This is a genomic window from Alistipes sp., assembly GCF_048465635.1.
GTDB lineage: Bacteria > Bacteroidota > Bacteroidia > Bacteroidales > Rikenellaceae > Alistipes.
The window spans coordinates 1-57,671 of record NZ_DBFWLF010000011.1; the positions used below are offsets into that span (position 1 = coordinate 1).

Annotated in this window: 41 protein-coding genes (1 of these 41 running past the window's edge); 13 read left to right on the plus strand and 28 right to left on the minus strand. The window is 62.5% G+C overall.

What is annotated here, in order from left to right; genetic code table 11:
• Positions 1–18: 18 nt before the first annotated feature.
• Complete coding sequence (locus ACMO9O_RS04495) at positions 19–147, plus strand: hypothetical protein (RefSeq protein ID WP_418982455.1); 129 nt, start codon at positions 19–21, stop codon at positions 145–147.
• Between the two features lie 15 nt (positions 148–162).
• Positions 163–1,716, plus strand: a complete 1,554-nt coding sequence (locus tag ACMO9O_RS04500) for a hypothetical protein (protein ID WP_418982456.1) — start codon at positions 163–165, stop codon at positions 1,714–1,716.
• An 82-nt stretch (positions 1,717–1,798) separates the two neighbouring features.
• On the opposite strand, the gene nfo is transcribed toward ACMO9O_RS04500, so the two are convergent.
• Positions 1,799–2,647, minus strand: coding sequence for a deoxyribonuclease IV (gene nfo / locus ACMO9O_RS04505; RefSeq protein ID WP_418982458.1), 849 nt, complete (start codon positions 2,645–2,647; stop codon positions 1,799–1,801).
• A gap of 93 nt (positions 2,648–2,740) precedes the next feature.
• Here nfo and ACMO9O_RS04510 point away from each other — a divergent pair, with 93 nt between their 5' ends.
• From ACMO9O_RS04510 to ACMO9O_RS04520, 3 genes are read left to right on the plus strand one after another with little or no spacing between them, the layout of a single operon-like run.
• On the plus strand, positions 2,741–3,910 hold the full coding sequence (locus ACMO9O_RS04510) for a DUF3078 domain-containing protein (protein ID WP_418982460.1): 1,170 nt from the start codon (positions 2,741–2,743) through the stop codon (positions 3,908–3,910).
• Positions 3,910–5,547 (plus strand): S41 family peptidase, encoded by a 1,638-nt coding sequence (locus ACMO9O_RS04515; protein WP_418982461.1) that lies wholly within the window; start codon positions 3,910–3,912, stop codon positions 5,545–5,547. The genes ACMO9O_RS04510 and ACMO9O_RS04515 overlap by 1 nt, the downstream gene beginning before the upstream one ends.
• Entirely contained in the window at positions 5,540–5,773 is a 234-nt protein-coding gene (locus ACMO9O_RS04520) for a hypothetical protein (RefSeq protein WP_418982462.1), read from the plus strand. The genes ACMO9O_RS04515 and ACMO9O_RS04520 overlap by 8 nt, the downstream gene beginning before the upstream one ends.
• A gap of 318 nt (positions 5,774–6,091) precedes the next feature.
• Here the strand turns inward: ACMO9O_RS04520 and deoC are convergent, their stop codons facing one another.
• From deoC to rpsO, 4 genes are all read right to left on the minus strand, one after another.
• Complete coding sequence (gene deoC, locus ACMO9O_RS04525) at positions 6,092–6,970, minus strand: deoxyribose-phosphate aldolase (RefSeq protein WP_418982463.1); 879 nt, start codon at positions 6,968–6,970, stop codon at positions 6,092–6,094.
• 1,071 nt (positions 6,971–8,041) lie between these two features.
• Entirely contained in the window at positions 8,042–9,763 is a 1,722-nt protein-coding gene (locus ACMO9O_RS04530; RefSeq protein ID WP_418982560.1) for a hypothetical protein, read from the minus strand.
• 220 nt (positions 9,764–9,983) lie between these two features.
• Complete coding sequence (gene pnp / locus ACMO9O_RS04535; RefSeq protein WP_418982464.1) at positions 9,984–12,194, minus strand: polyribonucleotide nucleotidyltransferase; 2,211 nt, start codon at positions 12,192–12,194, stop codon at positions 9,984–9,986.
• A 91-nt stretch (positions 12,195–12,285) separates the two neighbouring features.
• Positions 12,286–12,558: a 30S ribosomal protein S15 gene (gene rpsO, locus ACMO9O_RS04540; protein ID WP_418982465.1), complete on the minus strand. Its 273-nt coding sequence runs from the start codon at positions 12,556–12,558 to the stop codon at positions 12,286–12,288.
• Between the two features lie 193 nt (positions 12,559–12,751).
• Here rpsO and ACMO9O_RS04545 point away from each other — a divergent pair, with 193 nt between their 5' ends.
• The 3 genes from ACMO9O_RS04545 (at position 12,752) to ACMO9O_RS04555 (ending at position 15,724) form a co-directional block, all read left to right on the plus strand.
• Complete coding sequence (locus ACMO9O_RS04545; RefSeq protein ID WP_418982466.1) at positions 12,752–13,750, plus strand: FAD:protein FMN transferase; 999 nt, start codon at positions 12,752–12,754, stop codon at positions 13,748–13,750.
• A 7-nt stretch (positions 13,751–13,757) separates the two neighbouring features.
• Positions 13,758–14,621, plus strand: coding sequence for a diacylglycerol/lipid kinase family protein (locus ACMO9O_RS04550; protein WP_418982468.1), 864 nt, complete (start codon positions 13,758–13,760; stop codon positions 14,619–14,621).
• 194 nt (positions 14,622–14,815) lie between these two features.
• A complete protein-coding gene (locus ACMO9O_RS04555) occupies positions 14,816–15,724 on the plus strand; it encodes an AraC family transcriptional regulator (RefSeq protein WP_418982470.1) in 909 nt (302 codons plus the stop codon).
• A 103-nt stretch (positions 15,725–15,827) separates the two neighbouring features.
• On the opposite strand, the gene ACMO9O_RS04560 is transcribed toward ACMO9O_RS04555, so the two are convergent.
• The 18 genes from ACMO9O_RS04560 to ACMO9O_RS04645 form a co-directional block, all read right to left on the minus strand.
• Complete coding sequence (locus ACMO9O_RS04560; protein ID WP_418982471.1) at positions 15,828–18,152, minus strand: BACON domain-containing protein; 2,325 nt, start codon at positions 18,150–18,152, stop codon at positions 15,828–15,830.
• A 15-nt stretch (positions 18,153–18,167) separates the two neighbouring features.
• Positions 18,168–19,601 (minus strand): hypothetical protein, encoded by a 1,434-nt coding sequence (locus tag ACMO9O_RS04565; protein WP_418982472.1) that lies wholly within the window; start codon positions 19,599–19,601, stop codon positions 18,168–18,170.
• Between the two features lie 6 nt (positions 19,602–19,607).
• Complete coding sequence (locus tag ACMO9O_RS04570) at positions 19,608–20,156, minus strand: DUF3575 domain-containing protein (protein WP_418982473.1); 549 nt, start codon at positions 20,154–20,156, stop codon at positions 19,608–19,610.
• Positions 20,157–20,174: 18 nt separating this feature from the next.
• Positions 20,175–20,585 (minus strand): BACON domain-containing protein, encoded by a 411-nt coding sequence (locus ACMO9O_RS04575; protein ID WP_418982474.1) that lies wholly within the window; start codon positions 20,583–20,585, stop codon positions 20,175–20,177.
• Between the two features lie 519 nt (positions 20,586–21,104).
• Positions 21,105–22,199: an SGNH/GDSL hydrolase family protein gene (locus ACMO9O_RS04580; RefSeq protein WP_418982476.1), complete on the minus strand. Its 1,095-nt coding sequence runs from the start codon at positions 22,197–22,199 to the stop codon at positions 21,105–21,107.
• 10 nt (positions 22,200–22,209) lie between these two features.
• Positions 22,210–23,505: an alpha amylase family protein gene (locus ACMO9O_RS04585; RefSeq protein ID WP_418982477.1), complete on the minus strand. Its 1,296-nt coding sequence runs from the start codon at positions 23,503–23,505 to the stop codon at positions 22,210–22,212.
• Positions 23,506–23,508: 3 nt separating this feature from the next.
• Positions 23,509–25,386: an FAD-dependent oxidoreductase gene (locus ACMO9O_RS04590; RefSeq protein WP_418982478.1), complete on the minus strand. Its 1,878-nt coding sequence runs from the start codon at positions 25,384–25,386 to the stop codon at positions 23,509–23,511.
• Positions 25,386–26,816 (minus strand): calcineurin-like phosphoesterase C-terminal domain-containing protein, encoded by a 1,431-nt coding sequence (locus ACMO9O_RS04595; protein WP_418982479.1) that lies wholly within the window; start codon positions 26,814–26,816, stop codon positions 25,386–25,388. Before ACMO9O_RS04595 ends, ACMO9O_RS04590 begins: the two co-directional genes overlap by 1 nt.
• Positions 26,817–26,824: 8 nt before the next feature.
• A complete protein-coding gene (locus ACMO9O_RS04600; RefSeq protein ID WP_418982480.1) occupies positions 26,825–28,000 on the minus strand; it encodes an AGE family epimerase/isomerase in 1,176 nt (391 codons plus the stop codon).
• 1 nt (position 28,001) lies between these two features.
• Complete coding sequence (locus ACMO9O_RS04605; protein ID WP_418982481.1) at positions 28,002–28,937, minus strand: DUF4434 domain-containing protein; 936 nt, start codon at positions 28,935–28,937, stop codon at positions 28,002–28,004.
• A gap of 10 nt (positions 28,938–28,947) precedes the next feature.
• The gene (locus ACMO9O_RS04610) at positions 28,948–30,354 is read right to left on the minus strand and encodes a DUF5009 domain-containing protein (protein ID WP_418982483.1); all 1,407 of its coding nucleotides are present in this window, start codon (positions 30,352–30,354) and stop codon (positions 28,948–28,950) included.
• A gap of 5 nt (positions 30,355–30,359) precedes the next feature.
• A complete protein-coding gene (locus ACMO9O_RS04615) occupies positions 30,360–31,022 on the minus strand; it encodes a GDSL-type esterase/lipase family protein (RefSeq protein ID WP_418982485.1) in 663 nt (220 codons plus the stop codon).
• A 4-nt stretch (positions 31,023–31,026) separates the two neighbouring features.
• On the minus strand, positions 31,027–32,436 hold the full coding sequence (locus tag ACMO9O_RS04620) for an alpha amylase family protein (RefSeq protein ID WP_418982487.1): 1,410 nt from the start codon (positions 32,434–32,436) through the stop codon (positions 31,027–31,029).
• Between the two features lie 71 nt (positions 32,437–32,507).
• A complete protein-coding gene (locus ACMO9O_RS04625) occupies positions 32,508–34,172 on the minus strand; it encodes a DUF5018 domain-containing protein (protein ID WP_418982489.1) in 1,665 nt (554 codons plus the stop codon).
• Positions 34,173–34,197: 25 nt separating this feature from the next.
• Positions 34,198–35,868 (minus strand): RagB/SusD family nutrient uptake outer membrane protein, encoded by a 1,671-nt coding sequence (locus ACMO9O_RS04630; RefSeq protein WP_418982491.1) that lies wholly within the window; start codon positions 35,866–35,868, stop codon positions 34,198–34,200.
• A gap of 19 nt (positions 35,869–35,887) precedes the next feature.
• Positions 35,888–39,058 (minus strand): SusC/RagA family TonB-linked outer membrane protein, encoded by a 3,171-nt coding sequence (locus tag ACMO9O_RS04635; RefSeq protein WP_418982492.1) that lies wholly within the window; start codon positions 39,056–39,058, stop codon positions 35,888–35,890.
• 23 nt (positions 39,059–39,081) lie between these two features.
• A complete protein-coding gene (locus ACMO9O_RS04640) occupies positions 39,082–40,404 on the minus strand; it encodes an alpha amylase family protein (RefSeq protein ID WP_418982494.1) in 1,323 nt (440 codons plus the stop codon).
• 11 nt (positions 40,405–40,415) lie between these two features.
• A complete protein-coding gene (locus tag ACMO9O_RS04645) occupies positions 40,416–41,465 on the minus strand; it encodes a phosphodiester glycosidase family protein (RefSeq protein ID WP_418982495.1) in 1,050 nt (349 codons plus the stop codon).
• A 242-nt stretch (positions 41,466–41,707) separates the two neighbouring features.
• Between ACMO9O_RS04645 and ACMO9O_RS04650 the strand changes: the two genes are divergently transcribed.
• The gene (locus ACMO9O_RS04650) at positions 41,708–42,913 is read left to right on the plus strand and encodes an ROK family protein (RefSeq protein ID WP_418982496.1); all 1,206 of its coding nucleotides are present in this window, start codon (positions 41,708–41,710) and stop codon (positions 42,911–42,913) included.
• A gap of 279 nt (positions 42,914–43,192) precedes the next feature.
• Here the strand turns inward: ACMO9O_RS04650 and ACMO9O_RS04655 are convergent, their stop codons facing one another.
• From ACMO9O_RS04655 to hemW, 5 genes are all read right to left on the minus strand, one after another.
• Positions 43,193–44,431: a glycoside hydrolase family 57 protein gene (locus tag ACMO9O_RS04655; RefSeq protein WP_418982497.1), complete on the minus strand. Its 1,239-nt coding sequence runs from the start codon at positions 44,429–44,431 to the stop codon at positions 43,193–43,195.
• A 7-nt stretch (positions 44,432–44,438) separates the two neighbouring features.
• A complete protein-coding gene (locus ACMO9O_RS04660; protein ID WP_418982498.1) occupies positions 44,439–45,758 on the minus strand; it encodes a glycosyltransferase family 4 protein in 1,320 nt (439 codons plus the stop codon).
• A gap of 169 nt (positions 45,759–45,927) precedes the next feature.
• On the minus strand, positions 45,928–48,030 hold the full coding sequence (locus ACMO9O_RS04665; RefSeq protein ID WP_418982499.1) for a glycogen debranching enzyme N-terminal domain-containing protein: 2,103 nt from the start codon (positions 48,028–48,030) through the stop codon (positions 45,928–45,930).
• A gap of 106 nt (positions 48,031–48,136) precedes the next feature.
• A complete protein-coding gene (gene glgP, locus ACMO9O_RS04670) occupies positions 48,137–52,387 on the minus strand; it encodes an alpha-glucan family phosphorylase (RefSeq protein WP_418982500.1) in 4,251 nt (1,416 codons plus the stop codon).
• A gap of 155 nt (positions 52,388–52,542) precedes the next feature.
• Positions 52,543–53,652, minus strand: coding sequence for a radical SAM family heme chaperone HemW (hemW, locus tag ACMO9O_RS04675; RefSeq protein ID WP_418982501.1), 1,110 nt, complete (start codon positions 53,650–53,652; stop codon positions 52,543–52,545).
• A gap of 539 nt (positions 53,653–54,191) precedes the next feature.
• On the opposite strand from hemW, the gene pckA reads away from it, so the two are divergent.
• The 4 genes from pckA to ACMO9O_RS04695 all read left to right on the plus strand — a co-directional run.
• A complete protein-coding gene (pckA, locus tag ACMO9O_RS04680) occupies positions 54,192–55,796 on the plus strand; it encodes a phosphoenolpyruvate carboxykinase (ATP) (protein ID WP_418982502.1) in 1,605 nt (534 codons plus the stop codon).
• A gap of 174 nt (positions 55,797–55,970) precedes the next feature.
• On the plus strand, positions 55,971–56,261 hold the full coding sequence (locus ACMO9O_RS04685) for a DUF2089 family protein (protein WP_418982504.1): 291 nt from the start codon (positions 55,971–55,973) through the stop codon (positions 56,259–56,261).
• Positions 56,258–56,836: a hypothetical protein gene (locus ACMO9O_RS04690; protein ID WP_418982506.1), complete on the plus strand. Its 579-nt coding sequence runs from the start codon at positions 56,258–56,260 to the stop codon at positions 56,834–56,836. Before ACMO9O_RS04685 ends, ACMO9O_RS04690 begins: the two co-directional genes overlap by 4 nt.
• A 15-nt stretch (positions 56,837–56,851) precedes the next feature.
• Positions 56,852–57,671 carry the 5' portion of an alpha/beta hydrolase gene (locus tag ACMO9O_RS04695; protein WP_418982507.1) on the plus strand. Its footprint extends 569 nt past the window's final position, so only the first 820 of its 1,389 coding nucleotides appear in the window; its start codon is at positions 56,852–56,854; its stop codon lies beyond the right edge, outside the window.

Sequence of the window (57,671 nt, forward strand, 5' to 3'; positions counted from 1 at the left end):
ATATCAATCACAAGAATAATGAAGAGATTTAGTTACGAAACTCCCACGTTGGAGTGTATCGACCTGCTCGTCGAGCGGGGATTCGCCGATTCGACGCTCGGAAGCGATTTCGAAGAGGCGGGAGAAGATCAGGGAACCTGGGAATAATCAGCGAAAATGAAAATGAAACGATTTTTGATCTGGAGCCTGGCGGGCGTGTGCCTCGCGGGTTCCGCCTGCACGCAGAACGACGCGGAGGAGCTGCCCGCTCCGCAGGAACCGACGAGGACCGAACGGTTTTACCTGAGCGACGAGACGACGGAACGGGCTGCCGATCCCTCCTCGCGTGCCTATTTCTCCGACGGCTACAAGATCGCCTGGGAGACGGGCGATCAAGTGGCGATCAACCGGGGCGACACCTATCCGGTCCAACAGGATGCCGACGGCAAATGGTACGTCGACCTGCCTGCGGCCGAATCCTATACGGTCTACTACCCGGCCGCCCAATACGGCGGCAATTATTTATCGGCCGACTTTCTCTGTGCTTCGCTGCGTTACGAACAGACGTTCCGATCCGGTTCGTTCGATCCCGCGTCCCTGATCGCCTGTGCGGAGGCGAAACCCGGTGGAAAGCTGGTATTCAAATACATGACCTCCGTAATCAAGCTGACGCTCCGGGGGACCGATGCCGAGCGGGTGACGGGTATAAATCTCACGACCGAAGGGTTGGGGGCGGAGTATATCAGCGGAATGGGAAAAGTTCAGACGGATGAGGACGGGCAAACCAGTCTGGTGACCATGACCGGATATTATCTGAACTATCACAAGTATTATGTCAACCTTTCGGCCGATAGCGTGCCGTTGACCGCCGGAGGAGTGGATTTTTACATGGTTGTCTTCCCGACCACGTTCAGCCAGGGTTTTCAACTGACCGTCACGCTTGCCGACGGTCGGACGATGACGCGCAAGGGCGGCGTGGGCCAGACCGCGGCGCGGGGCCGGATTCTGGCCATGCCAGCGCTCCGTTTCGAGGAGACCGACGCCGCTTCGCCCCTTTACTATTCGACGGACAACCTCAACTGGCACGCCTGGAAATACGACACCGACGGGGTTACTCCCCTGGCGCTGGCCTATCCCGAAACGAAGGAGCATATGCTCTATTTCAAGGATAACGCCGCCGCAACGAACCCCGGATTGACGGCGGCCCACTTGAAGTCGCTGTACGCGACCTTTCTGATCCATGGCGACCGGTATGCGACCTCGAGCGTGGTGGCCGTGCAGCCGGTGGGTTTCGACCTGAGCCGGACGACGTATGAGAGCCAAACGCTGCCCGAGAACGTTTTCACACGTTGGGGCGAAGCGGTCGATACGCGGGTGGGGCTGGATTTGCGGTACGTTTCGCTGCCGCAAAACATTGCCGTCGTCCCTGCCTACTCGTTTTTCGGAAACGCGGTGTTGCGCGAAGTAGTCCTGCCCGCCACGGTCAAAGAGATCGGAGAATATGCGTTTTACATGACGCAGGGTTTCATCAACTCGACCGACAATCCCGACATTTCCTCCAACGGAATTTACTGTCACGCGACGACACCGCCGACGCTTGGCCAGTCGGCATTCTCGGGAATCAAGCCCACGCCGTTCCACGTCCCGGCGACGAGCCTGGCCGCTTACCGGACAGCCTGGGACGCTGATGCGACGAATGCGGGAACGAATCAGACCACGCTCGTCGGCGACCTCTGATCCTTCCCGGAGGGCGGAAAACAGCGGGGCGCAACCTCCATCGAGAGGTTGCGCCCCGCTATTTTGCATGGATTCGAAAAAATCACTCTCCGGCGGCGAAGGCTTTCAGCCGGGCGATCTCCTCCGGCCAGCGCTCCTCGTCGGGGGTCTCCATGACGAGCGGAATGCCGTCGAAACGCGGGTCGCGCGCGATGTAGCGGAAGCACGCCTCGCCGATCATCCCCTCCCCGAGCGGCGCGTGGCGGTCGATGTGGCTGCCCAGCGGTTTCATGGCGTCGTTGAGGTGCATGCCGCGCAGGTAGGCGAAGCCCACTACTCGCTCGAACTCCGCGAACGTGGCCTCGCACGCCTCCGCGGTATGCAGGTCGTACCCGGCGGCGAAGGCGTGGCACGTGTCGATGCAGACGCCCACGCGCGAGCGGTCCTCCACGCGGTCGATCAGGTAGGCCAGCTGCTCGAAGCGCGAACCGAGGTTCGAACCCTGCCCGGCGGTGTTCTCGATGACGGCCGTGACGCCCTCCGTGCGGTCGAGCGCCCAGTTGATCGACTCGGCGATGCGGTCGAGGCACTGCTGCTCGGTCAGACGGTCGAGGTGGCTGCCCGGATGGAAGTTCAGCCGGTCGAGGCCCAGCTGTTCGCAGCGCTGCATCTCGTCGAGAAAAGCCGCGCGCGACTTTTCGAGCGCCTCGCGGTCGGGATGGCCGAGGTTGATGAGATAGGAGTCGTGCGGCAGGATGGCTTGCGGCGGGTAGCCGTATGCGTCGCAGTTGCGGCGGAACGCCTCGATATCCGCCTCGGCGAGCGGCTTGGCCGCCCACTGGCGCTGGTTCTTGGTGAACAGGGCGAAACCTGTGGCCCCTATTTTGTGTGCGTTGAGCGGTGCGTTGCCGACGCCGCCCGCGGCGCTTACGTGTGCTCCGAAATATTTCATGGCTGCCAGAATGTGTTTACTGTCTCCAAAGTTAATGATTTTGTAAATAATTTCATAAATTTGTCGACAAAATCCCGCTTTAACCGCTTCTCTATGAAACCATTTTACCGGACTTTGCTGCTGTCGTGCGCGCTGGCCGCCTTTCTGCCCGCCGCCGCTCAGATAACCATCGACGAGGTGAAGGCCCCGGCGGAAAGCGTCAATTTCCGCGACCGGCTCAAATCCATGCCCGTGGAGACCGAGTATTTCAACCTCGCCCGCTACCGGGCCGAACGCGCCGCCATCCGCAAGGAGCGCAACTACCTCGAGTTCGGGGGCGGCCTTCAGGGTGCGCTCACCTCCTACAACGACCCGTGGGTGGCCGTCTCGGGCGGTGACAACTCCATCGCGCTGACGGCGGTGTTCAGCCTCAAGCACATCTTCACGAAGAACGATTTTTCGATCGAAACCAAGTTCAATGCCAAGCTGGGTTACAACCGGATGAAGGTCGAAACGGACGACGACGAACGGGGCATCTGGTTCAAGAACCAGGACGAGTTCGAAATCTCGACCGCCCCCAAATTCAAAATGTCGAAGAACTGGGCTTACGGTGTGATCGTCAAATTCCGCAGCCAGTTCGTCAACGGCTACAAGTCGCGCACCGAGCAGGAGAGAGAGGACCTGAAGAGCCGCTTCATGACCCCGGGTTATCTCGACGTGTCGCTCGGTTTCACCTACACCTGCCCCAAACCCAAGTTCCCGATCGTGGTCAACCTCTCGCCGATCGCCCTGAACGCCACCTTCGCGGAGAACGACTGGATTCGCCGCCGGCAGGTCGACGAGAGCGGAAAGGAGATCAAGCCCGCCTACTCCTACGGTATCGAGGATCCGGACAAGACCTCCAAATACGAGGGCGGTTCGTCGATCCAGATCGACTTCGACCGCAAGTTCGGCAAGTCGGAGTTTCTGCGCTACCGCACGATGATCTACGCGTTCTACGGCTGGATCACCGACATCGGCCAGAAGAACAAGATCAGCGACTACCATAAATATATGGATGCCTATGCCGCGTGGAACCAAACCAAGGAGAAGGACATCAAGGACAAGCCCCGGCTGCCGATCCACCCGATCGTCCGCTGGACCAACTCGCTCGACATCAAGGCGACCAAATACCTTTCCACCACGCTCAGCTTCGAACTCTACTACAACCGCTCGCAGAGTTTCGACGTGCAGACCAAGACGCTGCTGAGCGTCGGAATCACCTATACGTTTAAAAACAAGTAATGTACCGCAATTCGAAACGCACCGTCCTCTTCCCGCTGCTGCTGGCCGCGGGGGTGGTGCTGGGCCTGCTGCTGGGCCAGTATCTGGGACGCAACTCTACGGCCTCGCAGCTCCGAGGGTTGTTGCAGCACATGAGCGTGCCTTCGGGCAAGCTCACGCAGACCCTTTCGCTCATCGAGAACCAGTATGTCGATTCCATTTCGATGGATTCGCTCACCGAGCACGTAATCCCGCTGCTGGTCAAGGAGCTGGACCCCCACTCGGTCTACATCCCCGCGGCGGAGATGGCCGAGCTGAACGAACCGCTCGAGGGTGAGTTCGACGGCATCGGCGTGGTGTTCAACATGGCCACCGACACGGTGATCGTGCTGAACGTCATTGCGCAGGGGCCCAGCGATAAGGCGGGGGTGAAGGCGGGCGACCGCATCATCGAGATCGACGACTCGCTGGTGGCCGGGCGCAAGATTCCGCAAATGAGTATCGTCAAACGACTGCGCGGGCCGCGCGGTACGACCGTGCGGCTGGGTCTCGAACGGCAGGGGATTCCCGAGCTGGTGGACGTGGAGGTCGTGCGCGGCGTGATTCCGATCAAGAGCATCGAGTCGGCCTTCCGGATCGCCAACGGAATCGGCTACATCAAGCTGGGGCAGTTCGCACGCACGTCGTACGACGAGTTGGAGCGGGCGCTCGCGTCGCTGCGCGCCGAAGGGGTTACCAAGCTGATCTTCGACCTAAGGGGAAATTCGGGCGGCTACCTCGACCAGGCGATCCTGATCGCCAACGAGTTCCTCCGCGAGGGGCAGCTGATCGTCTACACGGAGGACCGCCGCCACGAGCAGATGCGCGAATACGCCGACGGGACGGGTTCGGCGCAGGACATGGAGGTCGCCGTGCTGATCGACCAGGGGAGCGCTTCGTCGAGCGAGATTCTGGCCGGAGCGCTGCAGGACAACGACCGTGGTACGATTATTGGTCGCCGTTCGTTCGGAAAGGGGCTGGTGCAGCGCCAGATTCCGTTCAGCGACGGTTCGGCCCTGCGGCTCACCACAGCGCGTTACTACACGCCCACGGGCCGTTCGATCCAGAAACCCTACACCATCGGCGACGATGCCTCTTATGAGGAGGAGGTGTGGAAACGTTACGAGAACAACGAGTTTTTCTCGGCCGACAGCGTCCACTTCGCCGACTCGCTCCGGCGCGTGACGCCGGGCGGAAAGGTGGTTTACGGAGGAGGCGGCATCATGCCCGACGTCTTCGTGCCGGCCGATACGACCGACGTGACGCCGTATTTCATCGAGGTGGCGGGCCGCAACATCCTCTACCGCTACACGATCGAGTACGCCGACCGCCATCGGGAGGCGCTCAATGCGGTGAAGACCCTGCCGGAACTGCAAGCCCTGCTCGACGGCGACCGTACGCTGGTCGAAGATTTCATCCGTTACGCCGCCCGTCAGGGCGTGGCCCCGCGCTACGGCGACATCGCCCGCTCGCGGCGGCTGATCGAAGCGCAGCTCAGGGCCTACATCGGCCGCAATACGGCGCTCGAGGACAACGGATTCTATGCCAACATCTATCCGGTGGACAACGTTCTCGTGCGTGCCATCGGGATTTTAAACGATACGCAGAAAAATGATTAAGAGGCTCATCGGTATTATCGTGGTCGTGGCGGTGGTCATCATCGTCGTCGTGGCAGCTGTCCGCCGGGACAATTTCCGTTCGATGGTCGAGCGGGACGAGGTGATGGACGAGATTCCCGGGCCTGTCCCCAAGGATTGGCCGGATGCGCAGCAATCCGACCCCGCCGATTCGACCACAGTGACCGTCACCGACTCGGTCCGCGTGGAGGTGGTCGATTCGATCTGAGCGGGGGCGGTTCTAAGAGGAGGTGTTGTTTCTTTACCGCATTCTGTTGGACATCTATCCCCTCTCTTATGAGCTTGGTGAGGCTCATTGCTATCCTTCGCCGTGCATTCCGGTGATCAACGCAGTGGGCAGCAGCCTGCGGAGCACGCCAAAGGCGGGCCTCCGCCGCCGGAGGCTGCGGCCCGCGCGGCTCAGGGAGCCGCAAAGCGGATTGCAAGGTATCGGCAGATTGCGGATTGTGACCCGAGCAAGACTAACTGCAAATATCAAGGGCGGCCCCGTCGGGAGCCGCCCTTTTCATGGTTGCGTTGCGGATGATCAGAAATATTTGACCTCTTTGCCCTCGATCGCCGTAAGAATGTTGTTTGCGGCGGACGACGCGCCGATGCGGAACAGGTCGGTCGTCAGCCAATCGCGGCCCAGAATCTCTTCGACGATCGTGTAATAGAGCGCCGCATCTTCGGCCGTGCGGACGCCGCCGGCGGCCTTGAAGCCCACCTTGCGGCCCGTTTTGGCGTGGTAGTCGCGGATCGCCTGACACATCACCACAGCGGCTTCGGGCGTTGCGGCCACGTCGATCTTGCCGGTCGAGGTCTTCACGAAATCGGCCCCGGCAAGCATCGAGAGCAGCGAGGCGTCGCGGATCAACTTCGGCGTTTTGAGCGCGCCGGACTCGATGATGACCTTCAGCACCACGTCGGCATCCATCTCCGTGCGGATCACCTCCACCTCGTTGGCCGCCTCGTCGTACTCGCCCGTCAGCATGCGGCCCACATTGAGCACGATGTCCACCTCGTCCGCACCGTTCTCGACGGCCATCGCCACCTCGAGCGCCTTTACTTCGAGGAAGGTCTGCGCAGCGGGGAAGCCGCCGCCGACCGAGGTGATGCGCATCGGCGTGCCGTCAACGGCCAGTCCGACGGTCTCGACGAACGCCGGGTAGACGCAGATCGAAGCCACGTTGGGAATATGCGGATATTTTTGGTAAAACTCCGCTGCTTTGCGGGCGAACTCCGTGACCGAAGTCACCGAATCGGTGCACGCCAGGGTCGTCAGGTCGATGGCCGAATAGCAGAATTTGTAAACTTCGGTATTGTGGTTGCGCTTAGCGGCCTGCTTGAGCCGGGCGACCTCTTTGTCCACTTGCTCCGCCGTCCAGGCGGAGTCGTACGCGTTGAGTTGATTGACGTATTCCATACGGATTTCGGTTTTGTACAAAATTAGAAAAATATTTTTGGTCCGCGCATTTCCCGCCTGATTATTTTGCCGTCAGGCGCAATTCACGACCCGGGTCGGGGTTTCGGTGCAAGGTCCCGAAGCGGGTTTGCTGCCCGCTGGCCACTGGGTAAGCAGGCATAGGTCGGGGTTTTTCTGCGTTCTGCGCTCCGGCCGCTGGGTTAGTAGCTGCTCGATCGGGGTTTCGGTGCAAGGTCCCGAAGCGGGTTTGCTGCCCGCTGGCCACTGGGTAAGCAGGCATAGGTCGGGGTTTCGGCGCAAGGTCCCGATGCGTTTTCTGCGCGCAGGCTGCCGGGAAATAAGACGTTCGGTCGGGGTTTCGGCGCAAGGTCCCGATGAGGTTCTCGGCGCACCGGCCGCCGGGAAATAAGGCGTTCGGTCGGGGTTACTTCGGTTCGGGTTCGATTTCGCTTCCGCCTCTTTCCGGTTTTCAGTTTGCTTCCGAAACCACAATCGCCGTGCTGGGCCGAGTGCCCGGCTGCTGCCAGTCCTACTCCGGCTGCCGGCCGGATCTCTCCTTTCCATGCTCCGAACGGATTTTGCATGCGCTTCCGGGCAAGCCGCCTCCCTGGAGCTGAGGCTGCCGGCGGGTTTCCTCGTCCCGGTTCTCCCGTTTCGGCTGCGTCGCGTTTTCCCGTCTTCACGCGGTTCGGCGGTTCCGTAATGACATTTAGCCGGGACTTCCGAGAAGTCTTGCTTCGACCGGATTGTCCGCCTGCCGGACCGGGAGGGGGGGCAGGCGGCAGGGCCGTGTCGGGCATTCTTCAGCCGGGTTGGGCAGTATTGGGCCGTGTCGGGTTTGATAAGCCGCGTCGGGCGAGGTTGAGCCGGGTTGAGCAGGATTGGGTTATGTTTGGGCTGGGCTAAGCAGTGTCGGGTCGTGTCGGGTTTAGTCGAGCCGGGTTATGCAGAACCGGGCTGGGCTGCGGAACCGTTCCGTTCCGTAGATGGGGCCTGCCCCGACGAAGAGTTCCTGCAAAAAGAAAGCCCGAACCTCAAGCGGTCCGGGCTTTTTTCGGCAGGCTGTACGAATTATTTCTTCAGAGCCTTCAGGTTGATATCCTTGGCAGCCTTGTCGGCGAGCTTCGGGTTCTTCGAAACGGCGCTCTTCAGCTGAGCCTCGGCGGTCTTCGTGTCGCCCTCTTTGGCTGCGATTACGGCGCGCAGGTAGTCGGCATCGGCCGAGTTGTCCTTGGCGATCGCCTTCTTGGCAGCGGAGAGGTCGTTGTTCATCACGTGTGCGATGGCCTCGTTGTAGCCGTCGAGGTTCTTGGCAGCGGCCTTGTAGTCGCCCTCGGCGGCAGCCATGGCGGCCTTGGCGTCTGCATCGGCAGCCTGTGCGTACTTCTTAGCCTCGGCCGTGTTGCCGTTTGCCAGGTTGGCCAGCAGCAGGTTGCGGTTCAGGTCTTTCGACGAATCCATCTTGGCGGCCTTCTCGAACGACTTCAGCGCAGCGGCCTTGTCGCCTGCCTTGGTCTGGGCGACACCCAGGTTGTTCCATACGCGGGCGTCGTTGTACTTCTTCGAAGCGGCTGCGAGGATCGCTACCTGCTCCTCGGGCGAACCAGCCAGCGTCTCGGCGGCATAGAGGTACTCCTCCACGCTCAGCTCCTGACCGTTCTTCACGGCGGCCATGATCTCGGCGTCGGTCTTGCCCTGGATGTCGGTGCTGTTGACGATCTGCGAGCGGCGCAGCTCGGGCAGAATGTCCTTCTTCAGCTCGGTGAATACCGACGACATGTTCTTGATCTCGCTCTCGCGCTGAGCCGACGAGTTGTAGAGGCTCAGTACCTGGAGAATGAGGTTCTTGTCCTTGATGTTCGACTTCTCGACCAGCTCCTTGAAGCCGTCCCAGTCCTCGCCGTAAGCGGCGGCGTCCACATCCAGACCCGAATCCTTGAGCAGTTTGGCGATCACCTTCTTACCCGATTCGCTGCGGGCCTGCGAAAGTTTGTCGTTGAACTTCTCCGGACCGTCGGGCGAAGCGTAGCCCTTCACGGCGATGTTCTGCGTGGCGCGGTCGTTGGTCAGTTTCTCGTCCACGTCGGCCTTGAAAGCGTCGAGGTTGGCGGCCTTCTCGTTCTTCTTGGTCACCTTCGACGAGTTGATCGCGTAGAGCAGGTCGGTCTTGTCGACGACCGTGGTCACCTTCTTGAAGTTGTTGGCCATCGGGGCCATCAGTTCGCCGTATTTGAGGTCCTTCTGCAGCGTGTTCAGACCGTAAGCGACCGTCAGACCGAACTCCTTGGCAAGGGCGGCCTTGGCTGCCTCGTCGTTGCCGGCCAGCACGGCGGCCTGCTCCTTGGTGGGGATCATGCCGTTGTTCAGGTTCACGAGCGTGAACTGCTTGCACTTGCCCTTCGGGCACTTGATCTCGGCGCGCAGCTGGAGGGCGCACTGATCCATGCGGGGATCGTAGGGGAACTCGACGTGCTGCGTGAAATGGCCGCCGTTCTTCTTGTCCACGACCGTGTAGTTCTCATCGACCTTCGAACCCTGGTAGAACTTGCTCGGGCCGGCCACTTCGCCGCCCTCGAATACGATCACGGGGGTTACCTTGAGAACCGCCTTGGCATTGAAATACTCGACCGGGAAGCTCACGTTGATATCTGCGGCGACCACGCCGTTGTTGAGCGTCAGAATTTCGGGGGTGACCGTCAGTTTGATGTCGTCCCGGTTCTGGGCCATCTTCTTGAAGCAGTTGCAGCTCGAGAACGCCAGCGCGGCGGCTGCGAGCACGAGGCTCAGTTTCAATAAGTTTTTCATAACTCAGGTAAAATTAATTGTTTTATTTTCTTGTTGTTTGCCTTGTTCGTTTCACACCGTCCGGAGCGATTCGCACGAACGGACCGTCCGTAACATCACAAATATAGGTAAATTCTCGCTAATTGTGCAACATTCGCGGCGAAAAAGCAAATTTTTTCCGCGCGCAATGCCGCTCCGGGGACGAATTTACGCTCCGTGACGCGACGTATCAGTGCCGGTCGCCCCGGTCGCGGCGCTCCGAGCGCTCGGGACGCGGGCGGCGTTCGCGCTCCACGTAGCCTTCGGGCTTGGGAAGCAGAGCCTTGCGCGACAGCTTGAGCTTGTTGGTCTTCGGGTCGACCCCGATGAGTTTCACGTCGATCTCGTCGCCCTCCTTCAGGCCGGTCTCCTCCATCGTCTCGAAACGCTTGTAGTCGATCTCCGAGATGTGCAGCAGGGCGTCCTTGCCCGGCATGATCTCGACGAACGCGCCGAACGCCACGATCGAACGGATTTTGCCGTGGTAGGTCTCGCCGACCTCGGGGATCGCCACGATGGCCTTGATGCGGGCCAGCGCGCCGTCCAGCGCCTCCTTGTCGATGCCGAAGATGTCGACGAATCCCTTGTTGTCCTCCTCGGTGATGGTGATGGTGGTGTTGGTGGTCTTCTGGATGTCCTGGATCACCTTGCCGCCGGGGCCGATCACGGCGCCGATCATATCCTGCGGGATGGTGATCTGCACGATGCGCGGTACGCAGGGCTTGTAGTCGACACGCGGCTCGGCGATGCACTCGGTCAGTTTGCCCAGGATGTGCATGCGGCCCTGACGCGCCTGCTCCAAAGCGGCGGCGAGCACCTCGTAGGAGAGACCGTCGACCTTGATGTCCATCTGCGTGGCGGTGATGCCGTCGCGCGTACCGGTGACCTTGAAGTCCATGTCGCCCAGGTGGTCCTCATCGCCCAGAATGTCCGACAGCACGGCCCACTTGCCGCTCTGCGAGTCGGAGATCAGACCCATGGCGATACCCGATACGGGCTTTTTGAGCTTCACGCCGGCGTCCATCAGCGCCAGCGTGCCGGCGCAGACCGTGGCCATCGACGACGAGCCGTTCGATTCGAGGATGTCCGACACCACGCGAACGGCGTAGGGGTTCTCCTCACCCAGCGGAATCATCGGCTTGAGCGCGCGCCAGGCCAGGTGGCCGTGGCCGATCTCGCGGCGCGACAGACCGCGGGCGGCCTTCGCCTCGCCCGTGGAGAAGGGCGGGAAGTTGTAGTGCAGCACGAACTGTTCGGTTCCCTGCACGAGCACCTCGTCCTTGACCTTCTCGTCGAGCTTCGTGCCGAGCGTAACGGTGGTGAGCGACTGCGTTTCGCCGCGGGTGAAGATGGCCGAGCCGTGTGCTCCGGGCAGGTAGTCGACTTCGCACCAGATGGGACGGATCTCGTCCGTGCGGCGGCCGTCGAGGCGCTTGCCCTCGTCGAGGATCATGTTGCGCATGGCCTTCTTCTGCACGTCGTCGTGGAAGTATTTGTGGATCAGCGGACCCTTCTCGGCCAGCTCCTCCTCGGTGTAGCGGGCGGCGAACTCGGCCTCCAGCGCGTTGAACTTGTCCTCGCGCTCGTGCTTCATCGTGCCGCTGGTGGCGATGGCGTATGCCTTGTCATACAGTTCGCGGATGACCGTCTGGCGCAGCTCCTCGTCGTTGACCTCGTGGCAGTAGGTGCGCTTGACATCCTTGCCCAGCTCCTTCGAAAGCTCGATCTGCACGGCGCAGTGCTTCTTGATCTCTTCGTGAGCGAACTTGATGGCCCCGAGCATCACCTCCTCGGAAACCTCCTTCATCTCACCCTCGACCATCAGGATGTTGTCGATCGTACCGCCGACCATGATGTCCAGGTCGCATTCGGGCATGTCGGAGTAGTTGGGGTTGATGGCGTACTCGCCGTTGCGGCGCACCACGCGCACCTCCGAGATGGGACCTCCGAAGGGGATGTCCGAGACGGCCAGGGCGGCCGATGCGGCCAGTCCGGCCAGCGCGTCGGGCTGAATATCCTTGTCCGCCGAGATGAGGTTCACCGTGACGTAAACCTCGGCGTGGTAGTCTGCGGGGAAGAGCGGGCGCAGCGCGCGGTCGATCAGGCGCGAGACGAGAATCTCGCTGTCGTTGGGGCGGGCTTCGCGTTTCATGAAACCGCCCGGGTAGCGGCCCACGGAGGCGTATTTCTCTTTGTATTCGACTTGCAGGGGCATGAAGTCGGTGTCGGGTTTGGCGTCTTTGGCCGCAACCACGGTTCCGAGCAGCATCGTGTCGCCCATCTTGACGACGACCGAGCCGTCGGCCTGTTTGGCCAGTTTGCCCGTTTCGATCTCGATCTGGCGTCCGTCGGCCAGCGTGATGATCTTGCGGACTGCATTGTACAGCTTCTGTTCTTCCATAAAAAATTTAACCTATAGTGTTTCGATTGTTCGTCTTTACGAAAATGAAGGCAACCCCTCGCGGGAATTGCCCTCATTTCTTCCTCACGGATTACTTGCGGAGGTTCAGCGTCTTCAGGATGGCGCGGTAACGCTCGATGTCGACCTCCTTGAGGTACTCCAGCAACTGGCGGCGCTTGCCGACCAGGCGCAGCAGGGCGCGCTGGGTTCCGAAGTCGTGCTTGTTGCTCTTGAGGTGATTCGTAAGGTGGCTGATACGGTACGAAAACAGCGCGATCTGGCTCTCGGGGGAACCCGTGTCGGTGTTAGACTTGCCGTACTGGCCGAAAAGCTCCTGCTTTTTCTCAGCTGTTAAATAAGCCATTTGTAAACTTTTGTTAAGTTCCACTCTACGACGCATCCCCCTTACCGTGGATCACGCCAGAGCGTGGCGCAAAGGTACGAAATAATTAATAATTAAGAATTAAAAATTAAAAATTATTTTCTTTTTGGGGCGGGTCCCGTCCGGATACGGCAAAAAGTAGTAATTTTGTTCCCGAATAGAAATCACAATCCGCATGAAAATCTCCTGCTGCCTCTTCACGGCGCTGCTGCTGGCGGGCTGCGCCCGGCGGGCGGACGCCTACCTGACGGTCGACGGAACGATGCTCGGCACCACGATGCACATCGTGGCCGACGTGCGCGGGGTCACGCAGCGCGACCTCTACGCCGCCGCGATGGAGTTGGACCGCGAGGCGAAGGCCTCCATGTCGATCTTCGACGAGACCTCGCTGCTGAGCAGGCTCAACCGGAATCAGACCGACAGCGTCGACCGCCACATCGCCTTCAACCTCCGTCTGGCCGACAGCATCGGCGCACTGAGCGACGGCCGTTACGACGTGACGGTCATGCCGCTCGTGGAGGCGTGGGGCTTCGCCGGGCGGGAGCGCACGGAGCATCCGAACGTGGATTCGATCCTCGCCTTCGTGGGACGCGAAAAGGTGCGCGTCGAAAACGGGCGGCTGGTGAAGGCGGACCCGCGCGTGCAGCTCGATTTCAACTCGATCGCCAAGGGGTATACGGTCGATCTGCTGGCCGCTTTGGTCGAGCGGTTCGGGGCCGAGAACTACCTGGTCGACATTGGCGGCGAAGTTCGCTGCCGGGGGGTGAACCCCAACGGCGAGGGGTGGCGCATCGGTATCGAGACCCCCTTCGACGGGAATATGACCAACGGCGAATACCTCCAGAAGCGGGTCCGGCTGCACGACGGGGCGCTGGCCACCTCGGGCAACTACCGCCGCTTCTACCTCGATGACGCGGGGAACAAGGTGGCCCACACGATCGACCCGCGCACGGGCCGCAGCGCCGTGTCGCGCTTGCTGTCGGTCACCGTTGCCGCACCGACCTGCGCCGAGGCCGACGCGCTGGGAACCATGTTCCTGGCCATGGGGGCCGACGATGCGCTGGCGGCCGTGGAGCGCATGCCGGGCGTGAAAGTCTATTTTATCCTCGCGGGCGGGGACGGGAGCTACGAGGAGTGGATCTCCCCCGCGATGCAGGATTCGATCATGAAGTGACAGGGATATGAAACAAGCCGTGTTTCTCTACAACGTCCGTTCGGGCAAGGGGCGCATCGCGCGCAGCGTGGAGCGCATCTGCGCCCTGTTCGCCGAGTACGGGTATGCGGTCCGTCCGCAGGCGATCGATTTCGCGGCCGACCCCTTCGAGGGCAACGAGGGGATCGATCTGATGGTGGTCGCGGGCGGCGACGGAACGGTCAATTTCGCGGTCAACGCCATGCGCCGGCGCGGGTTGGACATCCCGCTGGGGGTGATTCCCGCGGGGACCGCCAACGACTTTGCCGGGGCGCTGGGCATGTCGCGCGATCCGTTGGAGGCGGCCCGGCAGATCGCCTCGGGCGAGGAGGACCGCGTGGACTGCGGCCGGGTGAACGGAACCTACTTCGTCAACATCTTCTCCTTCGGCATCTTCACGACCACCTCGCAGCGCACGCCCGACAGCCGCAAGCACCGCATCGGCAAGCTGGCCTATATGATCGAGGGGGTCAAGGAGTTCCGCTCGATGCACGCCGTGCCGCTGCAGGTGGTGGCCGACGGCGAGGCGTTCGACTTCAACTCGCTGATGGTGCTCATCTTCAACGGCGAGACCGCGGGCGGCTTCCGCCTGGCGCGCCGCTCGTCGGTCAAGGACGGGCTGTTCGACTGCCTCATGCTCGAAAAGCGGAATTTCCTGCGCTCGACCGTGGCGATGGGCCGCTACCTGATGGGCGGCAACCCCAAGATCGTCCGCCACATCCGGGCGCAGCGGATCGACATCGTCTCGACGGTCAACGAACCGACCGATGTCGACGGACAGCCCGGTGCGGAGTTCCCGCTGCATATCGAGTGTCTGGCGGGTGCGCTGCGCATGCGCTGCCCGCGGCAGTAGCCGGGCAGTAGGGAGGCGAGAGAGCCGGAGGCGGCAGGAAGCCGGCGGAGTGGAAAGACCGTGCAGCCGGAGCGGCCGGGAAAGCGCCCGGCGGCCGTTTCTGCTTGGGGTGCATGCCGATCCGGCCGATTTTATCGGTCGGGGCTTGCGGATTCTGCCGAAATTTGTTACTTTTGTCTGTAAAGTTGTTGCTTATGGCGGATAATAAGACGACACGCGGCGGGCGCGAGGGCCTGCGCAAGGTTTCCATCTCCCGGATCAAAAAGGAGATGAGCGATGTTTTTTACCTGTCGGACGATCTGGTCATCACCACGCTCGACGTTGCGAAAAACACCACGTCGAGCTACCCGGCTTCGATCGACGGCTTCTCGGCCATCATCATGATGGCGGGCGAGGCCACCGTCTCGATCGACATGCAGAACTACACGGTCCGCCCCAACACGATCGTCTTCTTCAATCCCGACAGCATCATCCGCACGGTGAAGTGCTCGGCCAACGCCGCGGCCTACTTCCTGGCGTTCTCCAAATCGTTCGTCAACGAGATTCAGATCGACCTTTCGACCTCGCTGCCCGTCTACATGCGTTTCGGCAAGGCCCCCGTGCTGGAGGTACGCCCCGAGGACGTGGAGGAGATCCGCCAGCTGTTCCAGCTCATCAAGACCATGCTCCGCAGCGACAAGGAGCGCTACCGCCACGAGATCATCCGCACGCTCTTCACCACGGCGTTCTACATCATCACGGAGATCAACCAGCGCGAACAACCCGCGGGCATCAAGCAGGGGCGCTGCGAGGTGCTCTTCGACGAGTTCATGTCGCTGCTGCAACAGTACAGCAAGCGCGAGCGCAACGTGGCGTTCTACGCCAAACAGCTCAGCATCACCCCCAAATACCTCTCGTCGGTCGTGAAGGAGGTGAGCGGCAAGACCGCGGCCCGCTGGATCGACGAATCGGTGATCCTCGAAGCGAAGGCGCTCTTGAAATATTCGGGCATGAGCATCCAGGAGATCGCCTACCACCTCAATTTCTCGACCCAGTCCTTCTTCGGCAAATACTTCAAGCAGCATACGGGAACCTCCCCCTCGCGCTACAAGCGCAAAGGGTAGCGGCCCCGCCCGGAAGATTTCCGGAAGCAGGTTCCGGCTTCGAAAAGCAAAAACGGCGGCAGCATCATTCGATGCTGCCGCCGTCGTTTCGGGGAAGGGAGCGCTAAAGCCCCGTGTTGTAAAATTCCGTGCAGGTACAGGTGCACGGGAGGGTCAGATGCTGCACATAGGGATAGGCGTTGACCTTGACCTGGATCGTCGCGCTGTTGACCAGATGGTCCGTATTGAACGTCTCCCGGTAGGTCGAATTGCCGTAAGCGGCGTTCGGGTTGAACGACACCATGGCCGCATCGTGATCCACGAGGATCGTATGGTTCGGATTGACCGAAATCTCGAACTTCAAGCCGGGTTCCGTATTGGCGTGCGTGCGCGAAGTGATCCCCAGCGTCCGGGTCAGGTTGTAGAAGTTTCCGGTCGTTCCGGTATTGGTGACCTCGACCTCGGCGGGGCCGGGGATGTTGGCGATCGTAACGGTGGCGGAGCCGTAGCGTCCGTAGACGCTGGCCGTCGACCGGTGGGTCATGGAGACTGCCTGAGGCGTCAGGTAGGCCATGTCGCGGGCGTACTGGCAGACGTTGATGTAGTAGTAGGACGTGAAGCCGTTCTTGGTGTATCGGATCGTCACGAGGGCTTCCCGCTTGTAGTTCGTCGCTGCAGCCGCCGTGTTGGCCGTCGCCGCGAGGGTGATGCCGTCGGCAACCGGTGCGGCGGTGAGCCAGGCCGCACTCGATTCGACCGTGATCGTTCCGCCCTGGAGGTTGAGCGGGATGAGCGCTCCGTCGACTGCCTCGCAGCCCATGCCGAAGTAGGCCGGGACGTTCAGCGTCGGGATGCGGGCGGCCTGCTGGCAAACCGTCAGGTAGTAGTAGACGGCGTTCACGTGGTCGTTGGCCGCTTTGAGCGTGACGACCCCTTCGCGTGCGACGGTCGACGTACATTCGGTGACCGTGTAAGCGAGCTCCGTAACGGGGACGCCGACGGCGGGAGCGGTCATCCAGTCGGGTTTACCGACGACGGTAACGGTCGTTCCCGTTTCGGGATTGAGCGGCAGGACGCCCGACTGCGCTTCGTAGGAGAGCGTCAGACGGCTGAGCATCGTGCCGATCTGCGGCATGCCGGGCGCATACTGCCTGACGGTGATGGCGCCTGCGGCCTTGTTCGAATGTCCGTTGGCCACCACGATCGTAACGATTCCCTCGCGGTAGTCGCCCTGCGCTCCGTCGTAGGCGTTGAGCGTGTAGGCGAGCATGCCGCCGCTTACCGACGGCGTTCGGGCGAACATGGCCTCGTCGTTGGTCGTAACCGATTCCACCGCCGACCCGTTGAGCAGCACGATCGGCTGCGAATAGGCCGCTCCGGGGTAGGGGTGCACGGCCTCCGCAACCGGGACCACGATGCCCGCGGCCTTGTGTCCGGCCTGCACGACCTTTACGTTCAGCGTCGCATACAGCCCTTCGTCGGCAGCACCCGGACGGTGCGCAACGATCATCACCGACCCTTCGCGGCTGTCGTCGTCGGTATTGGGATCGGCCGTGATGGCCAGCTCTTCGCCCGTCACCGAGGCGCCGGTGATCCATCCGGCCGTATTGCCGACGCCCGGACAGGCGGAAGTCCACGTCACCTCGTACTCCACGTTGCTCCTGTTGCCGCCCTCGGTCCAGATGGTCTGCCGGTGCGCGGTCTGGGCGCAGTTCATGTAGACGGTCGTCGCCGTCTTGACGGCCGGAGCACCCAGGCCGTTCTGGGTTACGGTAATGAGGTGTTTGTAGGTGTTGTACCCGAACACGACCGTCACCTCGATCGTTGCCGTGCGCGCATCGCTCATCAGGTTGGCGTCCAGATCGAACGTCCAGTTCTCCTTGCGCGAGTAACCGTAGGAGAGGTCGTAGGCTTTGCGGAGATTCTTCAGCCAGACGGCGTCGGTCGTTTTGAGCACGGCCGTGATCTTCGCCTCGCGGTTGGCGACGCCGACGGTGAAGGCGTTGGCTGCGGAAGCCGCAGCCGGAAGCCCGAAGCGCTGGGGCGTCACGTAGCTCTCGATCTCCGTAAGCCCGCGCTGTGCGACGTCGATCACGTAGCTTTCGCCTCCGTCGCACGTTACCACGATGCGGCCTTTGCGGGTCTTGTCCGTCAGGTTGCTGTCCATAACGTCGAGGTTCACCTGCGTGGTTCCCAGCCCCTCGCTCGGGGTGAGCATGAACCACGGCTCGGCGACTGCGATGCCGTCTTCGTTCAGGGCGACGCACGCGGCGCTCCACGCCGTGTTGGAGCGGATTTCGAACAGGCGGTGCGTCTCGGTCTGTTCCAGGATAATGTGCTGCTGCGAGGAGGAGACGCTTTGCGCATCGTCGTCCGTGCAGCCCGTGAATCCGGCGGCAAGGGCCGGCAGGGCCGACAGCAGGGCTATTTTTTTCAGAATGGTATTCATGATTGCTTGTGCTGATTAGTTTTTATCGGTGTAGGGGGCCAGCAGTTCCGCTGCTTCGGCTTCGTTGCCGGCGTTGAGCGCCGCGACGCCCCGGTTGTAGTCCGTGGCGGGAACGCCCGCGGCCAGACGGAAATAGCTCTCGGCACGCTGTCCGTCGCCCGTGAGGCTGTAAAGGACCGCCTTGTTGCCCGCGATGACGGGACAGAGCTCCTCATCGGAAATCTGCCCGGCGCACGCGAGGGCCGCCGCATCGTCGCCGCTCTCCATGCAGGCGACCATCCGGTTGTTCAGGTGGGCGGCCCGCCCGTCGATGGAGGCGATGCGGGCGGCTTCCTGCGCCGTGATGTAGCCGCAGGGAGCGTTCAGGCGCGTCTCGACGAGCCCGTTTTCCGTCGTCGCGCAACGGTGGGGGTGACGCTTGCGCACGTCGTACGAAAGGACGATCCGGCAGTTGCGCGAACGGTTGAAGATGCGGTAGACCGCAGGCCATTCGGGCAGTGCGCGCAGGGCGGCTTCCCGGGCGTCCGGGTCGTCATACTGATCGAGAATGCGTCCCACGGCGGCCTTGTCGTCGATGTCCGAAGCGGGCAGCGCCAGCCGGAAAGCCTCCCAGTTCTCGGCTTCGGCCGTCACCGAGACGATCGGTCCGTCCGCATCCGGAAATCCTTCCCGCAGGCGGGTGCGGACGCTTTCGGCGCGGGCGTCGGCCAGGTATTTATTATAGGCATACGGACCGTCGGGCGACGAAGCCACCTCGATGCGGATGCTGCGGATGGCGACGGCGGTGTCGTTTTTAATCCGCTCGCATCCGGCGATGACCTCCTGCATGGCGGGATCGAAGACGTTCCTGTCCACCGTGGAACCGTTGGGCGGGAAGACCGACCGGCCGCCGAAGTCGTGCGCATAGGTTCCAGCTTCGGTGTAATCGGCCGGAATGTAGTAGAGGATCTGCGTGCGTCCGGCATAGGCGGAAAGGTCGGGTATGCCGGCGATGAGCACCTCGGAGCCTGCCTCACGCCCCTTGTCGCAGGGGCAGAGGGTCCGGTAGACCGCATCCACGCGCAGCCCGGCTCGGCTGAGTTCCGCAGTGGCGGGAATCGTGCGGCGGTAAACCGCCGTCAGGGTGTCGCGCGTGCAGCGCACATGCTCCGCAGCCAGATCGCGTCCGGGGGCCGCCAGGTAGTAGTGGCCTCCCTCGACCGACAGGGCGGGCAGCATCCGGTCGCCCTGCGGGGTGGTGAGCACGGGAATCATCACATAGGCTTCGCTGCTGCGGAGGAACCTGGCGGGCAGCTCGGCCGTGAATTCCACCCGGAGCGAATCGCCCTCCCGCTCGAGGGCATAGTGTGCGATCCGGGGCAGCCGACCGGCCTCCGACCGGGCCTGTGCGGCGACCAGGACGGCAAGGGTCAGCACGACGGAGAAACGGATAGCGTATAAAAGTTTCATCTTACCCTATTTTATGATGAACACGAGGTTGATGCCTGCGCGGGTGATGCCCCAGTAGTTGCGGTGCTCGCGGCCGAACATCTCCACGTCACCCGTGCGGTACTCGCGGGCATCCTTGTCGTAGCCCATCCGGTTGTAGCCGACACCGAGGTTGAAATCCAGACGCCACCGGCGTGCGATGGGCAGGGCGTAGCCGTAGGAGATCCCCAGACCGTAGAGATAGCCGTCGTAGCGGTATTTCCACAGGCCGCAGTCGTAGTTGCCGTACTGGGCGTGCGCACCGAAGTAGTGACCGTAGAATTTCTGACAGAGCCAGTAGCGGCCCTCCGCCTGCACGCCCCAGCATTTGGCGCTGCGCTGGCGGGAGAAGGTCCAGGGGTTCCACGCGATGTCGGCCTCCAGCGACCAGTGGTCCGTGAAGGCGTATTCGGCGCCGGCGTTGATCGTTCCCAGAGCGGCCCATTCCAGCAGGTTGGTCTTGACCGCGATCTTTTGCGCCCGGACTGCGGGTGCAGCCACGATGAGCATCAGGGCGAGGATAATCTCTTTTTTCATGATTTTCCTGTTTTGAGGTTAGTTCCGTTCGGGCATGATACCCTGTGTTACGTGCAGCGTGGTGCTCGTGTTGCCGCCCCGGCCGTCGATCGCAAAGACGATCGTGGCGTGGCGTTCCGCAGTCCGGTCGCCTGCGGGAAGGTTGGCGTCGACGAAGACGCTGACGCTCTCCGCACGGTCCGACCCGGTGAGCGATAGGCTGCACCATGCGGCGGCCTCGGCGGGAACGATCCGGGCGCTCCATGCGCCGTCGGTCTCCACGCGGACGGTCTGCGCGGCGGCTTCGAAGCCGAACGTCAGCTCCTGCGCGGAAAGGGCGATGCGCGGGGGATCGTCCTCGTCGCAGGAGACCGTGAGGATGGACAGGGCGAGCAGGCAGACCAGCGCTGCGAGGCTCTTCGTCCGGAACAATCGGAAAAGGTTCTTCATAAAGTAAGTGGATTTAAAGTGGATAAATGGATGAGCGGCGCAAAGGTCCCCGTCCGCAAACGGGGTCCGTTCCGAAGGGAAAAGTGCCGGAACCGGGAACGATCGGGTCCATGCCGAAAGACGGCCGCCGATAAAGGGCGGTCGTTGAACAGAGCGTCTGGAAAGAGGGTTACCGGAGCGGTTGGCGGAATCGGCTGCCGCGAAGACGGGACGTGCTACCGCAAATCCCCCCCCCGCAAAATGGGGGAAGTTACAGCAGGTAAGAGACAGCCAGAAGATTTCATGATCTCCGAAAAGTGTCTTAAAAAGACGGATTTACGGAGCAAAGGTAATCATTTTTCAGCAAGTTGAGCCGGCATGATAAAAAAACAACCTCATTTTGAGGCTGTTTTTGATCGTTTCCATCGCCGGCGATGGGCCGTGACCGCGGGGCGGCGCGGGGGCAGCCGCTTCGCGGGGAGTAAATTCCGGTCCTGCTTCGGTCGCGTTCCCGTTTTAGCGCATTCCCGCTTCGGTCGGTCACTCGACCGCCCGGCAGGGAATCTCCCAGCCCGTGGCCGTGGAGAGGTAGGGGGCGATGAGCATCGCCATTTTGCGCTGCCCCTGCCGGTTGGGGTGGCCGCACGAACCCAGATCGGAACTGCCGTTGCAGTAATCCTGCATGAAGGCCGCCACATAGAGCCGCTTGTCGCCCGAGCGGCGGACGAACTCGCGGATGTATTGCAGCACCTCGTCGTTCACCCGCGGGGCGACGCACACGACGGGAACGTCGCCGTAGACCCGGCGCAGATGCTCCACGAGCCGTTGGTAGCCCGCTGTGAACTGTTCGGCGGAGGGGTTGGGCTGCGTCGAAAAGTCGTTCGAACCGAGGTTGACGACCACGGCGTCGGGCCGCCGGGCCGCGGCGTAGTTCCACGGGATGGAGTCGCACTCGTCGAAGAGGTTGCCGACGCGGTGGTTGAGCGTGCCGCCCGCCGAGACGGGCTGCGGATCGGCGTAGTTGCGCACCAGCCCGCGCCCGGAGTGGGCGATGAGCGTGTAGTCGGCGTCGAACAGCCGCGCCAGCATGCAGGCGTAGGCGTAGTTGCAGTTCTCCGTCTGCGGGAGGAACGGATCGTCTTTCGACGCGCCCTCGGTCCCGAAGCCGCAGGTGAGCGAGTCGCCGATGAACTCGATCAGCCGCTCCCGGCGGGCCGCTGCGGGAAGCAGCTCGCCTCCGGACGAAAGCTCGAACGCATGGATCGTCGTGCGTCCCTGCTCCCCCTCGGTCCGTTTCTGGAGGCAGACCAGGTGCTCGCCGTAGGAGAGGTCCTTGGCCAGCACGATGAGCGAATCCCGCCCCTCGGTGACGATCGGCCGCGGCTGCGGCTTCCCGTCGATCGAGAGGTTGTAGTAGTTGCGCCCGGTGTCGGAGACGCGCATGGCCAGACAGCCGCCCGTGAAACGGCAGTAAAGATACGTGCCGCTCCAGTCGAAGCTGACCGAACCGTCGGCGGCGGCCTGCGTGCGCCCCACGTACTCGATCTCGGGCGCATCGGCCCGGTATTGGGTCCGCCCCGAGCAGCCCGGCAGCAATGCGAGCGCCGTCAGGCAGAGGATCAACAGTCGTTGCATGGCTTCCGGGTTACTGCTCGCCCGCTTCGATGGCCCGGCGGAGCGGTCCCCACCAGCCGCGGTTGATGATATGCACCACGTCGAAGATCATCAGGCCGTCCGATTCGCGCAGGTTCATCTCGACGGCGCGTTTGAACTGCACGGTGTCGCGCTTGTAATCCTCGACGTACATGCCGCCCAGGAAGTGATTGTCGCCCAGCAGCTTGCGCGAGTAGCGGCAGCCGCCCTCGACGCAGAGGTGGTCGCCCTTCGAAAATTCGCTGTCGGTCTCGTTCCGGTGCAGCCCGTTCGAGGCGCGGTACTCGTCGATGGTGACGTTCCAGTAGTAGTTGCCGTTGGTGTAGAGGTCCAGCAGCTCGGCGTAGCCGTAATTCTTATATTCGGGCGTCGCCCAGTCGAACTCCTGCGAGGGGTCGTACTCCCGGCTGGCCCAGTTGACGCCCACCTCGTAATAGGAGGGATACCACGCTCCGGTGTAGGCTCCGAACTTCACGTCCGGGGCCGCGGCCTTCAGCTCCTCTTTGGCGCGGCGGAAGAAGTTGTAGATCACCGAGGCGCGCCACTCGATCCACGGCTTGAACCACTTCCCCTCGACGCGATGCCAGCTCCCGTCGGGAGCGGCCTGCCATTCATAAATATCCTCCGGGAAGCGCTCCACCGCCTCGCCGACGTAGGCTTCGAACGCCTTGCGCGACGCGTCCGAGAAATCGGACTGGATGTTGTCGTAGCGCGCCCGGTCGAGGATTACCCCGTCGACGGGGAACGAGGTGGCGAACTCTTTCAGCAGGTCGATCTCGTGCCGCTGCACCTCATCGAGCAGCGGATTGGCGAACAGCACCTGCTTGTCCGCGATCTCCAGCTGCGGGGTCAGCCCCTTGCCGGGGAGGTAGTTCACGGCCTGCCATTCGGGATGGGTGTCGTAGAGCAGACCGCGGCGGAAGACGCCGCTGCCCTCGGCGAAGACGTTGAACGAGCCGTACAGCTCCATGCCGCGGGCGTGGGCCTCCTCGGCGAAGAGTCCCACGAAGTCGAAATCGGGACGGACGATGCCTTTCCACTCTTTGAGCTGGGGCGCGAAGCGGCTGGGGAAGAGCACCTCGCTCGCCGTGCCCTTGACGTCCAGCACGATGGCCGTAATGCCCGCCTTGTGGCATTTGCCGACGTAGTAGCGGATCGAATCGGGGCAGCTCAGCCGCTCCCAGTTGGCCGAGCAGTCGAACCACATCCATTTGGGTTTCAGGGGTTTCTCCTGAGCGCATGCCGCCAGCGCGCAGCAGGCGGCAAGCAGTATTGCCAGTTTTTTCATCCGTTATGCGTTTTTGGGTTCTTCGTGGAGGTAATGTCCGTCGATGCCGACCGGAACGGTGCGGAACGGGTCGGCCAGCGCGTCGATCACCACGGCGCACTCCAGCCGCGTCAGCGGCCGCGCCGCATCGAACGCCGCGGGAAGCAGTTCGCTCCAGCGGCTTTGAATCGCTTGCAGCAGCGCCTCGGGCGTTTGTCCGGTCGCGGGGGCGAGCAGAGCGGCCAGCGAGCGGGCCGTGACTTCCGCTGCGGATTCGCCGGGTACGATCGCGGGGTAGACCTCGTGCAACCCGCGGCTCAGCACGGCTTCGGTGAGGGTGCTGTCGGCCTCGAACCACGACTGGTTCTCCCAGCCGACGTGGGCGCCGTGTCCCCGGAGAATCCCCGTGGCAGCGATGCGCTGCATGGCCGGAAAGCGCGGGTCGGCGGGCGGCAGGTCGAGGTAGGGCAGCAGGTAGCCGCCTGCATCGAGCACCGCCTGCTGCACGTCGCGCACGGCGACTTCGCTCACGTCGCACTCCTGCTCGGCGGCCAGCGCCGCGAGGATGCCCGCGGCCTGTCCGATCTGCAGAACGACGGGCTGCAGGCGCGTGGAGCCGTTGACCAGGTTGCTCACCGAGACCGACTTCTCGGTCACGATCAGCCCGCGCCGCCCTTCGGGCAGCATCACCCCCAGCGGCACGCCGTAGGAGGGGATCGGATGGAAGTAGAGGTCGGGCAGCGCCTCCCAGCCCGAGTAGCGGGTGTGGTGCTGGTCGACGGGGTAGTCGCCCACGGCGATCGCTGTGCGGTAGAGCGGCTGCGGCGTGTCGTAGGGTTCGGTGATATGGTCGAGCGTGAATCGCACCGCGCCGTGGATGCGGCGCGATTCGCGGTGGTAGGGAATCCACGGCAGGCCGTCCTCGGTCGGGAACTCGTCGTCGGCGATGCCCAGCGTGCGGAAGCCCAGCTCGGTCTGGAGGAAGTAGAGGAACGCGAGCGAATGTTCTTTGGCCCGGCGGACGGCCTCGGCGCGCCCGGCGCTGTCGAGGTCGATCAGGTCCGCATAGTAGTCGTTGCCCTCGATCGGCCAGTTGATCATGTATTTGCCGTTGGGCAGACGCCCGTAGGTAATCATCTTCTCGGCGCTCCACATTCGGTGAGGCTCCTTGGGGGAGACGCAGTGCGGATTGATGCAGCAGCAGGCGAAGCGCGAGGGGTCGTACCCCGCCGGGCGGGGGATGGTGACGTCGTGGCCGTACTCCTTGAGGATCAGCACGTAGGTCAGATCCTGCACGATCGAATTGCTCTTTTCGGGGGCGATCGCCTCGCCCGTGAGGCTGCGCGCCTCCATGCCCTTGTCGCAGGCGACGCCCACCGTCCGGGCCACGTCGCCCAGCTCGGTGGCGTCGATCAGCGTCCGGGCCGCGACGCGGCGGGTCTCGCCGCTCTTGGTGAGCGTGACGATCCAGCTGCCGTCGGCCTGCTGTTCGAACGCTTCGGCCCGCGTGTCGAGCCAGAGGTCGAGCTGCCGTTCGCGCCGCACCATGTTCTGGAAGATGCGGTTGCCGACGCTCGGTTCGAACATCACGTTGCTCACCCAGCCGCTCTTGAGCGCTTCGGCGCCGCCGTAATGCGCTTCGAGCGAGTCGCGGAACTCGGCCCACAGCCCGCCGCGCAGGCGGTAGTTGCCGTCGGTGGCGCTCACGCCCGCGGCGGTGAGCATGCCGCCCAGCCAGAGGCTCTCCTCCGCCACGAGCGTGCGTGCTCCGAGCCGCGCGGCCTGGATGCCGGCGGCCGTGCCGGCGGTTCCTCCGCCCACGACCACCACGTCGTAGCGCTCCGGAGCGGAGCAGGAGAGGGCCGCAAGGGCGGTCAGAAGGGAAGCTAAGAGTCGTCTCATCACCGGTCGGGGTTTGCGTTCAACGTCTGGCGATACTCCCGGCCGAAGGGGTCGGTGGCGACCACCTCGATGCGGCCCGCTTCCGGACGGGGCAGGCGGTAGAAGTGGTCCGACTTGGAGGGGTAGATCCACTTGTGGTCCATGTGTTCGGTGGAGGCGTACATGCGCTGCGCGGCGGGGTCGTACGTCTCGAAGCGTTCCATCTCACCGGCGCTCCGGCCGTCGACGAACATCTCCACCCGCCAGGCGGGGTCGCTGGCCCAAATGTCCGCCACGACGAAGCCGTCGAACTGCGCAAAGTCGCGCCCGTCGTAAAGCGTCATCTGACAGTCGGCCGGCCGGCCCGTCGAACGGTAGTACCACGTGATCTCGCTGCCGTCGACGGTGAAGACCCCGTACCCGCGCGGCGTGCCGTCGGTGCACAGTTCGCCCTGCCACCACGCGCCGCTGAGCGCCGGGATGACGTGTTCGTAGAGCGAATCGGTGATCCGCTGGTTGTAGGTGGTGTGGGTGTGTCCCGAGAGGATGTGCGCCCGGTAGGGCTTCAGGATGGCGTAAAGCCCGCGGTGGTTGGTCATCGTCAGACCCGCCGTCTGGTATTTGAACTGTTTGCGGTCCTGCTCCTCGCAGGTGGAGGGGATGTGGAAGCAGACCACCACGGTCGATCCCGCGGGAACGTAGCTCAGGTCGCGCTCCAGCCAGCGCAGCTGCCGCTCCGCGAGATAGCCGATGTAGAAGTAGTCGCGGCCGATGAAGAAGTTGTCGTTCAGCACCGCGTAGTGCACCTTGCCGACGTTGAACGAGTAGTAGGTGGGCCCGTACGTCGCTTCGAACGCCTCGAACGAGGTCTCGAACGAGCGGCCGTAGACCTTCATGTCGTGGTTGCCCATCGCGTTGCGGAACGCGATGCCCGTCCGCTCCATCACGTCGTTGTACTCGCCGTAGAGCGCGTGGTCGTGCGAAACGATGTCGCCGCAGCAGATGCCGAAGAAGGGTCGGTCCGGGTATTCGCGCACCGTCGCGGCGATGTCGTCGGCCGCTTCGCCCAGCAGGCGGAACTCCTTGCGCGCCCAGATCTGCGGATCGGCGATGGCGATGAATCCGTGGCGGGTCTCATCGCCGGCGGCGGTGAGTGCGAAGTCGCAGCGGCCGCCTCCCGAGGGCATCGGCAGGTAGTGTTTCACCACCCCTTTTTCGACCGGGGCATGGTAACCGGCCGGAACGGAGAGGTAGACGAAGCGGTTCTCATCGTCGGCTTCGAGCGCGTAGCGCCCGCGGGCGTCGGTCGCGGCGAAGTGCTCGCCGTCGGTGACCACCACGCCGGCGATCCCCTTATCGCCGCAGCTGACGCGTCCCCTGACCGTCACGGTCCGGGCCATGAGGCTCCCCGCGCAGAGAAGCGCGGCCGCGAGCAGATATAATCTTTTCATCATTCAGCTTATTTGCATTGTTCGAGAATCTGCCAGCACTGGTACAGGCCCCTCGGCACGTGGAAGCACCCCTTCCATTTGCCGCCCTTGAGGCTCAGCAGCACGTCGCCCCGGCGGTCGAGGTAGCCGAACCACTCGCCGTGCTCCGGGTCCTTGAAGTGCGACCACGTGTAGTCGTGCAGCCGCTCGTACCACGCCAGGCACTCCTGCGATCCGGTCAGCCGGTAGCCCTTGATCATCGTAATCATCGACTCGATATGCACCCACCAGAGCTTTTGGTCCCATTCGAGCTGCTGCTGGGGGTGTCCCAGCCGGTCCAGGAAGTAGAAGATGCCGCCCCACTGTTTGTCCCAGCCGTAGTCGATGGTCCGAAGGGCGATCTTCACGGCCTGATCGATCAGCTCGGGGCGGCGGAGCCGCACGCCGAGGTCCATGATGAACCACATCGCCTCGAGCGAGTGGCCCGGGTTGATGACCCGCCCCTCGAAGGTGTCGAGCAGCTCACCGTCCGCCGCGACATTTTCCACGATCAGCCCCAGCTCGGGCCGGTAGAAGACGTCGAGCACCTCGTGGAGGCACTCCTCGATCGTGCGGTCGAGGGTGGCGGGGTCGATCAGCGCCTCGATCTCGAGCGCGAGGTTGCAGAGGATCATCGGCAGCGCGAAGTCCTTCATCGGGCGCGTCCCGCGCACGCACTTGTTCCACCGGCCCTTGGGGTTGGAGCGCTTCGAGAGGATGCGGTCGAAGGTTCGCTTGGCGATCAGCGCGTACTCCTCGTTTCCGGTGGCGATGCTCAGCTGGGCGAAGGCCATCGTGGCGAAGGTGTAGGAGAAGATGTTGTAGGGTTCGACCAGCGGCCGGCCGTCGCGCGTGAGCGAGAAGTACCAGTCGTAGTTGCCGTCGTGGCCGAAGCGGCGCAGGAACTCGGCGCCGTGGATGGCGCATTCGAGCCATTCGGGCCGTTTTTCGACCTTGTTGTAGAGCATGGCGAAGAGCCATACCTCGCGCGCCTGGAGCCAGATGAACTTGTCGGTGTCGAAGACGCTGCCGTCGCGTTCGAGGCAGGTGAAATAACCTCCGCACTCCCGGTCGAGGGAGTGTTTCAGCCAGAAGGGAAGGACGTTGTTGAGCAGTTCGTCGCGGCTTTCGGCGGCGAGCTGCCCGAAGTCGGGGGTGGTATTCATATCAGAGGCTTGAGTTGACGTATTCCATGTATCGGTCGTAAAGGTGTCCGGCCTGCAGGTAGGCCGACTGGGGCGACATGAAGTGCGAAAATTCGAACGTGATGGCGTTCTCGTACCCCGCCTCGGCCGCCAGGCGCATCTTCAGCAACAGCTTCTCCCACTTGATCGGCAGGAACTTGATGGGCATGTCGCGGTCGAAGGTCTCCGAATTGGTCCAGCACTCCAGTCCGTAGCGGTCGGCCAGCCGCTTGTTGACACGCAGGAAGTCGACCAGCTCGTCGTAGCCGACGTGGCCGTCCTGGAAGGCGACGATGTCCACCGCGCCGCTGATGCCGCGGAAGATGGCATCCCATTCGCGTTCGTGGCTCTCGAGCGTAACGGCTCCCTGCTTCGAGGTGGAGGCGTCGTACTGGCTGACGTTCTTGCTGCCGTCGATGTAGGGCGAGATCATCGTTTTCAGTCCGCCCGACACCTCCTTGCAGTAGCGGCCCAGTCCAGCGTAGAGGTCGATGATGCGGCCCGTGTTGCGGCTGCACTCCTGCGAGATGTACCAGCCGTGGAACGAGGGGTGGTGGCCGTAGCGGGCCCACACCTCGTCGATCACGCGGCGGTTGAGCGCCGCTTCGGCGGCGTAGTCGCCCGCATCCCAGTATTTGCCCGAGTCGTAGAGCCCGAACCAGAATTTGAGGCCCCACTTGTCGCTCAGCCGCAGGAACATGTCCACCAGATCGACCGGGGGCGTATAGCACCCCTCTTCGCGCGTGAGCACCTCCGAGGGGAAGGTCTGCCAGCGGCGGTAGCCGCAGCGGATGAGGATGACCGACTCGATGCCGGCGGCTTTCATGTAGCCGAAATCGGCGTCCCACTCCTTTTCGCCCCAGTTCTGATGGGGGATGTCGTGGCTTATTTCGTCGAGAAAAGTACCTGTTATCTTCATAAGGTATGTGTTAGGTTCTCCAAAGAATCTTTCGCTTGGTGAGCAGCACCGTGAAGGCGGCCACCAGCGCGGTCATCGCCGCGCCGCGCCAGAATCCGCACCAGGGCGTCAGCGCGGCGAAGCGGGCCAGCGGAGCGGAGAGGTGCGTAAGGGTCAGCAGCGGCGCGATGACGAACCCCGCCGCCGTGTAGGCGACCATCGGGTTCTGTCCGCAGCGGATCAGCCACCGCGTGCCCCGTCCCGGCTCGGTGAGGAGCGTATGGGCCGCCGCGACGACCGCCGAGGCAAGCCCCGAGGTGACGAAGAAGTAGCTCAGCGTGGCGTAGTCCTTCTTGATGCCCCCTTCCAGCGCTTCGAGCGTCAGCCCCAGCACGAGCCAGAAAAGGCCCCAGCCGAAGATTGCGCCCGCGGGACGCTCTCGGCGGAGCAGCCGCCGGGCGACAAGCCCCACGACAAGGGTTGCGAGCAGGTTGGCGACCAGCTGGCGCGAGAAAAGCCCCCAGAGGTTGATTGCCACCAGGGCGAGCGCCAGCACCGCGCCCGCTGCGGTGCTGCCCGGTTTCGGGGCAGATGTCTCCGTTCCGTTTCGGGATGGATCGGGTTGCGCGGCCGCCAGCTGGCGGCAGAGCAGGTCGCCCGCAATGGTTCCGGGGATGATGATGCAGAGGTATTTGAGAAAATCGACGCGGAAGAGCCACGAGGCGGGGGCCCACGCCCAGAGTGCGGCGTCCCATGAACCCTCGACCGCCGAACCCAGTTTTAGGGCGGCGACCAGCGCCAGTATGCCCAGCCGCAGAAGCAGCCGGTCGCGCGTGAACCACCAGACCGCCGTGCCGAAGAGGGCCATGTTGGCCAGCACGAGGATGATGACGTCGTGGCGCTGGACGCTCGCCGGAGCGTGGAACGCATAGCGGCTCAGGAGCATCAGCCCGATCAGCCCCGCCGCACCTGCCAGGTGGAGGTAGGCGTTGCGGCTCGGCGAGAGGCGCCGCGAGCGGACGAAGAGCATGCAGAACAGCCCCCAAACTGCGAGTTGCACGCACGCCTTGCCCCATGCGGGCAGCGCGTCGCCCAGCGCCGCAGGGCGCAGGTTGCCCAGCGCGACGGCGAACAGGACGAGCAGCGCCCAGCGCACCACAACGCCCGAGGTGATGCTGAAGTGCGACCGGCCCTCGGCGATCTTCCGGCGCAGAGCGAGCGGAAAGGCCGCCCCCATCGAGAAGAGGAAGAACGGAAAGACCAGGTCGACCCACGTGATCCCCGCCACGCCGGGATCGAACGTAAAATCGGGCGGCGGAACCTGCGCATGGAACATCCACGCCGGAAGTCCGGCGTTCCAGAGCATCTGGCCCGAGAGGACCATGCCCAGGATGGCCAGACCGCGCAGCAGGTCGATCGAATAGGCTCTCTGTCGCATCGGGATCACTTGAGCAGTTTCTGCTTTTTGAGGTGTTTCACCCACATTTGGTACGCCGCCGGGTGGAGGTGGATGCCGTCTTTGGTCAGCTCCAGCCGCAGCTGTCCCTCCCCGTCGGAGAAGAGGGGCCACAGGTCGACGTAGGTCGCCCACGGGGTCTGGGCGCAGAGTGCTTCGAGGCGCGCGTTCAGCTCCTTTACCTGCGGATTCTTGCCCTTGATGGCGGGGTAGGCGAGCCGTGCGTCGTTGACCGGCAGCACGCTCTGGATGTAGATCCGGCAGTCGGGGCACGCCGCATGGACCATCTCCGAGATTTTGGCGATGTTGGCCGCGATCTCGTCCACGGGGCGCCCCGCCGTCAGGTCGTTGATGCCCGCCATCAGGAAGATCTTCCGCGGATTGCTTTTCAGTATGTCGGGCAGGCGGTCGAGCATGCCGTAGGTGTTGTCGCCGCCGATGCCGCGGTTCTCGACCTTCCGGCCGGGGATCAGCACCTGCCACCACCCCTGTTCGGTGATGCTGTTGCCCAGGAAGATGATGGCGTTCGGCGCAAGACCTTCTAACTGGTGTGCGGCGATGCGCGTGTCGTAGTAGGCGTTGTGGAACTTCTGGGCCCGCACGCCCGCGAGGCAGACGATGGCTGCCAGCGTGATAAGGAGTTTTTTCATGGCTTTAACGGTTGAGAACCTCGCTGATGCCGGCCTTGACGTAGGACCACTGGTCGGCTTTCTTGAGGTGGATCATGTCGAAAAGGAAGTAGCCGTCGCAGGCGTCGTAGCACGCCGCCACCGACCGACGGATCGCTTCGTTCTCCTGGGCCTGCGTGAATTTGTCGTCGCTGTCCCAGTTGCCCACGTCGGGACCGCCCGCCACGCGCTTGCAGGCCGTGCCGATCTTGCTCTTGGCCTGCGAGCAGAAGCCCTGCATGGTCCATTCGCCCGTGCCGTAGACCGCACCCGGGTTGGCATAGGCCCCGATGAGCATGTGGTCCATCTGGTCGGCATAGCCGTAGTTTTTATACTCGGGGGTAGCCCACTTGGGGAAATGCGCCGAGGTGTCGTAGGTGGGACTGGCCCAGTTCACACCCACGTCGTAGTAGGAGGCGTACCAGCCGCCCACGTAGACGCCGAACAGCAGGTCCGGATTGACGGCCTTGACCGTCGAACGGGCCTTCGTCATGAAGTCGTGGATCACCTTCACGCGGAACTCAAGCCATTTCAACAGGTGCTTGGGCGTCGGCGAGGGGATGCCCGACTTGGTTCCGGCGGGCAGGATGTCGGCCGGGAAGTTCTCGACGCTCTGGCCGATGTAGGCTTCGAACTTCTTCCGCGTGTAGTCCGAAAAGTCGCTCGTGTAGCCGTCGAAACGGCCGCGGTCGAGGATGATGCCGTCCAGATCGGGGTAGTTGGCGGCCAGGTCGCGCAGCAGGTCGCAGATGTAGGTCTGCACCTCGGGCAGCAGCGGGTTGAAGAACTTGGCCGCCTGCGACGTGTTCATGATGCTGGTGATGCCGCCCTCGAGGTTGAGCTGCGTGGCCCACTTGGCCTTCTCGCTGTCGCGGAAGACAACGCCCTCGTTGCCCAGCGCCGTGGTGTTGCCGCCGGTGAAGGTGTTGAAGGCGGCGTGAATCTTCAGCCCCAGCTTGTGCCCCTCCTCGAGGAATGCTTCGAGGTAGTCCCAGTCGGCCGTGCGTTCGATCTTCGTATAGCCGCCGGGCAGCCATGCTCCCAGCCAGGCGACCTGCTGGCACTTGTCGGTGCGGAACAGGACGTCGCCGGTGGTGGGGCGCACGTCGACCACGATGTCCGAGAAGCCGGCGTCCTTGGCCAGCTTAAGATCGCGGACGATGTTTTCGCGGCTGTTGGCGAAATCGGGGAAGTTGGCCGCCGCGTCGACCCAGATGTAACGGGGTTTCTCGGTGGCGGGGTCCGGATCGGGGTCCGGGTCGGGATCGGGTTCGGGGTCGGGCCACCGCCATTCGGGCGTTTCGTCCTCCGAGGAGCAGGAGACCGTCGCAAGGGGCAGGGCGATGAGTGCGCCTGCCAGGAAGAGAAGGGTCCGCAGATTGGTTGTCGGTTTCATTTCGGTTTTGTGTTTGTCGTCGTTTAGGACCTGCACCCCCGGTCAGGGGGATGCAGGCAAAGAGTGATCGGCTATTTGTCGATGCAGTCGAATTCCCAGGCAACCAAAGCATTGGTGTTGCCATCGGTGTAGTAGAGGCTCAGCTTGTAACCGTCGGGCGAGGCTACCATCAGCACGTCGCTGGTGGCGTTAACCACGCCTGCGGCCGGCTTGTATTCGCCTGAGACGAAGACCTTCGAGGGTGACGTGTCGCAGAGACCCTCCAGCGGTGCGGGCGAGGTCACGTCGAACATGTAAGCCTTGAATTCGCCGTAGGTAAAGTGCGAACCGGTGTAGATCGCCGCGTATTTCGCCTGGTTGAAGGTGCAGACGTCGACGCAGTTGTAGTTGGAGTTCGCACCCCAGGTAGCCGTGCCGATCGAGCTGGTGACGGCGCCCGTGGCGTCGACGCGGAAGAGCTTGTTGGCGCTGTAATAGGACAGGTAGTAGGGATCGTCGGGGTTGGACGAGCTGGCCTCCACGTCGGCGTGGCCGTTGCCGTTCCAGCCGGCGGTGGCGCCCGTTACGGTAACCATCTCGGGCTTGGCTACGACGCCTCCGGTAATGACCCAGCGGAGGAACTTGCAGGTGACGCCGTTCCATGTGTAGATCACTGCCGTGACGATAGCATCGCCCTTCACGTCACCGCTCACGGAGATGTGCTTGCCCATCGAGGCGCCCGTGGCGTTGGTGTAAGAGAGCAGCTGCGTGGGTGTCTGGTCGGTCGATTCCGCCGTGTAGATGCGGAACTCGGCGTTCGGGTCGGCCTGCGTTGCATAGAGGATGTTGCCCGCATCGTCCGACGTCACGCATCCGTTGGCCGATACGCCCTTCATGTCATGCGCGCCGATAAAGTCGCCCGTAGCGCGCTTGAAGAGGTACTTGTCCGCACCGGTCGAGAGGATCAGCTTGTCGCCCGAAGCTGCCAGTGAGTAGTTCTTGCCGGCTGCGTTAACGATGCCGAGTTTGTCGAGGGCCGTCTGTTGCCAAACCTCCTTTTCGCTGCCGGCACGCCAGCCGTATTTGACCTTGGGCGGAACCTGCTTGCTGACCGTGTAGACGCGCTTGGTTACTCCGTCGTTGGCCGTTACGGTGAACTTCATCCCGTCACCCTCGTAGTTGGCCGCAACGGCAGGGTCGGGCGTGATGGTGGCGTGTGGTGAGAGGATCACCTGTGCCGTCACGGCCGAAAGGTCGTCGGCCGAGATGAGCGAGATCGTGTTCAGGTCGTTGTCGATGATGCCCGTGATGGCCGGAGTGTCGGTAGTGAACGTGATAATCTCGCACTTGTCCGACTTCTTCAGATTACCCGTGATGCAAAATTCGTGGGTCGAGCCGTCGGCGTGGATGAGCGTAAACCAGTTTTCCTGCGTCAGATCGAGCGTGCCCAGCATGGGCGTGATGGAGCAGTTGTTGTCGATGTTGGCCGTCACGCGCATCTGCGAGAGTTCGCTGCGGTTGTCGCTCGATTCGGGAAAGAACCAGGGCACGTCGATGACGATGCGGTCCTTGTTGGCCTCCGTCACCAGGGTGGTGAACTTGGCCGTGGCGTCGTTCTTGTAGTCGCCCGTGGCGAACTGGGCCGAAACGCTGTTCAGCCCCTGTATGCCCTCGGGGATGATCAGCTCATCGGGCTCATGGCAGGCGCTCAGGAGAGCCGCCGTGGCCGCGAACATCATGATTATCTGTTTTTTCATACTCTTGATTCTTTAGGGGTGGTGATTAAAGCCATTCGGAGAACTGCTGTACGGCCGAATTGCCGTTCAACTCCTCTTCGGGCAGCGGAATGCGGTAGAGTTTCTTTTCGAACAGCCGCTCGTGGCTGCCGTCGACACTGACGTAGGTGTAAACGAATTCGGCGCCCTGCTTCTCGATTTTCAGACCGTGGACGAGGTTGCGGCCCGTGAATTCCTTGTCGGCCAGTCCCCAGCGGCGCATATCCCACCAGTGGTGGCCTTCACAATACAGCTCGATCTTGCGCTCCTGGCGGATGGCCTCCAGTACGTCCGTATATTTGGGGTTGGTGTCGGGCAGACCCACGCGGTTGCGGATGCGCTTCAGGTCGGCGGCCGCCGAGGTCTTGTCGCCCAGCATGTAACATGCTTCGGCGTGGTTGAGGATTACTTCAGCCAGTCGGATGGCGATCCAGGGCTGCGTGCTCTTGAGCGTGTAGTCGGTGTGCTTCTCGTCGAGCATCTTGCGCAGGTAGTAACCCGTCGTGGTGCGTCCGGCCACGTCCGAACCGTCGTCGAAGTTGTGCCAGCCGTCCTTGCCGCCGATGAACGGCTCGATCTTGCGGCCTTTCCAGTCGGCCTGGTTGTAGAGAACCGAGGCGTGGAAGCGAGGCTCCAGCTGGTCCCAGGGAGGCGTATCGGTCGTTCCGGTCGTGGTGTGCCACGGCGTCCAGTCGGGGTAGCCGCCGGTGGTGGCTTTCTCATAGGATTCGACCATCTCCTGCGTCGGGGTGGCGCGGCCGCCCTTGGTGGTGTAGTCGCCGCCCGGCATGAAGAGGTCGTCCCACGAGTGGTTGGGACCCGAGGTGAGGTAGTTGTATTCGAGGATGGCTTCCGTGTTGCCCGCCTGTGCCGAGGTGAAGGCTTTGGCGTAGTCGGCGGCCGTCGTGCCGGGCATCAGTTCGTAGCCGAGCTTAAAAACCTCCTCGGCAGCGTCGCGGGCTGCCTGCCAGCGCTGGGCGTAAAGCATGGCGCGCGAAAGCAGGGCATACGCCGCGCCGCTGGTGAGGCGTCCGGTCTGGTTGGCGGCCACTTTCGGGGGCAGGTTGGCGGCGGCGAACTTCAGGTCCTCATAGACATAATCCCAGCCGGCCTCTTCCGTGCTGAGCGCCTGGTCGCGCGAGATTGCGAGCAGGTCCTCGTCATAGAGGATGACGTTCTTGTGCCGACGGATCATCTCGTAGTAGAGCATGCCGCGGAAGAAGCGGGCCTGGGCGATCCACTGCAATCTAAGCTCCTCCGGATGGCTGGAACCGAACTTGTTCAGGCCGTAAAGGAACTCGTTGACACGGCGGATGCGAACGTAGGTGTCCTCCCAGCCGCCGAAGTGGAACGCTGCCGTCGAGGCTTTAAGGCCGCCTTCGGCAAAGGCGATGATGTTGGGGAAACCGACGTTCGTACCCGGGACCATCGAACCGTATTTGAGCGTCTCGGTGAGACCTTCGGTCTGTCCGACCTGCGATTCGCCGCCGCCGAAACTGCCGAAGACGTTGATGTAAGGGTAGGAGCTGTTGAGGTATTGTTCGACGTAGTCGGCATTGGCCCACACGATCTTGTCCGTCAGCTTGTCGGTCGGGGTCATATCGAGCCAGTCGGTACAGCCCGAGAGTGCGAGCGTGCCGGCGCAGACGGCGAGGATATTGATTATGCTGGTTTTCATAGTAAATGCTGTTAACGGGTTAGAATGTAAGTTCCAGACCTCCCACGACGGTGCGCTGCTGCGGATAGTAGCCGTTCGATACGCCGGGCCACTCGGGGTCGATGCCCTCGGGAAGGCCCGATACGGTGAAGAGGTTGGTTCCCTCGACGTAAACGCGCAGCTTGCCCAGTCCGATCTTGTTCATCCATGTTTTGGGGAAGGTGTAGCCGATCGAAGCCGATTTGAGGCGCAGATACTTGCCGTCGCGGTACCAGAACGACGAGGCGTAGGCGTTGTTGGTGTTGGGCGCGTTGATCGACAGACGCGGATATTCGGCATCGGGGTGCTCGGGCGTCCAGGCGTTCTCGACCAGGTAGCGCGGGGCGTTGGCGCCGGCCTTGAAGGGTTTGGTGAAGATGGTGTGGTCCTCGTTCCAGTTGTAGTAGGTTCCCGTCAGCGATACGTCGCAGATGGCCGCGCCTACGAACAGCAGGTCGACGTCGATGCCCTTCCAGCTGCCGAAAAGGTTGAGGCTGCCGGTGAACTGCGGACGCTGCCCGCGGCCGATGTAGGCACGGTCCTGCTCGTAGGTGATCTGGCCGTCGCCGTTGAGGTCACGGTACTTGATGTCGCCCACGCGGGGACGCTCGCCCGCAAGGAACGGCGAGTTATCGATCTCCTCTTCGCTCTGGAACAGCCCGTCGGCGATGAAGCCCATCGACATCGAGCGGCTGTGGCCGACGTGCCGCGCGTAGTCAGGTGTATTGGGCAGGTCCTCGTAGCGCAGCCAGCGGTCTTTGGCGTAGGACATGTTCAGCACCACGCCGTAGCTGAACTTGCCGACCTGGTTGCGGTGCGAAATCTTGACGTCGATACCGCGCACGTCCTGTGCATTGTTGTTGACGAAACTGGGGTGGTAGCCGCCCATCGAGAAGGGATAACCCGTGCTGGGCGCCAGAATGTCGAAAGTGTAGTTGTAGAAGGCATCCACTTCCAGACCCAGCTTACCCTGCCACATGCTCAGGTCGAACCCGATGTTGTAGCTGTGCTGACGCTCCCAGGTCAGCATCTCGTTGGCAACTACCGTAGTTTGCAGACCGTTCAGGCCGGTTCCGCCGATCACCACGCTCGGATAGGAGAACTGCGGATTGAAGGTGCTCAGGAAGGCGTAGGCCGAACTGCCCGTGTCGCTGCCCGTCGTACCGAACGAGGCGCGGATCTTCAGGTTGTCGACCACTTTGCGGGCCGAAGCGAAGAACTTCTCCTCGGAGATGCGCCAGCCGGCCGATACGGAGGGGAAGAAGCCCCAGCGTTTGCCCGAGATGTTGCCGATAAACTTGTACGAACCGTCGTAGCGGCCCGAGAATTCGAGCAAGTAGCGGTTCTGGTAGGCGTAGTTGGCGCGGAAGACGAAGCCCACGGCGCGGTTGGCGTTGCTGCTGCCGTAAATAGGGTTGGTGGCGGGCTGGACGCCGTTGCCGGTCAGTTCGGGCAGTTCGGGGATCGAGAGGTCCTTGCCGCGTGCACCGAACTTGTTGGTCTTGTAGTCGCGCGTTTCGAGCAGCGCCAGCGCTTCGACTTTGTGGCCGCTCTTTTCGAACGAGTAGTTCAGGCTCAGCTGCGAGGTGATGCGCTGCCACTGCGTGTAGCCCTCTGTAAGGCCCACCGACGCCGTGTTGCGGGCATCGAGCGCCTTTTTGTAGGTGATGTGGTCGGTGTTCGAGTCGGGCGTGGCGGCCAGCATCACGTAGTAGGGCGTGGAGAGGTTCTTGGCCGTGGTGGCGCTGCGGTCGTAGGAACCCATCGCCTTGATGCTCAATCCGGGAACCCACGGAAGGTCCCATTGCAGGGCTGCGTTGGTCTGCAGGGCGATCGTCTGCGACTTGTTCTGCCCCGAAAGTTCGGTCGCCGCAACGGGGTTGATCGTGTTCTGGTAGCCGTTCAGACTGGCCGTCGGCATGCCTTCGTACTCCATCGGAATGTAGGGATGAGCGAAAGCCGCCTGCTCGGCGATCGAAAGCCAGGGCTGGTTGCCCGAGGCGACCGCCGTGCCCGACGTACCGCCGGCGGCGTAGCCGGGCGACTTGTTGTCACCGATCTGTCCGGCGACGCCCAGCGTGAAGGTCACGCCGTTGGCGATCTTGGCCTCGATGTTCGTACGCAGGTTGTAGCGGTCGTACTCGAAACTTTCGATGTTACCATCCTGTCCCAGGTAGCCCAGCGAAGCGAAGTAGTTGATCTTGTCGTTGCCGCCCGTGGAGGTGATGCTGTGCTGCTGGGTGATGCCCGTGCCGAAAACCTCGTCGAACCAGTTGGTGTTGCCCCAGCCGTCGCTCGAGTCGTCGTTGAGCATCATGTCGACCTGTTTGCGGGTGAAGATGGGCTGCTTGCCGTCCAGCTCCAGCGCCCGGTTGTACCAGTAGGCGTAGCCCGGTCCGTCGAGAAATTCGGGGTAGGAGGTGTTCATCGAAGCGCCGACCGAACCGCGGTAGGTGACGGTCGAACGGCCCTGACGGCCTTTTTTCGTGGTGACGATCATCACGCCGCCCGCAGCCTGGAGACCGTAGACGGCCGATGCCGCGCCGTCCTTGAGCAGCGAGACCGACTCGACGTCGTTAGGGTCGATGTCGCTGATCGAGCGGGGTACGCCGTCGACGATGTAGAGGATGCCGCTGCGCGAGTTGCGGATGTTGAGCGTGGCCTGGTCGGCGCCGGGCTGGCCCGAGTTCTGAACCGACGAAAGGCCCGGCAGACGGCCCGCGAGACCCTGCGAGATGTTGGAGATGGGCGCTTTGAGCAGGTCGTCGCCCTGAATCTGCGACACGGCGGCCGTCATGCTGGCCTTGCGCTGCGTGCCGTAGCCGACGACGACCACTTCGTCGACCTCGGCGGTGTCCTCCTTGAGAACGACGTCAAGGGCGGTGTTTCCCCCCCCCACGCTTTTACGCTCGGACAGCATGCCGATGAAGCTGAATTCGAGCGTGGCTCCGTTCTTCACGGAGATCGCATACCGTCCCTGCGAATCGGTGGTCGTGCCGGTGTTGGTTCCCACGGCGATCACGGTCACGCCCGTCAGCGGCTGCCCGCTTTGGTCGGTGACCTGTCCCGTAACCCTGTTCTGGGCGAATGCGTCGCCCGAGACGAGCAGCAGGAGCAAGGTCATGCAGCCGGCTGTCAGGGAATTCCTGAAAACAGAGAAGATCTCTTTCATAGAATTGCGTTTAGGTTAGTTGGTTATTGTTGAGTTTGGTCTGAAGCATCGATGCCCCGCTGCAAGGCGTCCCACCAGTTGCGGTTGACGATGTGCACCAGGTCGAAGATCATCACCCCGTCGGTGCTTTGCATCGCCTGACGGACGGCCCGTTCGAACTGCTGCGCGTCGCCCTCGTACTGCTCGACGTAGATCGAGCCGATGACGGGCGCGGCGTTGCGCGTCAGTTCACGCACCAGCTCCGCACCGCCCTCGACGCAGTACCAGTAGCTGCGGCTGTCGTCCATGCCCGCTTCGGTCCGCCTGCCCACTGCGCCGTTGGCCCGGTCCACTTCGTCCTTGGTCACCAGCGTGTAGTAAAGCCCCGTCATGTAGAGGTCGAGCAGTTCGGCGTAACCGGTGTTCTTGTAGGCGGGCGTCGCCCAGGCGAACTCCTTCGAGGGGTCGTACTCCCGGCTGGCCCAGTTCACGCCCACCTGGTAGTAGGTGGGATACCACGCGCCCGTGTAGTCGCCCAGTTCGAGCTGCGGGTTGATGGCTTTCAGCTCGTCGTGCGCCCGCTGCATGAAGTCGTGGATGACCGAAGCGCGCCACTCGACCCACGCCTTGAAGAGCTTGCCTTCGCGCCACTGCTGTTTGCCCTCGGCGTCTTTCTCCCAGTAGAGGATGTCGTCGGGGTAGCGTTCGACGCGCACCCCGGCGTAGGCTTCGAAAAGCTCCTTGGACAGGGGCGAGAAGTCGGAGGTGATGTTGTCGTAGCGCACGCGGTCGAAGACGATGCCGTCGGCTGCGGGGTACTTGCGGGCGAACTCCTTGAGAATGTCCAGCTCGTACTGCTGTACGGCGGGGTTCGCGGGGTTGAGCATGCCGTTGTAGTTCCACTTCATCTGGCTGATGGGCATAAGCTTGCCCTCCCAGTAGACCGTCGACTGCCACTCGGGATGCTCGGAGTAGATGATGCCGCGGTCGAAGTAGTTGTGGCCGCCGGCGAAGACGTTGAGCGAGGCGTAGACCTTCATGCCGAGGCGGTGGCCCATCTCGATGAAGTGGCCCAGCATGTCGTACTCCTCGCTGCGGGTCGTCCCCTCCCACTCGCCCATGTAGGGGGCGATATCGCTCTTATAGAGCACCTCGCCCGTGATCGACTTGACGTCGACCACCACGTTGTCGATGCCCATGTCGTGCAGGCGGTTGAGGTAGCAGCCGATGGAGTCGGGCGTGCTCATGCGCGCGAAGTTGGCCTCGCAGTCGACCCACATGTAGACGGGCTTTTCCGGCGAAGCCGCAGGGCCGCCGCAGGCGATAAGCCCGGCGGCGGCGAAAAGTGCGGTCAGCAGTTTTTTCATTCTATAAGGTGTTATTCGGTCAGCGAAATTACGACGGCCGTGGAGATGCTGCGCTCGACCAGTGTCTCCTTGCTGCCCGTATCGCTCGGACGGTTGAGCACGGTGCCGTCCTTGCCGACGAAGGTCGACGAACCGCCGCCGTCGAGGTTGATGGCGTCGACCGCCCCGTAGGAGATCATCTTGTCGGCCAGTTCCGAGAGCGTGAAGCCGGCACTGCCGCGCATGTTGCGGCCGTCACAGACCAAAAGAATCAGCTTGCCGTCCGCCGTGGCTCCGATGGCCGTGCGGGGCTGGCGCGACGTGCCGGCGATGCCTCCTCCGTCGAAAGCCTCTTTCCAATAGTTCTCCACCGCGACGTTCTTGCCCTCCTTCACGAGCATCGGGCCGCCGCCGACCGCTTCGCGCGGGGTCCACGGCTTGGCGCCGGGCGTGGCGGAGGTGGGAGGCGCAGGCATCCAGGTCTTGGTCTGCTCGTCGTTGTCCAGCGCCGAGGGGAACGAGTAGGGGGCGTCGTTCTTGTCGAGCACGCAATAAATCCAGGTGGTTTCGAACGAATTGTCTGCATGCTGGCCGAACGACGAGCGGACGGGGTAGACCGTCACGTCCTGCCCCTGGTCGTTCTTGCGCGTTACGGTCTGGTTCTCGATCGACTGAACGATGCCGTCCGAGATCAGCAGGCTCAGCGAATTGCCGGCGTACCAGTATCCGGCGTTGGTGGTGACGAGGGGCTGACCCTTGCCCTTGGCGGCGAATTCGCGGTGGATGGCCGTCGGCTTCTTGGGCGCGGGCAGGTGCACCGCGTTGAACCGCAGCTTGGGATTCTTCTTCAGGTCGGCGATGGCCACGAAGCCGATGCACTGCTTGTCGGAGGAGAGCTTGTGGGTGAACTCCGTCACGGTCAGCCCTTCGGGATAGCCGCTCACGGGCGGTTCCGGCTTCACTTCCGCATCCGGATCGGGGTAGGTGTACTCGACGTCCCGCAGGCCGTCGTCGCAGGCGAGCAGCATGGACGCGCACAATGCGGCCGTCAGCATGCAGCAAAACAGGTAGAATCGTTTCATTCGGTTAGTTTTATCGGGTTGTGTTTTAAAAAGGTCGGAATTGAAGCTGTTCGGGCGGTTTACAGGGACAAATATAATAATTAAAATTATCCCAACAAATAATCTTAATAATATTTTTTACAAAGATTTTCCTATTACAATAAATTTATTTACTATTTAGCAGGGCATAATTGGGCGTTTTGTTGTCCGGACACGAATTTTTTGCTATCTTTAGGGCAAGAAACCGCAACGGAATATCACCTATGGACACCTTTCTCACCCAAGCGATCAAAGGCGAAAAGAGTGCGATCCTCAAACAGCAGATCATCGGCCGCTACATCGTCGGGGGCGACTTCAGCATCACCGACCTGAGCAAGGCGATGAACCTGAGCGTGCCGACGGTCACCAAACTCATCGGCGAGTTGATGGAGGAGGGGTTCGTCTACGACTTCGGCAAGCAGGGCACGACGGGCGGCCGGCGCGCCAACATCTACGGACTGAACCCCTATGCGGGTTACTTCATGGGGGTCGACGTGCGCAAGGACTCGGTCGAGCTGGCCATTATCAACTTCAAGGGGCAGATCGCCCACACGAAGGGCAACATCCACCTGGTGATGGAGAATTCGCTCCAGTCGCTCGACCGGCTCTGCGAGATCATCCTTTCGTTTCTGGCCAAGTGCGCCGTGCCGCGCGAGAAGCTGCTGGCCGTAGGGGTCAACATCTCGGGCCGCGTCAATTCGCGGACCGGGTACAGTTACAGCTATTTCTTCGTCGAGGAGCAGCCGCTGGCCATGCTGCTGGAGGAGCGGCTGAAGTGCTCGGTCTACATCGAGAACGACACGCGCGCGGCCACCTACGGCGAATACATGTGCGGCGTGGCGTCGGGCGAAAAGACGATGCTCTTCGTCAACGCCAGCTGGGGGCTGGGCGTGGGGATGATTATCGACGGCAAGCTCTTCTACGGCAAGTCGGGCTTCTCGGGCGAGTTCGGCCACTTCCCCTTCTTCGACAACGAGATCATCTGCCGCTGCGGCAAGCGGGGGTGTCTCGAAACGGGCGCTTCGGGTTCGGCCGTGCACCGCATGTTCCTCGAAAGATTGCGGGAGGGGCGCGTCTCGATGCTCTCGGACAAGTTCAACCGGGGCGAGGAGATCACGCTGGGCGACATCCTGGGCGCCCTGCTGAAGGAGGACGTGCTGGCCATTGAGATTCTGGAGGAGGTCGGACATCAGCTAGGCAAGGCGATCGCGGGGCTGATCAATATGTTCAATCCCGAACTGATCGTCATCGGCGGGGCGCTGGCCGTGGCCAAAGACTACCTGATGCTGCCCATCAAGAGCGCCATCAACAAATATTCGCTCATGCTGGTGAGCAAGGACACCACCATCCGCCTGTCGAAAAATGGCGGAAAGACCGGGGTGATCGGCGCCTGCATGCTGGCCCGCAGCAAGTCGCTGGGGCTGTTGTAAAGGCGGGTCCCAAATAAAATCACCCCCGCTGCGGCTCTCCGCGGCGGGGGTGATTCATTTTAAGTTCTTACCGGAAACAGGGAGTTGTCGGCTCTCTTTCCTGTTGACGTTCTCGGGGAAGCGGACACGAGTGCGGTCCTAACCGGGGAACAGCCTGTTGGCTTTCCAGCCTTTCCAGCCTTCACAGCTTTCCAGTCTCTCCAGCCATCCCTTTCCGGCCTCTCCGGTCTCTCCGGCCTCTCCAGTCTCTCCGGCCTCTCCGGCCTCTCCGGCAGTCGGTCAGACGGTCTGCCCGACAGGGGTCTTGGCCGCTTTGGCGGGCTTGGCGGCGACGGCCTTGTCCAACTCGATGATGAAGTCCGAAAGGACGTTCATGTAGTTAATAAAGGCGTCGTAAGCCGAGTCGTAGGGGTTGAAGTAGGAGTGCACGTCGCCGTCCGACAGCCACTTGGTGGCCATGTAGTAGAAGTGGTCGGAGGTCTGGAGGAAACTCCATACGTAGTCGAAGTCGGCGTTTTTGAGCTGGGCGACCTTCTCCTTCTGCGCGTAGAGCTTCGAGAAGGCTTCGTTCTGCAGCTCGTTGCCCAGCCAGGCGGTCACGTCGCGCTCCTCGTCGGCCCACGACATCACGTGCGGACAGTGGAGCACGGCCACGGGCTGGTGCTTCTTGGCAGCCTCCGATACGGTGGCGAACTCCAGGTTGTTCTTCTTGGCCAGCACGGCTTTCGGCAGCGACTTCATGAAGTCGAAGATGCCCGTGTCGGCGGTCTGGTGCTCGCCAAAGGTCTCGTAGTCCATGAACAGGTTGATCACCTCGCCCGGGGTCTCGTCCGATGCCAGCCACTTGACGTACTTGTCGGTGGTCAGCGGATACTGGTCCCAGCTCTGGTTCGAGAAGCGGAATGCGATGTCGTCCGAGAGCTTGTAGTTGCGCAGCAGCAGCCGGAGCTTCTGGTCTATGGCGTTGGCGTAGACGTAGTTGGGCGACTTCCAGCCCAGAATGTGCTTCGCCCCCTCGGCCAGCATCGTGCGGAAGCCCATCTCGGCGACCGCGGCGCCGATCTCGTCCGAGTAGATCAGCTCCGTGTTGCGGAAGGCGGTGGGTTTCACGCCGAACTCTTTCTTGAGCATGGCGGTGTGGAGCTTCACCTGTTCCGCGAAGTCCTCCTTCGATGCGAGCGATGCGAGCGAGTGGGAGTAGGTCTCGGCCAGGAACTCCACGCAGCCCGTGGCGGCCAGCTCCTTGAACGACTCCAGCACTTCGGGCGCATAGGCGCGGAACTGTTCGACGGCGATGCCCGTGATGGAGAACGAGCAGCGGAACTTGCCCTTGTTCTCCTTGATGAGCTTGAGCAGCAGGGCGTTCATCGGCAGATAGCACTGCCGGGCGACCTTCTGCATGATCGAGCGGTTCATCAGGTCGTCCAGGTAGTAGTGGTCCTTGCCCATGTTGAAGAAACGGTATTTCTTCAGTCGCCAGGGCTGGTGTACCTGGAAATATAAGCAGACGGTTTTCATAACGGGGTTATTTTGATTGTTCTTTATTCTCTTCTATCGCGGCTTCGTAGACGGCCTTGATCTTGGCCGCGGCGTCGTTCCACTTGAGGTTGGTGACCTCCTCCAAACCCTTCGAGGCGAACATGCCCGACAGGGCGGGGTATTCGATCAGTCCGTAGATCGCATCGGCCAGGGCGTCCACGTCCCAGTAGTCGACCTTCACGGCGTAATCCAGCACCTCGGCCACGCCGCTCTGCTTGGAGATAATCACCGGCACGTTCGAGCGCATGGCCTCGAGCGGCGAAATGCCGAACGGCTCCGAGACGGAGGGCATGACGTAGACGTCCGACAGCTGGAACATCTTGTGTACGTCCTCGCCGCGCAGGAAGCCCGTGAAGTGGAAGCGGTCGGCGATGCCCAGCCGCGCCACGCGGCGGATGACGTGGTTCATCATGTCGCCCGAACCGGCCATCACGAAGCGCACGTTGGGAACCCGTTTGAGCACCTTGGCGGCTGCCTCGACGAAGTAGTCGGGACCTTTCTGGTAGGTGATGCGGCCCAGGAAGGTGACGATCTTGTCCTCGACGCCGCGCTCGGGCGCCTCGGAGCTCTTCTCGGCGAAGCGCACGGCATTGTGCACCGTCACCACGCGGTCGGCCGGTACGCCGTAGCGGGTAATGACGATGTTGCGCGTGAGGTTCGACACGGCGATCACGCGGTCGGCGGCGTGCATGCCGGCGCGCTCGATGGCGTAGACCTGCGTATTGACGTTCTCGCCCGAACGGTCGTACTCCGTGGCGTGCATGTGCACCACCAGCGGCTTGCCCGATACCCGTTTCGCGGCGATTCCCGCGTAGTAGGTGAGCCAGTCGTGGGCGTGGATCACGTCGAACTGACCTTCGAGGTCCTTGGCCACCTGGGCGGCGACCACCGCGTAGCGGGCCACCTCCTCCATCAGGTTGGCGCCGTACTTGCCCGAGAAGGTGTAGCGCTGCTTCCAGGAGTCGGTCGTCGACCAGGTCGTCTGGCCCGTCTTGACGAACTGCTCGTGGTAGGTTTCGTACTCCTCGGGGGAGATGTAGGGGACCATGTTCGAGTCGATGTGGATAAACGACATCTTCTCCAGGATATCGTCGGCGCCGCTGCCTGTGGAGCCGTAAAGGGCCTCTACGTCGCTGGCGTTCAGAACGTGGGTAAAGCGCTGGTCCTCATCGCCGTAAGCGTGCGGAACGACGAAGGTCACCTCGACCCCGTTGCGCGCCAGTCCGCGCGTCATGCCGTAACAGGCCGTTCCCAGACCACCGGCGATGTGGGGCGGAAATTCCCAACCGAACATTAAAACTCTCATAACTAATCCTTTGCTTTTACTGATAATCTATCTCGTTCTCGCTTTTTCGCGTCCCGCATCCGCGGCTTTCCGCCCGGTCTGCGGGTGCGACCCACTCCAAACCCCCGTCCCGGACGGAGGCTCCCCTCGGCACGTTCCCGGTCGACGCTCGCGTGCGAATCCGACTTACTTATTTCTTCGCCTTCGCAGCCGCCGCTTTTTTCGCGGGGGCTTTTGCGGCCGGCTTGGCTGCCTTTGCGGTTGCGGCGGTCGCGGCCTTTGCCGGAGCCGCTGTTTTGGCGGGCTTGGCAGCGGCCTTGGCGGTTGCAGCCTTGGCCGCGGGTTCGGCCTGCTTCCGCCCGGCGGGTTTGTGCGCGCAGATCATGGCGTGGATGTCCAGCACGGCGGCCACGCTCCACGCCTGCGAAATGGCTCCGCGGGGCGAGAACGGGGGGTCGGCGTCGTACAGTTCGCCGATCGAACCGATGCCGTAGGTCTGAATCTCCTCGTCGAAGCCCGCCAGAATCTCCTCGGCCTGCGGCAGGAACTTCTCGCCGTCGATGTCGAAGCACGCCTTTACGTAGAACGACAGCAGCCAGGGCCATACCGAACCGTTCTTGGCCGCGAAGTCGCGCTCGTCGGGCGTACCCTCCTGCGAACCCTTGTAGAGCGGATTGCGCGGCGTGAGCGTGCGCAGCCCCTTGGGGGTGAGCAGGTGCTGGCGGACGGTGCGGATCACCTCGACCTGCATCGTCTCGTCGATCATCTTATAGGGAAGACCGCAGGCGAGAATCATGTTGGGGCGAATCTGATCGTTCGCACCCTCGGCCCCCACGTAGTCGGCCAGACAGCCGCCCGGCAGGCGGAACAGCTCGTTGAACGCGCGGCGCGTCTTCTCGGGCTGGCTCTTCCACGCCTTGACGAAGGCCGTGTCGCCGTTCTGTTCGGCTAGCGCGAGCGCGTAGCAGACGGCGTTGTACCACAAGGCGTTGATCTCCACGGCGTAGCCGCTGCGCGGGGTCACGGCGCGTCCTTCGACCACCGAGTTCATCCACGTGAGGGGCAGGTCTTCCGACCAGGCCCACACCAGTCCGTTGTCGTTCAGTACGACGCGGCCGGCGATCCCCTGCTTGTAGGCTTTGAGAATCTCCTTCATCGCCTTGCCGTAGCGCTCCCAGATCTGTTGGCCGCCCAGCTGCGCTTCGAGCCGCTGCAGCGTCCAGAAGAACCAGAGCGGAGCGTCCGCCTCGAACGCGGCCGAAGCCGGCTGGGCGAACATGCCCTCGCGCATGGCGCGGACCTGCGTGTCGAGTGCGTCGATGCAGTCCTCCTTGTGGCCCTGGCCGAGCGTGATGCCCGGGAGCGCCACGAAGGTCTGGCGGCCCGAGACGGCGTGCCACGGATAGCCCGCCACCACCTCTGTGCGGTCGCCCGGACGGCGGATGAGGAACTGGCGCGCCGAGTGCTCGAGGCAGCTGATGAAGTCGATCTTATGCGTGCGGCGGGCGATCGAGGCGTTGAAGACCTCCTCGATGGTCTTGGTCGAACCCATCTCGTCGAGCGAAGCGGAGAAGATGACGCTTTCGCCCTTTTTGAGGTCGACTTCGAAGTAGCCCGTGGTCATCAGATCCTCGTAGCCGTCGTAGCCGCGCGCAAGCTCCTGCTGGTATTCGAAGCCGTAGTACCAGTCGGGTGCGGGCACGAACTCCGTGCCGGGCTTGCTCGTCTGGAGGTAGAGCCACGGGAAAGAGCCGTAGAGGCGGCACTTGACGCCGTTGACGGCCGGGTAGGAGTGGCCGTCGGCCTCCATGTTGGCTTTCGACAGGCAGTGCTTGTCGCGGAAAGCGAGGAACGGCCGCAGCCGCAGCTTGGTCTCGGAGTGCGCGTCCACGAGCGTGTAGCGGATCATTAGCTGCGTGCGCTTGTGAATCCAGAGCATCTCCTTTTTGAGGATCACGCCGCCCACGCGGTAGGTGATCGTGGGGGTGGGCGTGTACTCGAAGTCGGTGATGTATTTGTGGCCGCGGGGTTCGTAGGTCCCCTTGAAACGGTGCAGCGCCAGGTTGAACGTCTGGTCGTGCTGCACGACGGTCTCGTCGAGCGACGACAGCAGGACAAAGGTCCGGCCGCTGTCGTCGATGGGGGCTACCATCAGACCGTGGTACTTGCGGGTGTTGCAGCAGACGATCGTCGTGCTCATGTATCCGCCGATGCGGTCCGTGGAGAGCATCTCCCGCTGGAGCGAGTACTCCAGGTTGCCCAATTCGCTTTTGTCGAAAGTAAGTGCTGACATATCGCTTAAAATGCTGTTCGTCCTATAAAGGTATTGATTTTTTCGAAATTAAAGGCTTACTACTTGAAAATTATGCCCTTTCGTTGCCGATTTCTTTCCGAATACGCTATGCCCACTTCACCAGCGCGAAGTCCATGCGGTGCGGCAGGTTCTCGTTGTAGGGGAAGATGCGCAGCGCCACGTCGAACGTGCCGGCCTCGTCGGGGGTGTAGTCCAGGGCGTAGGTCACCAGCTTGCCTTCGCTGCCGATGCACTTCAGGGCCACCGTCCGCTCGACGTTGACCGGTTCGCCGCCGACGATCTGGCGGGCGATGACCATCTCCACGCCGATGTCCTCGGCACGCAGGTTCGCCACGTCGAGCGTCACTTCGAAGTGGTAGCGCTCGCCCACGAAGACGGCCTCCTTGTCCATCTTCACGCGCTGCACGTCCACTACGCGCACCTCGTCCCACGAGGCCGAAACCTTGCGCTTCCAGGCTGCGATCTCGCGGGCGAGCTTGTAGCCGCCCTCGACGATGCGGCGCTTGCGGGCCGCGAGCTTGTTGTAGAAGCGCTCCTCGTAGTCGATGAGCATGCGGTTGGTCGTGAAGTTCGAGGCGATGTCGGCCACGCACTCCTTGACCGAGCGGACCCACTCGTGGGGGATGCCGTCGTGGTCGCGCCGGTAGTACTTGGGCGCGATCTCCTCCTCAATGGTGTTGTAGATCATCTCGGCGTCCAGCTCGTCCTGGTAGTGCTGGTCGGCGAAGGTACGCTCCATGGGGAGCATCCAGCCCGCGCCCTGCTTGTAGCCCTCGACCCACCAGCCGTCGAGCACCGAGAATTGCAGCACGCCGTTCATGACGCACTTCTCGCCCGACGTGCCGGAGGCTTCTAACGGACGGGTCGGCGTGTTGAGCCATACGTCGACGCCCTGCACCATGCGGCGGGCCAGCTCCATGTCGTAGTTTTGCAGGAAGATGATCTTCCCGACGAACTGCGGCATGGCGGCCACCTCGACGATGCGCTTGATGAGATCCTGTCCCGGTTTGTCGTTCGGATGCGCCTTGCCCGCGAAGATGAACTGCACGGGACGCTCCTTGTTGTTGACGATGGCGGCCAGCCGGTCGAGGTTTGTGAACAGGAGGTAGGCGCGCTTGTAGGTGGCGAAGCGGCGGGCGAAGCCGATGGTCAGCACCTCGGGCTTGATGCCCTCGATGACCTGCAGCATCTGCCGCGGCGAGTCGAGCCGCACCTGCTTGGGATCGCTGTAACGCTTGCGGATATGGTTGATCAGCTTGGTCTTGAGCTTCATGCGCTCGGCCCACAGCTCCGTGTCGGGAATGTTGTGGACCTTCTGCCAGGCCGGAATGTCGTAGACGTGGCCCTCGAAGCCGTCGGCGAAGTAGTGCGCGTAGAGCCGGCGCAGACCGGTGGCGGCCCAGGTCGGGAAGTGCACGCCGTTGGTGACGTAGCCGATGTGCAGCTCGTTCTTGAAGTAGCCCGGCCACATGCTGCCCAGAATCTCCTTCGAGACCTCGCCGTGGAGCCACGAAACGCCGTTGACCTCCTGCGAGAGGTTGCAGGCCAGCACCGACATCGAGAACTTCTCGTTGGGGTCGTTGGGGTTGGTCTTGCCCAGGTTGATATACTGCTCCCAGGTGATGCCCAGCACGTCGGGGTAGTGCGACATGTACTGGCGGATCATCGACTCGGGGAAGGCGTCATGACCGGCCGGTACGGGGGTGTGGGTCGTGAAGAGCGACGAGGAGCGGATCACCTCCAGCGCTTCGGAGAAGGTGAGCTTCTTGTGGTTCACCAGCTCGCGGATGCGCTCGATGCCGATGAAGGCCGCGTGGCCCTCGTTGCAGTGGAACACGTGGTGCTTGATGCCCAGCTTGCGCAGGGCGCGAATGCCGCCGATGCCTAAGAGAATCTCCTGCTTGAGGCGGTTCTCCCAGTCGCCGCCGTAGAGGTGGTGGGTGATCTGGCGGTCCTCCTCCAGGTTGTCCTCGAAGTCGGCGTCGAGCAGGTAGAGGTCCGTGCGGCCCACCTGGCACTTCCAGACGCGCGCCGAGAGCGTGCGGCCCGGGTAGGCGATGGTCACCGTCAGCCAGTTGCCGGCCTCGTCGCGCACGGGCGAGATGGGCAGCTTGTAGAAGTTCTGCGCCTCGTAGGTCGCCTCCTGCGAACCCTGTGCCGAGAGGCGCTGCGTGAAGTAGCCGTAGCGGTACAAGAGACCCACGGCGGCCATCGGGACGTTCTTGTCCGACGCCTCCTTCAGGTAGTCGCCCGCCAGGATGCCCAGACCGCCCGAGTAGATTTTGAGCGACGAGTGCAGGCCGTATTCCATCGAGAAGTAGGAGATCGAAGTGGCCTTCGGATCGGGCTTCTCGTTCATGTAGTCGCGGAACTGCGTGTATACGGCGTCGAGCTGGGCCAGGAACGCCGAATCGCGCTCAAGCTCTCGCATCCTTTCGACGCTCAGCATGTCGAGGAACGCGATGGGGTTGCGCTCGCTCGCGGCCCAGAGCTTGGGATCGATATTCTCGAACAGGTCGCGCGCCCCGGGGTTCCAGCACCACCAGAGGTTGCGCGAAAGCTCCTCGAGGGCGTGCAGCCGCTTGGGCAGGGTCTTGTCGACCATCATGCGGTTCCAGTTGGGACGCTCGACGAAGAGCTGCTGCCTGACGAAGTTGATCTGCTCGTTGGTGGCGCCCCCGTCGTCGAGCACGGCGCGGTTGGTGCGCAGGATCGAGCTTTCGATGGCCTCGGAGTAGGCCTGTTCGTAGGCGGCGAAGAGCTTCTCCCAGAGAGCCGTCTCCGACACCTCGTAGGCCGAGGCGCGCGCCTCCGAGACGCGTTTTTGGTCGAGCAGGCTGAAGCGCAGCAGCGCGTCGGCGATCTTGGCTTCGACCTCCTTGTCGTTGAAGTCGTCGCGGCGGACGACCTCCACGCCGGCGTGCTCGCGCTGCTTGTCGACCCAGAGGCCGAAGCCGGCGAGCGTCGTGGTGAGCGTCGGCACGGAGAAAGCCACCGACTCGAGCGGGGTGTAGCCCCACGGCTCGTAGTAGGAGGGGAACACCGTGACGTCCATGCCCACCAGCAGTTCGTAGTAGTCCTTGTTGAAGATGCCGTCGGCCTTGTTGAGGTAGGTCGGCACGAAGATCACCCGGACCTTCGATTCGGCCGAGGCGAGGATGCTGCCGTTGAGCGAGTTGACGATCGGGTCCCAGGAGGGGTTCTCCAGATAGTGTGTCGAATATTTGTACTGCGCGGGGTCGATCGGGTTTTTCGCATCGGAGAGGTGGGCCTGCAGATCGACGCGCGGGCCGCGGTTGCCGGCCGGCACGGTGATGTAGGCCAGCACCTCGCGCCGCAGCTTGTCCGAAGCGGCCAGCTGCTTGAGCGATTCGAGGAAGACGTCGATGCCCTTGTTGCGGAATTCATAGCGGCCGCTGGTCCCGATAATCAGCGGGTCGGTGGCGAACTTGCGGCCCAGGCACGCTTCGGCCACCCCGATCATCGCCTCGCGCGCCTCTTTGCGCTTGGCGTGGTACTCCTCGCCCGTCCATACGAAGTCGTTCTCGAAGCCGTTGGGAGTCACGCAGTCCGGTTCGCGGCCCAGCAGGTACTTGCACTCGTTGGCCGTGATGTCGCTCACGGTGAGGAACGCGTCGTGATAGGCCGCGGCGGTCTTTTCGATGGAGTGCTTGGCCGTGACGTTGAACTGGCGGGCCAGCTCGTCGGCGTTGAATTTCGTCAGGTCGTTATAGAGCGGCAGTCGGTTGCCGGCGATGCAACGGCCCATGACCGTGGCGTGCGTGGTAAAGAGCGTGGCCACGTAGGGGGCGATGCTGCGCAGGCAGAGGCCGCCCGAAGCGGTCATCCACTCGTGGAAGTGGGCGGCGATCTTCTCGGTGGCCGTGCAGAACGTATCGACGTAGGAGGCGATCACCGTGCCGGCGGCGTAGCCGAACAGCACCGGCTCGATGTAGTCCCACTGGCCCGAGATCGAGTCGACGTGGTACTGCTCCCATAGTTTCTTCAGGATTTCGTCCTTGCGCGGGAAGAGCGATGTGAAGTCGATCAGGATGGCGATCGGTTCGCCCTTGATCTTCCAGTGGCCCACGCGGATGCGGATGCCTTCGTTGTAGACGCTCTGGCGCCACGCCTTGAGCAGGTTCGTGTCCTCTTCGAATTCGGGGTTCACCCCCTCGTGCTGCAGGTCGGGACCGATGACGATGTAGCGGTCGCGGAACTTGCGGGTGACGGTTTGGGCTTTGGTCGAGATCACGGTATGGATGCCGCCGACCTTGTTGCACACCTCCCAACTTACCTCGAAAAGGAAGTCGGGGGTCATTTTTGCATTGCTCATATACTTAATTGAACGTTTGAAATTTTCTCGCTGAACGGATCGAATCCGGCCGCAAAGGTAATACTTATATTTATATTAAACAACTAAGCGCAGATAGTTTCTAAAAATATTTAAGAATAAGTTAACATTTCTGTTTCATTTGGTTGCGGGGATCGTTATGTTTCGAAAAGGGCTTCGATCACCGCGTCCGAGAGCAGGAACCGCTCCGCGGGAACGGCCAGCCGGTAGCCGGATCGGTTCAGCGTGCGGGCTTTTAGGGAGGGTTCCGCGGCCCGAAGCAGCCGTTGGGTCCGTTCGTCGCCGAAGAGCCGTTCCACCTCCCGCAGGTCGATCCCCTCGGCGGTGCGCAGGCGGGTGAGCAGGTATTCGTTGAAAAGATCGTGTTCCGTAAGGGTTTCGTTTTCGGAAGGCGCCCCGGCGATATACGCTTCCACGGAGGCGACGTTCCAGTGCCTTTCCCGTCCGTCGTAGGAGTGGGCCGCCGGGCCGATGCCCAGGTAGCGCTCCCCGTGCCAGTAGGCGGCGTTGTGGCGGGCGCGGAACCCCGGCAGGGCGTAGTTCGATACCTCGTAGTGCTCGTATCCGGCCCCGCAGAGCGTGTCGTGCACCTGCGCGAATTCGCGTTCGCTCACTTGCTCGCCGACGGGTGCGAACTCCCCGCGCGCCGCGCGGCGGCCGAATGCCGTGTCAGGTTCCACGGTCAGGTGGTAGGCCGAAATGTGCGGCACGCCCAGTGCCAGCAACCCGTTGAGCGTTCGGCGCAGGGGCTCTTCGCCGAATCCCGGGACGCCGAAAATGACGTCGGCGGTAAGGTTGCCGAATCCGGCCCGCTGCGCCTGCCGGATCGCCTCGACCGCCCGGGCGGCGGTGTGGCGGCGGTTCATCAGCTTCAGACAGCCGTCGTCGAGCGACTGAACCCCGACCGAGAGGCGGTCGACGCCCGCGCGGAGCAGCCCGTCGAGGCAGTCGGGCGTGAGGTCGTCGGGATTGGCCTCCAGCGTGGTCTCTTCGGGGTGTGTTTCGAAGAGTTCGGCCGCGTGGGCAAGCAGCGTGCCGATCGCCTCCGGGGTGCAGAGCGACGGCGTGCCCCCGCCGAAGTAGCGGGTGCGGACGGGATCGCCGGCCAGATACTCCCGCCGCGACTCCAGTTCGCGGTGCATGGCCGCGAGGAGCTGCTCCATGCGCGCGGTTCCGATCTCTTTGTAGAAATCGCAGTAGGCGCAGGCGCGTTTGCAGAAGGGAATGTGGAAATAAAGTCCGGCCATATCTTACCAAAGGTAACAAAAAAATCGGAAACAGCCTCTTTCCGGCGCGGAAAACGATCGCTGAACGCTCCGTTCCGGCGGCCGGGAGGGGCTTTGCCGCCGAGGTGCGGTGGCCGCGGCGGCTGTAGGGCGAACGGTGTGCGGGCGCACTTTGTTGCGCCGGTGCGACGGAAGCGTCGGCAGCGGGTTGCCCCTGCGTTTTTTGCGGCAGCATGTTTGCGGACTGTTGTCAGGACGGAGCAGGCGACGGCGGAATAACCCTCCGCAGCGGCCGGACAGCGCTTCGAAGGGGCTGGAAACCGGACGCATAAGCGCTTGTAAGACAATTCGATAGTGCTATCGGTGAAAATAATAAAATTTTTTTGTAATTTTTGCTGTTATTTTTTTCACAGGTGTAAAAACTTTTGTTACCTTTGTGCCGTTCGGATCGTGCGAAAGGCCGGTTCGGCGTGTAAAGGTTGGCCCTCGGGCCGCAGGGCGCGATGCCGCGGCGGAGGGTGGTTAATGGTTAGGATGTTCAATCAAAAAATAGCAAAGCAATGGACAAAATGGATTTGAAAAAGTACGGGATTACCGGCGTAAAGGAGATCGTGTACAATCCCTCGTACGACGAGCTGTTCCGTGAGGAGACGAAAAAGGGCCTGCGCGGCTTCGAGAAGGGTCAGCTGACCGAGACCGGGGCCGTGAACGTGATGACGGGCGTCTACACGGGCCGTTCGCCCAAGGATAAGTTCTTCGTGATGGACGACACCACCCGCGACACGATCTGGTGGACCTCCGACGAGTATAAGAACGACAACAAGCCCGTGACCAAGGCTGCCTGGAAGGAGCTGAAGAAGATCGCCGCCAAGGAGCTTTCGGACAAGAAGCTCTACGTGGTGGACACCTTCTGCGGCGCCAACGAGAACACGCGCCTGAAGATCCGCTTCATCATGGAGGTGGCCTGGCAGGCTCACTTCGTGAAGAACATGTTCATCCGGCCGACCGACGCCGAACTGGAGCAGTACGGCGAACCCGACTTCGTGGTGCTCAACGCTTCGAAGGCCAAGGTCAAGGAGTTCAAGAAGCTGGGTCTGAACTCGGAGACGGCCGTGGTCTTCAACCTCACCGAGAAGATGCAGGTGATCATCAACACCTGGTACGGCGGCGAAATGAAGAAGGGCATGTTCTCCTACATGAACTACCTGCTGCCGCTGAAGGGCATCGCTTCGATGCACTGCTCAGCCAATACGAACAAGGCCGGTGAGACGGCCATCTTCTTCGGCCTCTCGGGCACGGGCAAGACCACGCTCTCGACCGATCCGAAGCGCGAGCTGATCGGCGACGACGAGCACGGCTGGGACGACGACGGCGTCTTCAACTTCGAGGGCGGCTGCTACGCCAAGGTCATCAACCTTTCGAAGGAGAACGAACCCGACATCTGGAACGCCATCCGCCGCAACGCCCTGCTGGAGAACGTGACGGTAGACAAGAAGGGCCGGATCGACTACGCCGACAAGTCGGTGACCGAGAACACCCGCGTGTCGTACCCGATCTTCCACATCGAGAATATCGTGAAGCCCGTTTCGAAGGCTCCGGCCGCCAAGAAGGTGATCTTCCTCTCGGCCGACGCATTCGGCGTGCTGCCTCCCGTGTCGATCCTGACCCCCGAGCAGACCAAGTACTACTTCCTCTCGGGCTTCACGGCCAAGCTGGCGGGAACCGAGCGCGGCATCACCGAGCCTACGCCGACCTTCTCGGCCTGCTTCGGCGCCGCTTTCCTGTCGCTGCACCCCACCAAGTACGGCGAGGAGCTGGTCAAGCGCATGAAGCAGTCGGGCGCAACGGCCTACCTGGTGAACACCGGCTGGAACGGAACCGGCAAGCGCATCTCGATCAAGGATACGCGCGGCATCATCGACGCCATCCTCGACGGCTCGATCGACAAGGCGCCGACCAAAACGATGCCGATCTTCGACTTCAAGGTTCCGACCGCGCTGCCGGGCGTCGATCCCGCGATCCTCGATCCGCGCGACACTTATCAGAACCCCGCCGAGTGGGATGCCAAGGCTCAGGACCTGGCCGCCCGCTTCATCAAGAACTTCACCAAGTTCACCGGCAACGACGAAGGCAAGTCGCTCGTAGCCGCCGGTCCGAAGCTCTGACCGAAGGCCGACTTTCGATAAATTTCCGCCCCGGATGTTATGCAGCGTCCGGGGCTTTTTTTGTGCGCGGATGTGAAATAAATCGGATGTATGTTTTAAATATATTCAAAATAATATTGATTATATTTGTTTATTAATTAATAATCTTTATATTTGCAAAAAATAATGAAGTGTATGGAACAGAAACATCCGGACAATCGTGCGCTGCCGACCTGCTGCCCCTCGTGCGGGGTCTCTTTGCGGGTGCGCACGCTCTGCTGCCCCGATTGCGGCACGCAGGTTACGGGAGATTTCCCGCTGCCCGCCTTTGCGCGGCTGGCGGCCGCCGAGCAGCGATTCCTGCTCGATTTCGTCCTGTGCAGCGGATCGCTCAAGGAGCTTGCCGCGCGGCTGGGCGTGAGCTATCCGACCGTCCGCAACCGGCTGGACGAAGTGATCGACCACCTGAAAAATAACGAACCATGAAAAAACTGTTGAATCCTTTCGTCTACCTCTCCGGAGAGAAGACCCTTGCGGCGGGGCTGCTCGGAGCCTTTGCAACGCTTCTTGCGGCCCGCTGGGGCGGCGTGACGTTCCGCGGGGTCATTTCATCGGGTTACGGCGCACTTACGCTGGGACAGCTGACGCTTCAACTGCTGGCCGGGTGGGTGTTCTTCGCCGGACTGCTCTATGCCGCGTCGCTCTTCTGGTCGACGTCGAGGGTGCGGGCCGTCGACCTTTTCGGCAACCAACTCTTTGCCCGGATCGCTTTTCTGCCGATGACGCTCGTCGCCGCCCTGCCTCCGATGCGGCGGCTTGCGGACGAACTGCTCGCAGTCGCTCCCCTGGAGCTGAACGTTGCGTCGCTCAATCTGCCGCTGCTGCTCTGCATGGCGCTCGTCGCGCTGCTGTCGGTGGTCTGGTTTTTCGCCTGGAGCTGGCAGGGATTCTCCGTGGCGGCCAACCTGCGCGGCGGAAAGGCCGTGGCCATTTTCGTCGGTTGCTACCTGCTCGCCGAACTGGCCGCAGGATGGTGTACGGCGACGATTGCCGGGATGTAACTAACATCAATTTGTATGCGTACACTGCGACTGTTTTTGGGTGTGTTGCTGCTGCCGCTTTTGGGAAGTGCGCAGGAGCTTGCCGGGGCCTGGGAGGGAACGTTGTCGTTTCCGGGAGGCCGCCTGCGGATCGTCTTTCGTATCGCGGCCGCCGAAACGGGCTGGACCGCCACGATGGACAGTCCCGACCAGGGGGTGCGGGGACTGCCCGTGGAGACGGTCGAGTGGAACGGCGGCGAACTGCGGCTCGAAATGCCGGCTTTTGGGGCCTCCTACCGGGGGATGCTGCTGCCCGTGGGGCTGATCGTCGGGACCTTAACGCAGGCGGATGCAAACATTCCGCTCTCGCTCGCGCGCCGGGAGGCTGCCCGGCGGCCGCAGGAACCCCGGCCACCTTATCCTTACACCGTCCGCGAGGTGTCGTTCCCGAGCCGGAGTGCGGGGGTGGAGCTGGCGGGAACCCTCACGCTGCCGCGGGAGGGTACGCCCCGCGCGGCCGTGGTGCTGGTGACGGGCAGCGGCGTGCAGAACCGCGACGAGGAGGTGTTCGGGCACAAACCCTTTCTGGTGATCGCCGACTTTCTGACCCGCCGCGGGATCGCCGTGCTCCGCTACGACGACCGGGGTTTCGGCGTGCCGGAGGCGGAGCGGCAGGCGTGGGCGGCCGCGACGACGGCCGATCTGACGCAGGATGCGCTGGGGGCCTATGACTTCCTGCATGCACAGCCCGAAACGAGCGCCTGCCGGATTGGTATTCTGGGCCATAGCGAAGGGGGCACGATCGCCTTTGCCGCAGCGGCCGAAGAGCCGGGCGTGGGCTTCGTGGTTTCGCTGG

Bases quoted from the DNA above. Each gene is read 5' to 3' on its own strand.
- ACMO9O_RS04520 (WP_418982462.1), top strand. From the start codon at position 5,540: ATGATTAAGAGGCTCATCGGTATTATCGTGGTCGTGGCGGTGGTCATC.
- ACMO9O_RS04565 (WP_418982472.1), bottom strand. From the start codon at position 19,601: ATGAAACTTTTATACGCTATCCGTTTCTCCGTCGTGCTGACCCTTGCC.
- deoC (WP_418982463.1), bottom strand. From the start codon at position 6,970: ATGGAATACGTCAATCAACTCAACGCGTACGACTCCGCCTGGACGGCG.
- ACMO9O_RS04690 (WP_418982506.1), top strand. From the start codon at position 56,258: ATGAAAAAACTGTTGAATCCTTTCGTCTACCTCTCCGGAGAGAAGACC.
- ACMO9O_RS04630 (WP_418982491.1), bottom strand. From the start codon at position 35,868: ATGAAAACCAGCATAATCAATATCCTCGCCGTCTGCGCCGGCACGCTC.
- ACMO9O_RS04620 (WP_418982487.1), bottom strand. From the start codon at position 32,436: ATGAAACCGACAACCAATCTGCGGACCCTTCTCTTCCTGGCAGGCGCA.
- ACMO9O_RS04665 (WP_418982499.1), bottom strand. From the start codon at position 48,030: ATGTCAGCACTTACTTTCGACAAAAGCGAATTGGGCAACCTGGAGTAC.
- glgP (WP_418982500.1), bottom strand. From the start codon at position 52,387: ATGAGCAATGCAAAAATGACCCCCGACTTCCTTTTCGAGGTAAGTTGG.
- nfo (WP_418982458.1), bottom strand. From the start codon at position 2,647: ATGAAATATTTCGGAGCACACGTAAGCGCCGCGGGCGGCGTCGGCAAC.
- ACMO9O_RS04545 (WP_418982466.1), top strand. From the start codon at position 12,752: ATGAAAATCTCCTGCTGCCTCTTCACGGCGCTGCTGCTGGCGGGCTGC.
- ACMO9O_RS04685 (WP_418982504.1), top strand. From the start codon at position 55,971: ATGGAACAGAAACATCCGGACAATCGTGCGCTGCCGACCTGCTGCCCC.
- ACMO9O_RS04575 (WP_418982474.1), bottom strand. From the start codon at position 20,585: ATGAAGAACCTTTTCCGATTGTTCCGGACGAAGAGCCTCGCAGCGCTG.
- ACMO9O_RS04580 (WP_418982476.1), bottom strand. From the start codon at position 22,199: ATGCAACGACTGTTGATCCTCTGCCTGACGGCGCTCGCATTGCTGCCG.
- ACMO9O_RS04660 (WP_418982498.1), bottom strand. From the start codon at position 45,758: ATGAGAGTTTTAATGTTCGGTTGGGAATTTCCGCCCCACATCGCCGGT.
- ACMO9O_RS04510 (WP_418982460.1), top strand. From the start codon at position 2,741: ATGAAACCATTTTACCGGACTTTGCTGCTGTCGTGCGCGCTGGCCGCC.
- ACMO9O_RS04640 (WP_418982494.1), bottom strand. From the start codon at position 40,404: ATGAAAAAACTGCTGACCGCACTTTTCGCCGCCGCCGGGCTTATCGCC.
- ACMO9O_RS04555 (WP_418982470.1), top strand. From the start codon at position 14,816: ATGGCGGATAATAAGACGACACGCGGCGGGCGCGAGGGCCTGCGCAAG.
- ACMO9O_RS04570 (WP_418982473.1), bottom strand. From the start codon at position 20,156: ATGAAAAAAGAGATTATCCTCGCCCTGATGCTCATCGTGGCTGCACCC.
- rpsO (WP_418982465.1), bottom strand. From the start codon at position 12,558: ATGGCTTATTTAACAGCTGAGAAAAAGCAGGAGCTTTTCGGCCAGTAC.
- ACMO9O_RS04600 (WP_418982480.1), bottom strand. From the start codon at position 28,000: ATGAATACCACCCCCGACTTCGGGCAGCTCGCCGCCGAAAGCCGCGAC.
- ACMO9O_RS04655 (WP_418982497.1), bottom strand. From the start codon at position 44,431: ATGAAAACCGTCTGCTTATATTTCCAGGTACACCAGCCCTGGCGACTG.
- ACMO9O_RS04550 (WP_418982468.1), top strand. From the start codon at position 13,758: ATGAAACAAGCCGTGTTTCTCTACAACGTCCGTTCGGGCAAGGGGCGC.
- ACMO9O_RS04615 (WP_418982485.1), bottom strand. From the start codon at position 31,022: ATGAAAAAACTCCTTATCACGCTGGCAGCCATCGTCTGCCTCGCGGGC.
- pnp (WP_418982464.1), bottom strand. From the start codon at position 12,194: ATGGAAGAACAGAAGCTGTACAATGCAGTCCGCAAGATCATCACGCTG.
- ACMO9O_RS04495 (WP_418982455.1), top strand. From the start codon at position 19: ATGAAGAGATTTAGTTACGAAACTCCCACGTTGGAGTGTATCGACCTG.
- ACMO9O_RS04515 (WP_418982461.1), top strand. From the start codon at position 3,910: ATGTACCGCAATTCGAAACGCACCGTCCTCTTCCCGCTGCTGCTGGCC.
- ACMO9O_RS04625 (WP_418982489.1), bottom strand. From the start codon at position 34,172: ATGAAAAAACAGATAATCATGATGTTCGCGGCCACGGCGGCTCTCCTG.
- ACMO9O_RS04645 (WP_418982495.1), bottom strand. From the start codon at position 41,465: ATGAAACGATTCTACCTGTTTTGCTGCATGCTGACGGCCGCATTGTGC.
- ACMO9O_RS04605 (WP_418982481.1), bottom strand. From the start codon at position 28,937: ATGAAGATAACAGGTACTTTTCTCGACGAAATAAGCCACGACATCCCC.
- ACMO9O_RS04585 (WP_418982477.1), bottom strand. From the start codon at position 23,505: ATGAAAAAACTGGCAATACTGCTTGCCGCCTGCTGCGCGCTGGCGGCA.
- ACMO9O_RS04500 (WP_418982456.1), top strand. From the start codon at position 163: ATGAAACGATTTTTGATCTGGAGCCTGGCGGGCGTGTGCCTCGCGGGT.
- ACMO9O_RS04595 (WP_418982479.1), bottom strand. From the start codon at position 26,816: ATGAAAAGATTATATCTGCTCGCGGCCGCGCTTCTCTGCGCGGGGAGC.
- hemW (WP_418982501.1), bottom strand. From the start codon at position 53,652: ATGGCCGGACTTTATTTCCACATTCCCTTCTGCAAACGCGCCTGCGCC.
- ACMO9O_RS04610 (WP_418982483.1), bottom strand. From the start codon at position 30,354: ATGCGACAGAGAGCCTATTCGATCGACCTGCTGCGCGGTCTGGCCATC.
- ACMO9O_RS04650 (WP_418982496.1), top strand. From the start codon at position 41,708: ATGGACACCTTTCTCACCCAAGCGATCAAAGGCGAAAAGAGTGCGATC.
- ACMO9O_RS04560 (WP_418982471.1), bottom strand. From the start codon at position 18,152: ATGAATACCATTCTGAAAAAAATAGCCCTGCTGTCGGCCCTGCCGGCC.
- ACMO9O_RS04635 (WP_418982492.1), bottom strand. From the start codon at position 39,058: ATGAAAGAGATCTTCTCTGTTTTCAGGAATTCCCTGACAGCCGGCTGC.
- ACMO9O_RS04590 (WP_418982478.1), bottom strand. From the start codon at position 25,386: ATGAGACGACTCTTAGCTTCCCTTCTGACCGCCCTTGCGGCCCTCTCC.
- pckA (WP_418982502.1), top strand. From the start codon at position 54,192: ATGGACAAAATGGATTTGAAAAAGTACGGGATTACCGGCGTAAAGGAG.